Below are 56,401 nucleotides of genomic sequence, written 5' to 3'. Positions count from 1 at the left end.
GCGCCGAGAAGGTCACCCTGCGCAATGTGGACGCCTTCGCGCTCGAACTCGACGCCTCGGTCAAGGTGCCGGGCCTCGGCGAGATCCCCTACGACATGGCGTACGGCGGAAACTTCTACGCCGTCGTCGAACTCGACCGGATCGGCCTGCCGTTCGACCGGGCGCGCAAGGACGAGATCCTCGCCGCCGGCCTGTCGATCATGCGGGCCGTGAACGAGCAGAACCGTCCGGTGCACCCGGTCGACCCGCTCATCGGCGGCTGCAAGCACGTGCAGTTCCTGGCACCCGACTCCACCGCCCGGCACTCGCGCAACGCCATGGCCATCAGCCCCGGCTGGTTCGACCGCTCTCCCTGCGGCACCGGCACCTCGGCCCGTATGGCCCAGCTGCACGCACGCGGCGCGCTGCCGCTGAACACCCCGTTCGTCAACGAGTCGTTCATCGGCACCCGGTTCACCGGCCGGCTCCTTGAGACCACCGAGGTCGGCGGACTCCCCGCCGTCGTCCCCGAGTTCTCCGGGCGTGCCTGGATCACCGCCACGGCGAACTATCTGCTCGACCCGAGCGACCCGTTCCCGCACGGATTCGTGCTCTGAAGGGCCTCCGGCGGATCTCGGCCGGACACCTCCGACACCGCTCGCACGGTCGGGTGCCCCTCTCCCCCGGGGGCGCCCCCGCACGGTCGGGTGCCCCTTCTCACCAAGGCACCCCGCACGGCCGCGTGCCCTTCTCCGGGCACAGCGTCACGGTCGCGTGGCCCCTCCCCGCGGGCACGCGACCGTCGTCCCCCTCTCCCACGTATTCACCGGAGGGACCCTCATGTCCCGTTCAGCTCCAGTAATACCCCGGGAAGGAAAGGCCCCCGGCGGGGGCCTGTTCTCCCGGCAGGGAATCTTCCGTCTCAAGCCCGTCGACTCCTCCGAGGAGGAGAGCGCGGGCGGTCTGCGCCGGACCATGGGCCTGTGGCAGCTGGTCGCCCTCAGCCTCGGCGGTCTGGTCGGCGCGGGCGTGTTCTCGCTCGCCGGGGTCGTGGCCCACGAGGACGCCGGGCCCGGCGTGATGATCTCGTTCCTCGTCGCGATCATCGCCAGCACCGCCGCCGCCCTGTGCTACGCGGAGTTCGCCGGCACCATCCCCAAGGCCGGCTCCGCCTACACGTACTCCTACGCCGCGCTCGGTGAGGTGGTCGGCTGGATGATCGGCTGGGACCTGCTCCTGGAGTACACCGCCATCGTCGCGGTGGTGGCCATCGCCGTGTCCGGCTACTTCTCGTACATCCTGGAGCGGATCGGCGTCGATCTGCCGTCCTGGATGCTCGGCGCGCCCGGCACGGGCCCCGGCCACAAGGTCGACCTGTTCGCCGCCGCGCTGTGCCTGCTGCTGGCCTTCGTCCTCTCCCGGGGCACCAAGGAATCGGCCCGTTTCGAGACCGTGCTGGTGGTCGTCAAGCTCGGCATCGTCGCCCTGGTCGTCGTCGCCGGCGCGTTCCACATCTCCGCGGGCAACTACACGCCGTTCCTGCCGTTCGGCATCGGCGGCGCGTTCACCGGCGCCGCGACCGCGTTCTTCGCGGTCTACGGGTACGACGCGATGAGCGCGGCCGCCGAGGAGAGCGCCGAGGCGAAGAAGGTGCTGCCGAAGGCGATCGTGATCTCGCTGGCCATCGCCGCCGTCGTCTATCTGCTGGTGTGCGTCGTGCTGCTGGGCATGCAGGACTACCGCGACATCGACATGAAGAGCCCGTTCTCCAGCGCGCTCGCGGCAGTGGGTCTCGGCGGCCTCGGCATCGTCGTCGCGGTCGGCGCCATCATCGGCATCACCACGTCCGCGTTCGCCAACATGCTGGCGGTCTCCCGAGTCTGGTTCTCCATGAGCCGCGACGGTCTGCTGCCGCGCTACTTCGCGAAGAACCACCCCAAGCGCCACGTGCCGACCCGGGTGATCTGGCCGGTGGGCATCGGCTCCGCGTTCATCGCCGGGTTCCTGCCCATCAGGGAGGCCGCCGACCTCACCAACATCGGCATCCTGGCGGCTTTCTCCGTCGTCGCGATCGCCGTCGTGGTGCTGCGCCGGACGCGGCCCGATCTGCCGCGTTCCTTCCGCACCCCGCTGGTGCCGCTGGTCCCCGCCATCGGGGTGGTGTTCTCCGTCTGGCTGATCGCGAACCTGGACCCGGTCACCTGGCTGCGGTTCGCGGGCTGGATGGCCGTCGGGCTGGTCGTCTACTTCGTGTTCGGCGTCCGTCACTCGGAGGAGAACAAGCTCCGGGCCGGGGCGCAGACCACTGTGCCCGAGCAGCGCGACGGGAGCTCCGGATGACCGCCGAACCCTCCGCGGTCGGCTCCGCCCGCACCGGCGGAGCCGACCGCGGGCACGACCCGCGCACCGTCAGAAAGGTGATGACGGCCTCGGCGATCGGGCACTTCGTCGAGTGGTACGACTTCGCCGTGTACGCGTACGCGGCACCGGTGATCGCCACGCTGTTCTTCCCGAACGCGAACACGTTCGTCGCCCTGCTCTCCACCTTCGCCGTGTACGCCGTCGGATTCGTGATGCGTCCGATCGGCGCGTTCCTGCTCGGCAGCCTCGGCGACCGGATCGGCCGCAAGCGGGTGCTGGCCGGCGTGATCCTGATGATGGGCTGTGCCACGACGGGCATCGGGCTGCTTCCCACGTACGACATGATCGGCGTCCTCGCGCCGGTGCTGCTGGTCGTGCTGCGGCTCGCCCAGGGATTCTCGGCCGCGGGCGAGACCATCGGTTCGAACTCGTTCGTCGCCGAGCACGCTCCACGCGAGCGGCGGGGCTTCGCGGTCGGCATGGTCTACACGTGGTCCAACCTGCCGCCCGTCCTGGCCGCCCTGTTGGTCTGGTTCCTCACCGGGGCCACGAGCAGTGGTGACTACGAGTCCTGGGGCTGGCGCGTGCCGTTCCTGCTGGGCGCACCACTCGCCGTCGTCGGCCTCTACATCAGGACGCGCGTCGACGAGTCGCCGGCGTTCGCCGCGGTGAAGGAGGCCAAGCGGGTCTCCGCCGCGCCGATCCGCACCGTGTGGCGCGACCACAGGAAGGAGATGGGCGTCTGCTTCGGCATCGCGGCCGTCGCCAGCCTCGGCTACTACTCGCTGACCGGCTACTTCTTCACCTATCTGACGGTCACGATAAAGATGGGCGAGTCCGCGGCGCTGCTGTCCAACAGCATCGCCCTGACGGTCACCTTCCTCACGGTGCCCCTCGCCGCGGCCCTCTCGGACCGCATAGGCCGCAAGCGCGGACTGCAGCTGGCCGCCGCGCTGAACGCGCTGCTCGCCGTGCCCGCCTATCTGCTCGCCGGGCAGGCGAACCTGACGAGCGCGATCATCAGCCAAGGGCTGCTCGCGTTCAGCCTGGGCCTGTTCTTCGGCCCGGCCGGCGCCGCGTTCGTCGAGCTGTTCCCCGCCCACACCCGATATTCGGGCGCGTCCATCAGCTACAACCTGGCGTTCACGCTCTTCGGCGGCACCGCGCCACTGCTGTCGATCTTCCTGATCGAGCAGACCGGCAGCACCATCGCACCGGCGTGGTACGTCGTCGCCGTCTCGGTCGCTGCCCTGCTGGTGATCGCCCGTATGCCGGAGACGAGCAGGCGATCGATGCTGCCCGACGAGTGACGGCCGACGCGGGCCGGCCGTCACCGCTCACCCACGGCTCCATGAAACCCACGGCCTCACGGAAAACAGAGAAGGAAGCACCATGAACACCGTCGCACTCGCACCCGGCCGGGCGGTGGCCGCGGCCACCGCCGCGGCCCGGGAATGGGCCGAGGCCGCGCCGACGGCCCGCGCCCGCGCCCTGGAGACCGTCGCCGACGCCCTGGAGGCGGAGCGCACGGAGCTGGTCGCTCTGGCCGACGCCGAAACACACCTCGGCACGCCCCGCCTGAACGGCGAACTGACCCGGACCACCTTCCAGTTGCGCCTGTTCGCCGAGCAGGTGCGGGCGGGCGAGTTCCTCGATGTCCGCATCGACCGCGCCGACCCGCAGTGGCCGACCGGCCCGCGGCCCGAACTGCGCCGCTACCGCACCGCCCTCGGCCCGGTCCTGGTGTTCGCCGCGAGCAACTTCCCGTTCGCCTTCAGTGTGGCCGGCGGCGACACCGCGTCGGCGTGGGCGGCGGGCTGCCCGGTGGTCGTCAAGGCGCACCCCGGCCATCCCGAACTGTCCCGCCGTACCGCCGAGATCATCCACAAGGCGATGGCTCAGGCCGGCGCCCCCGACGGAGTGTTCGGCTTGATCGAGGGGCAGCAGGCCGGGGTCGACGCACTGCGCCACCCGGCGCTGCGCGCCGCCGCGTTCACCGGCTCCGAGCGGGGTGGCATCGCACTCGCCCGCATCGCCGCCGACCGCCCGGTGCCGATCCCGTTCTACGGGGAGTTGGGCAGTGTCAACCCCGTCGTCGTGACCCGGGCCGCGGCCCGCGCCCGGGGCCCGGAGATCGCGCAGGGCTACGTCGGCTCGCTCACCCTGGGCGCGGGCCAGTTCTGCACCAACCCCGGCCTGCTGTTCGTCCCGGCCGACGGCGACCTGGTGGACGAGGTCGTCCGGCTCCTGCGCGAAGTCCCGGCCGCGCCGATGCTCGGCCCGTGGATCTCCGAGGCGTACGCCGACGGCGCGCGGCGGCTCGCCGAGCAGTCCGGAACACGCGTGCTGGTGTGGCCGGACGACGAGGCAGCGGCCGGCCCGCGGCTCCTCGCCATGGATCTGGCGTCCTTCGCCGCCGGCATCGAGACGGCGGCGAAGGAGTGCTTCGGCCCCCTCGGTCTGGTGGTGACGTACGAGCGCCCGGAGGACCTGGCCGACGTGGTGGCGGCGCTGCCGGGCCAGCTCACCGCGTCACTCCACGGCGAGCCCCGCGAGGCCGCGGAACTCGCCGGCCTGACCGCGGCGCTGGCCGAGCGCAGCGGCCGGGTGCTGTGGAACGAGTGGCCGACCGGTGTCTCGGTCACCCACGCGATGCAGCACGGCGGTCCGTTCCCTGCCACGACCGCGCCCACGACCACGTCGGTCGGCACGGCCGCAGTCGAACGGTTCCTGCGCCCAGTGGCGTACCAGTCGTGGCCGCAGTCACTGCTGCCGCCGCCGCTGCGGGACGACAATCCGTGGGGCGTGCCGCAGCGGGTGCGCGGATAGCGGGGCGACGGGGCGGTGAGGCGTCGGTGCCCGGCAGTGCTCCGAGCACCGACGCTGCCGTCCGCAGGCGGCCCATGCGCCCGGCAGCCTTGACCGTCACGTCGGTCGTCGCCGAGGTCTCCGGCCGGCCCACGACGGAACGCGCGACGCGGAACCCCACGACGAGGCGTACGCCACCGGCTCTTCCGTCCTCGTCGAGCAGATGCCGCCCGCCTCGACCACGACGGCCACGACCTGCCTCACTGCGGTTTGCCGGCGAGAGGCGACATCCGCCGCAGTGACGATGCCGACGGCTTTCAGGTACTGCCGCCGCTGGGTCTGCTGCCCTTCGGCGCCCGTCGGCAGGTACGGAGCCCGCCGGGTGGGACGCCCCACGGGAGCCCCCGCGACGCGTCTTCAGGAGCCGTTCTGCGACGAGCGTCGTGATCGGGGTCAGTGGCTTTCGATGTCACCCGGCACTGCGGGACGACCCGCTTCCGGGTGTCCGCGATGGTGGCCAATCGTTGTCCGTGAGCACACGGCGGATCGGGGTGATGCCGTGGGCGGCAAAGAACGCCACGGCCGGTGCCAGAAGGAGACTGCGGTCACGGTCTTCTCGTCGGCCGGGGCTTCGGTGCAGGCGAGCCGGGAGAGGCACCGGCTGCGACTATCGTGCAGGCGGGAGCCGGTCATCGGGTACGTCGTCCGGAACCGCCTGCACCTCGACCGTGAAGTCGACCGCATCGGAGATGAACCCCAGGTATTCGGTCACGCCGAAGTCACTGCGTCGCAGCCACCCGGACGCGGATGCGCCCACCCGGGTGATCCCGAAGATGTCGGTGACCGGTCCGGCAGTGGCAGTGGTCAGTTCGACCTGGCGGGATACGCCGTGCAGGGTGAGTTCGACGGTGAGCAGGTACCTGCCCGGTACGTCCGGTCGAACCTCCACCATCCGCACCACCGCTTCGGGGTGGGCAGCCACGTCCAGGAAGTCGGGTCCGGTGACATGGAGGTCGCGAGCCGGGACACCGGTGTTGAAGCGGGCGACCTCGAAGCGGGCGTCGAAGCCCAGCAGCTCCGGCGCCCGGCTCTCGACGCCGTCGGTTGTCAGAACCTTGCCCGTCACGCCGGTGAATTTCCCGCTGATGCCGGACACCAGGTAGCGGACCTTGAAGTCGATGTACGAGTGCGCCGGATCGATCTTCCATTCCATGGCACCGCATCTCCTCGCAACAGCCGAACGAGGCAGAATCACTCAGTCATGCGGCAGCCGGCCGCCCTCGCCGTTCAGCGCTGGTCAAGGTCGTTGGCGAACTGTAGCCCCGCTGTGCCGCCGGTCTCGATGAACAACTTCATGAACCGATCGACGGTCTCCTTGCGGGACCAGTCGCGTTGCAGTTCACACAGGAGTTGAGTCCACGTGATCGGTCGTGCGCCTGCCTGTTCGACACGGCGAAGTGCGGCCTCATGCGCCACGAGGGATGTGCCGCCCACGGCGTCCACCACTGGGTACACCTCGTAGCCTTCACGCAGAGCATCGAGGGTGGGGAATGTCAGACAGGCCTCCGTCCACAGTGCTGCCATGATCAGTTTCCGGCGCCCCGTGGCCTTGACCGCCTCGACGAATTCACGGTCCTCCCATGCGTTGATCGAGGTTCGGTCGTAGGTCGGCAGTCCGTCGAGTACCTGCCTGAGCTGCGGTATCGGGGGCTTGTTAAGTCCCGTTCCGACATTCACCGTCGAGTGGACGACCGGCAGTCCGTAGGCCCGACCGATCTTCGCCAGACCGACGACATTGTTGACCAGCAACTGCCGGTCCATAGAGGCGATCGAGCTCACTTGGACCGGCTGATAGTCGATGACGACGAGCGCAGCGTTCCTGGGCGTCAACAGCTCATCAGTCTCCTGGTCGCGGATCTCTTCGCTGGTCACCTTGTACTCCCTGACGTGCTGGCCGACCACAGCCTCCACGGCGGTCGGCAAGACCTGCACTGCTGAGCAGGTGATAGCCGAAAGGCTCATGCCTTGCGGCGGCGTCAGCAGTCCTCCACGCCCGCAGATCCACAGCGTGCCGAGCAGCAGCCGGTGCAGGATGGCCGGCGCCGACACGCAGTGCGGTCCTTGGACTGGCGGCAGCATCGCTTGTGCAAGACAATTCGATTCGACCACCCGGCACCGTGCCCCGCAACGCGAGATATGGGGCGGTCACCCGGTGGCGATCTTGTCGTATCTCGTCGGGATGCAGCGGAAGCCCATGAGCCGGGTGCAGCAGTGCTCGATGGTCTTGCGACGGCGGTAGGTCTGTCGCTCGAACCCTGGTGGTGCGCCGTCCCGTGGGTCTTGGCTCAGCAGGTGGCGCTGTTGATCGGCCTTCTCGGGGATGGCGCTGCCGGAGGGGGAGGCCCGGGTGGGACGGGCGTGGACGTGGCCCTGCGCCTGCGCCCCGGCGCTGCTGTGACGGCCCGGGCTCCGGTGTCCGACCGGGATCCCGGGCCGTCCCCCTACGGCGTGGCCAGGGGCCTCGCCCAGGTGGACAGATCCTCCACGGAGTCGCCGCCCACGCTCGCCGAGTACTCCGCCGAGCCCGCCCGGACTTCGAGGACGAGCTGCCTGGCCAGCAGCACGCGGCGCCGAGTCACCCTGGCGCCTCCGGTGAACGCCTTGCGCACCAGTTCCCCCACGTGCTCCGTGCGCACGTCCTCGAACGTGAAATCGTCCAGCATGAGCCGTGCGCTCTCGGGGTGATTGCGGGCGCCCATGACGAGGACGTACACGTCGTGACCGTGGACGTCACCGTCCCAGTCCGCCACCCATCCGTCACTGTCCCACCGCTCGTGCGGCGCGGGGTCCGCCACGCCCAGTGACCGCAGGGCCGCTTCGAGTTCCGCCGACGCGGGCGGCCGAGGGGCAGCCTCCGTCATGTCACAACCACCTTCCCACTCTCAGATCCCGGCGTCTCCCCCTGCCGAACTTGCGCGCCAGGGCAAGTCCTTCGTCCGCCGCGCCCCGCTGGAGGCGGCTCTGCGGGGCGGCTCACAGCCGGTCGGTGAACGGTTCGACGGCGCCTTCAGCTCGCCCGTCCCACGCATTCCCTGACCTTACGTGCCCTCCCGGCACCCCGGTCACCGGCTCCGGGCCCGACAGCCCCGCTTCACTTCACGTGGCGGCCCAGGAAGTCCCTGACCAGCGCGGCGATCTCCGGGCCGTGCGTCTCCAGGGCGAAGTGCCCGGCGTCCAGGAGGTGGATCTCGGCGTCCGGCAGGTCCCGGGTGAAGGCTTCGGCGCCCGCGGGGCCGAAGATCTCGTCCCCGCGTCCCCAGGCGGCGAGCAGCGGGGGCCGGTGGGTGCGGAAGTACTCCTGGAAGACCGGGTAGCCGTCCAGGTTGAACTGGTAGTCCCAGAAGAGCTGGAGCTGGATCTCCTTGTTGCCGGGCCGGTCGAGGCCGGCCTGGTCGAGGGTCCAGGTCTCGGGGCCGATCCGGTCGAGCCGGTCGGCGGGGACGCCGTGGGTGTATTGCCAGCGGGTGGCCTCGGCGGTGAGGAGTTCGCGGACGGCGGCCTCGTTGGCCGCCCGGTCCTTGGCGTGGGCGAAGAGGACGTCCCAGAAGGGGGTGAAGCCCTCCAGGTAGGCGTTGCCGCTCTGGGTGACGATCGCGGTGATCCGCTCGGGCCGGCGGGAGGCGATGCGGAGGCCGATGGGGGCGCCGTAGTCCTGGATGTAGAGGGCGAAGCGGTCGATGCCCAGCTGGTCGATGAGGCCGAGGGTGATCTCGGTGAGTTTCTCGAAGCTGTAGGGGAAGTCCTCGACGGAGGGTGCGGCCGAGAAGCCGAAGCCGATGTGGTCGGGTGCGATCAGGTGGTACGCGTCAGCGAGGTCGGCCATCAGTCCGCGGTACATGTGCGAGCTGGACGGGAAGCCGTGCAGCAGGACGAGGGTGGGGTTGGCCGGGTCACCGGCCTCCCGGTAGAAGACGTCGAGGCCGTCGACGGTGGTGGTGTGGGCGCGCGTGGCGAAGGCGGACATGGGTGCTCCCCGTTCCGTGAGCGGTCGGGAGAACGATCGTTCTCCCGATGTCCTGTAGAGTAGGAGAACGATGGTTCTCCGTGCAAGGGGTGAGGGATGTCGGACGCGGAAACCGCGGAACTGAAGGTGCTCGACACCGCCCAGCGGCTTTTCGACGCACGCGGGGTGCAGGCGGTCGGCATGGACGCCATCCGCAGCGCCTCGGGGGTCTCGCTCAAACGGCTCTACCAGCTCTTCCCCTCCAAGGACCTGCTGGTCGAGGCCGTCCTGCGGCGCCGCGACGAGGCCGTACGGAGCTCCCTCGCCGCACACGGCGAGCGGACCGCCGACGGGCCGTACGAGCGGGCCCTCGCGGTCTTCGACTGGCTCGCCGCCTGGTTCGCGGAGCCCGAGTTCCGTGGCTGTGCCTTCATCAACGGCTTCGGGGAGCTCGGCGGGGTCTCTCCGGCGGTCGCCGCGATCTCCCGCGACCACAAGGAGGCCCTGCGGGCGTACTTCGCCGAGCAGACCGACGCTCTCGGCGCCCCTCTCGTCCTCGCCGACCAGCTGTCCCTGCTCGCCAACGGCGCCATGGTCGTCGCGGGCATCACCGGCTCCGCCGAACCGGCTGCCCAGGCGAAGGCCGCCGCCCGCGTCCTCCTCGACACCACGCGCTGACCCGGACCCCGGACAAGCGGAAGGGCCCGCCCCGCCCTCGGTGATGGCGCAAGCAGGCCCGGCAGGTGCCACCAGCAACCACCGCCGACCAGCACGTGGCCGAGACAGGGTCGGTCCTGGTGGAACGTCGGCAACCCGGAAGGCGAGGACGTCCGCGCCGCCTCCATGGGGCAGATGTCCGTCGTCTACGTGATCAACCGGCTCACCCGGCGCCTGTCCGTCGTGGACATCGTCCGCTCGGATGGCCGGCGGATAGACAATGCCCCGTGCCCGGCGTTGCAGCTGCCGGGGACGGGGCGTTTCGCATGCTGACCGTGCTGACCGTGGGGGCAGCGTCGGACGTGGATGGTCACCTTGACGATCGTGTCGTCAGCGAAGACGGTCCCGCCGAACAGCTCCACGGCAGTGATCTGTTCCGTGCAGCGTTGCAGGCAAGGACCAACGGGGCACCAGCCTGTAACGCCGCCGCTGCCGTGATCCTCAGGCCGTCACCAGTTCCGCCGCAAGGAACCCTTCCACTGCCTTCCTCGCGCGGCGGTCGAACTCGGTGTACTGTGCCTCGCGCTCGGCCCCCGCGACCGCGTCGCCGACCAGCAGATTGCCCTCGGCGTCGAGGCGCTGCGGGCGCTCCTCGGCGTCGGGGAGGAGGGCGACGGAGGAGTGGGAGAACCCGCAGTAGTAGGCGATGCCTTCGCTCAAGTTGGTCTCCAGTACGGCCTGCATCCCTTCCGTGATGGGATCGTCAGAGGTGGCACCGGCCAGGCCCAGCCACAGCATGCGCTTGCCTGCCAGGCGGGGCTTGCTGCGGCCGTAGGCGAAACCGTAGTTCCACACTCGATCGATCCAGCCCTTGAGGAGGGCGGGCACGCTCTGCCAGTACACGGGGAACACGGCGACGACGACATCGGCGTTGAGGATGCGCTGCATATGGGCCCGGACTTCGTCCGAGTACGGCTTCTCCCGATTGCCCCAGTCAGGCTGGTCCGCCACGTTCATCCGCGGGTCGAACCCTTCCGCGTGCAGGTCGAGCAGGTCGACGTCGTATCCGGCGGTATCGAGTTGTGCAGCGGTACGGCGGGCGGTGTGCGCGGTGAGGGAATCGGTGCGGTGGTGTGCGACGACCACAAGGGCGGTCCTGGCTGCGCTGTTGAGGTGCGACATGGTTTCTCCTGGCTGGTCCCGGTCGGTTCTGCCAGTCCAGTACACGCGTGATCGATTGGATGATCCATGGGAGAAACGCTCCATCGCATAGGAGTCCGTCTACGATGATGCCCGTGGATCCTTTGAGTTCTCTGCTCAGTGGCATCCGGGCCGAGGGCTCGGTCGTCAGCCACGCCGTGCTGGAAGCGCCCTGGACCATCCGCTTCGCCGACGGCGCCCCGCTCACCATGGTCAGCGTGCTGCGCGGCGGCGGCACCCTGCTACTGCCCGATGGCACCGAACAAGCGGTCGGCGTCGGCGACACGGCCATCGTGCGCGGCCCCGACCCGTTTCACCTCGCGGATCGGCCGACCTCCTTCAATCGCCCACACGTCGAGTACGAAATCGCCTGCTTCACAGCAGATGCCGCATGCACCGCCCAGGAGCTCGGCGGCATCCGCTGGGGCAACGATCCGGACGGAGCGACCGCACTGATCGTGGGCGCCTACCGTGCCTCGGGCCGTCGCCATGAACGACTGCTGCGCGGCTTGCCGCCAGTGCTAGTGATCAACGAGGACACCGAGGTCTGCGCCTGGCTGGAGACGGCCGCCGCCGACGCCGCCCTGCGCTCGGCCGGCTCGCAGGCGCTGATGGACCGACTCCTGGACTGGGCCCTGGTGTGCACGCTGCGCACCTGGTTCGAGCAGGCGAGCTCGGACGCCCCGGACTGGTACCGCGGCCTGGCCGACCCGATGCTCGCCCCCGCTCTCCAAGCCTTCCATGCCCGGCCCTCCGAGAGGTGGACGGTAGCAGCGCTCGCCGCCGAATCCGGTGTCTCCCGGGCGCTGTTCGCCAAACGATTCACCGAGGTGATGGGCCGCCCACCGCTGACCTACCTGACCGAATGCCGCATGGACGAGGCCGAGACGCTCCTCTCCGACACCGACCTCGCCATCGCTCAGATCGCCAAATCTGTCGGCTACGCCGATGCCTTCGGCTTCAGCGCCGCTTTCAAACGTCATCGGGGCCTGAGCCCCAGCGCCTTCCGCGCCGCAGCGGCTTAATAGGACTCCGTTGGGTCTGTCTTGATCTTGGTGTCGTGGTCCTGGTGGGAATGGGCTGGTGGCGGGCGGTGCAGATGCCGGTCCAGCACCTCAAGGTGTCCTGGAGGGCATCGAGGGTCTGATAGAGGGTGAGTGCGGTCCAGGTGCTTTTGAGGCCAGGCGCTGTTCGGCGAGGAAGGCATGGGCGGCGGTCACGAGGGCGACGTGGTGGTGCCAACCCGGTCAGGACCGGCCTTCGAAGTGGTCCAGGACCAGGCCGTGCTTGAGCTCGCGATAGTCGTGCTCAATGCGCCAGCGGGCCTTGGCCAGACGGACCAGAACGACGATCGGGGCATCGCCGGCAGGCTGGACAGCCAGTAGTCGGTGGGAGCCTCGGCCTCTGCGGGCCACTCGACCAGCAGCCAGCAGCCAGCAGCCAGCAGTCGGGCAGTATCCCGTTCCACCAGCCCTGCTCGGCCGAGGCAGCCGCCCGGATCGGACGCTCGACAGCCTTGTCGGCGGGGCGCACACATCCAACCTGCCCAGGGACAAGGCGAACCGGAAGACCTAACAGAGTCCTACGAGTGCTTGACCGGGAAGATTCACCGGGGTGGGGGAGTGGTGGTGGATGACTTCGCGGGGTGGATGTTGGGCTGCTTCGAAATCGTTGGACGCCCATTGAGTGAGTCGGCGAGCATCCGAAGATGACAGATGAAGCCGATTACCGGGGGCCGTTCACGCGGAGCCCGAAGTGTGTACGTTTTGTCGAGCTGGCCGGCGGGGCGATGTCCGCTCTGCTCGATGGTGACCTGTCCGAAGCCAGCAGGGTGGCCGGGGTTTCGCTGACCAAGTACTTCGTGACCGATAGAGCACGGTGGCTATGGCAGTTCCGGCTCGACCAGATGGCCGCCGATCCGGGCCAGGCGCGGTGGATGGTGCGACAAGCGGTCGTCGGCGACAAGGGTCTCGTCGTCGGACATGCCGGGTTCCACGGACCGCCTGATGAGGTCGGCATGGTCGAGATCGGCTACTCCATTGCTCCCGACTTCCGTCGCCAGGGATATGCCCGATCCGCACTGATCGAGTTGCTCCGCCGGGCAGCAGCCGAAACCGCAGTCACGACGGTGCGGGCGACGATCAGCCCCGACAACGCGGCATCCCTGGCCACGATCTCAGGCTTCGGCTTCGTTGAGGTCGGAGAGCAGTGGGACGAGGAGGACGGTCGCGAACTCGTCTTCGAAGTTCCTGCCCGTCGGGTTCCACCCGCTTGATGGGAAGGTTCACGACATAACGCTGAGCTATGGCCGGGGCGTCCGGCGCGGTGGTCCACCAGGCGGCAGCGAGTGGGCGCCCACCCCGGCGGAGGCCTTTCTCGCTGCGGACGCGGGCGCGTGGCGGCGTTGAGCGGCCAGGACGTCGGGGTGGCGGGCATTGACGTTGCCCCAGCGCAAATAGGCGTGCAGGGGCTCGGGTCTGGACAGCCCCAACATCGGCACTTCGGCTGCTGCGTCGCGAACTGGCCGCCCAACGGTGCGCGATCGGCACTCGCCGGCGGCGGCTTGGCTGCGGACGACAGGCCTTGCGCGCCCTGGCCCACCTGCGCTGCGCCACACCTTCGCCCAGCTTTCCGTCGGCTTCGGCGTCGGCCTGGCCGCAGTGCACCGCTACGTCACCGAGGCCATTGAGGTCCGCGCCACGCTCGCCCCGACTCTCACCGTGGCGATACAGCTCGCCGCCGCCAAGGCGTACGTCATCCTGCTGCCGATCGGCCGTATCGCTGCCGACCGGCCCTTCTACTCCGGCAAGCACAAGCGGCACGGGAGGAACTTGCAGGTGATCACCGACCCGTTCGGCGAGCTCCTGTGGGCGTCGCCCGCGCTGCCTGGGGCGATCCACGACATCAAGGCCACCCGTACGCACGGCATCCTCGCCGCGCTGGCCGAGGTTGAAAGGACGGCTGTCTTGAGCGGACCGCGCCGCAGGAGATCTACGCGCTGCACTGCGGTCCGCTGCCGGTTGGCACGTTCGCGGTCATGCCGAGCACGGGGCTGCCGGGGCAGGATCAACTCCGGATCGAGCTGTCGGGAGCCTCGGCCAACGACGATGGGCAGCAGCTGGCCGACCTGATCAATGAGTTCTCCACGATCCGCTGTCCACAGTCACTCGGAGAGTTCCGGCAACTATTCAAAGACCTGCAGACGCCAGCCGGTCCGTTGGCGCGCTTCGTCTTCGTGCAATCCCAACTGACCACGACCGATGAGGGCGCAGAGATACGGGCCTGGCTGCGCGCCTGGCCCGACAGCCGGTACGCCGAGATCAGGAACGAGTTGCGGAGCGCGGTGGATTCGCTGCCGGACGCCCGGATCACCTTTGCAGGGGAGCCCTTCCCCGCCATGGTCTGCTCTCCCGAGCTCAGCGCGGCGGCCGCACACCTGCGTGGTGTGCTCGGCGCCCATGCGGTCACGGTGCAGCATGCAGCCTTCCCCTTCAACGGCGAGGACTTCGCGCTGTTCGTGCAGCGCGTGCCGGGAGCGATGTTCATCCTCGGCGTCGCCAACCCGGATGCTGGCCACAACGGGATACCGCATAGCCCGGATTTTGCCGCGGACGAACATGCCATCGGGGTCGGCGTGCGGTCGATGGCCGGGGTTTCTGTCAAGCCGAATCAGCCACCTTTCGTGAACAGCAACATCTGCCCCTGAGGGGGGCCAGTCGCCACCCCAGCGCAAGGTTGGAAAAGGCTCAGTGGAACGGAATGGGGTGCACGCCCCATGACAGCCACGCCCGCTACACGCTGATGGCTCGGACGTCGTCCCGTGCTGCTGCAGGCGGCATCCGTCCTGACCCCGTACGCCAGGGAGGGGATGCCCCGCAGTACATGACCAGTACACGTCTCGTTCTGGACAACCCCGGCCGGATCGATCACCGGCCGAAGGCACCGCCTGCGGGACGCGAAGGATCGATGACGGCGGCATCCAGGCAGCGGGCCGCGGTCTGCCCCGCCTGACGGGTGGCCGGCCGCCGCCAGAGCAGCTGGTCCGCTACCCGCGGCGCCCTCCTGGTCAAGGACCCCGCACCACGAGGAGTCGCCAGCAGCCGGGAGGCGACAGGTGACTTGCAACTGTTCGCCCAGGCCGTGACCGTCGCTACCGGCGGCATCGGCGCCAAGCGCGACCTCGTCCGCCTGTACCGGGCTCTACGCCTGTTCGGGTTCGATCTGGACGCAGCATTCGCCTGGGCGGGGGGCGAGGACGGCCTGGACGCCGGTGATCTCCATGGTCTCCAGGTAGCCGGTGAGGAAGGCGTGGTTCATGCCGCACACCAGATCCGGGGCCTTGGCCGCGAGGGGGTGGAACGGGCAGTTGCGCAGGCGCAGCCCGGTGGGTTCCTCGCGGAAGGGTTCGAAGCCGTGCTGGTCGAGCATGCGCTCGCAGGCGGTGAGGCCGCGTTCGGCGCCCAGCCGGCCGGGGCGGGTCTGCTCCCGCTGGGTCTGGCCGAGTTCCCGGCCACGCTGCCGGGCCGTGCGTACGGCGGCTTCCGCGGCGGTCTCGTCCTCGCCTTCGGTCACGATCGCCTGGAGGAACAGGTCGGCGAGCAGTTCATGGCGGCGGTCGGGGATGCTGACGCGGATGTCGGCGTCGGTGGGTTCGTAGACCTTGGGCTGACGACCGACCTTGCGGACGCCACCGGGGGCGCCGTACCGGGCGCGCAGCAGTCCGGCGTCGACGAGCTTGTCCAGGTGGAAGGCGGCGAGCTTGCGCGAGATCCCCACGCTGGCGGCGGCCTCGTCCCGGGTGACCGGGCGGCGGGCGCGCCGGATGAAGGCGAACATCTGCCGCCGGGACTCCTCGTTGAGGACGCTCACGGACTCGATCGCTGCGTCACCGGCGGAGGACGGCTGGGTCTGATCGGTAGCCACCCTGTCACATTAACTCCAAAACTCGCGGGCGGTGGCGAGCAGGCAGACGCCTGACGCAGACCGCTTGACCAGCGGACGGAATAAGACCAAGATTTGTTGGTGAAAAAGGAGGTGGTCTGCCATGGCCGAACCGTTGCATCACCAGGCCAAGCAACCGGTCAGCGCCGCACTGGCCGGCCCGTACGGCCATCCGTTTCACCCGCTGCTGGTGACCGTGCCGATCGGGGCGTGGGTGGGCAGCCTGGTCTTCGATGTCGCCTCACACCTGGTGCATGACGCGGACTTCCTGGCACGAGGAGCCATGTGGCTGATCGCGCTCGGGGTGATCGGCGCCCTGGCGGCCGCGCTGGTGGGGTTTCTGGACCTGTTCGCGATCCCGCCGGGCACCCGGGCGTTTCGCGTCGCACTGCTGCACATGGCACTGAACCTGCTGATCACCGTTGCCTACGCCGCCAATTTCTGGTGGCGGCAGGCCGGCGACGGCCCCTCCGGCAGCGTCGGCGCCGGGATGCTCGCGCTGAACGCCGTGAGCCTGGCCGGCCTCGGCCTCTCGGGCTACCTGGGCGGAAAGCTCGCCTACCACTACGGGGTGCGCGTCGCGCACGAGACGACCCAGGCCGAAGGCTACGTCCCCGCCCACCGACCCACCGGCGGCCGGCACACCGACTGACCCGTCCCTCCCGTGCGGCCGTGCCCCCTCGCGACGCCGCAGCACTCATCCGAAAGACAAGGATTTCCTCATGGCCATCGCCCCACTGATCACCTGGGTGATCACCGCTCTGGGCGGCTTCTACATGCTCGGCACCTGGCTCTCACGCGGCGGCGTCCGCAGCGGTAGCAGCCGGCTGCCCGCCCCGGTCGTCTTCGGACACTTCGCCCTGGCCGCGATCGGCCTGGTTGTCTGGATCCTCTACTTGATCGCCGACGCCACCGCGCTCGCCTGGACCGCGTTCGGCCTGCTCGTCCCCGTTGCGCTGCTCGGCTTCGTGATGCTGGCCCGGTGGCTGCCCACCTACCGGGCCACTCGCGCCGCCGTCGCGGAGGGTGGGGCCGAGCCCGCTGAGCGGTACTTCCCGGTCCCGGTGGTGCTCGCACACGGCCTGTTCGCCGTGATCACCGTCGTCCTGGTCCTGCTCACCGCCCTCGGCATCGGCGGGAGCTGACATGACCCAACTGCCCGCACAGACCGCGGCGCACCTCGCGCCCGATACGCCGACAGCGCAGAGGCCTGGAGCCGCCGCGCTGCGCGTCGTCCACGACACCGACGGCATCGACCTGGCAGCGGCCGAGCGCGCGGCAGGACAGTTCCTCAACGCGCTCGGCATCAGTACCGCCTCCGAAAGCCTGCGGGGGACCCCGGGTCGCATGGCCCGGGCTTACGCCGAACTCTTCAGCCCCCGCCCGTTCGAGCTGACCACTTTCCCCAACGACGAGGACTACGACGAACTCGTCCTGGCGCGCAGCATCCCCTTGCGATCGGTATGCGAACACCACCTGCTGCCCTTCGTCGGCACCGCCCATGTCGGCTACCTCCCCGGACAGCGCATCCTGGGACTGTCGAAGCTGGCACGCGTCGTGGAGCACTTCGCCTGCCGCCCTCAGGTCCAAGAGCGCCTGACCAAACAGGTTGCCGACTGGCTGCAGACCCATCTGGAGCCCAAAGGCGTCGGCGTCGTCATCGAAGCCGAACACACCTGCATGACCCTGCGCGGCGTGAAGGCCACCGGCTCCAGCACCCTCACCTCCACCCTCCTCGGGACACTGCGCGACGACGGGCGCTCCCGCAGCGAATTCCTCTCCCTGACCGGCCTGCCCAGCTGAATCCAGTCCCAGGGCACGACAGGGCGGTCGTCATAGGAACGCCGATGTCATGCGATGCGGCGTTGGTGGCCTCGCCCGGCTTGCGATCAGGAGGTCTACTTCCAGGACCGCGGCCGCCGCGCCGGCTCCCTAGAAATTGTCGTGTCCGCAGGCCTGGGCCCTGGCTATCGTTTTCTGCTGACCACGGACTGAGCGGCTCGCCCGAAGCGCTGGGCGACACCGAACTGCGGCAACTGGGGGAATTGGCATGGGGGACAGCGGGATGACGGAAGTGCGCCGGGAGCGTGCGCGTGCCGAGCGGATGACGGAAGGACTGACCGTCGCCGTGGCGTCGGTCCTCTCGTTCTGCCTGCTGGCCGGCCCGGCAGTGGTCTTCGGTACGAACGCCTGGCATCTGGTCGCCGGCACCGGGACCACCGCGTTCAGCCAGTTCTTGGCGCTGGTCACCTTCCTCGCACTCGTGGCGCTGCCGCTCACCCTGGCCCGCGTCGTGTTCCGCTCGGGCCGGCGCAAGGGCAGGGAGCGACTGACGGCGGCCGTCCCGGCGGTGCTGACGCTGCTCGGCGGGTCCGTCGTGCCCTTCGCGGCACTGTGCCTGATCGTCGTGTACGCGGACTGACCCCGACTGGTCGGCCTTGTCGGGGACGGTGCACCGAATACCCCGGCGGCGCAGGTGGGCACGGTTCCCGCACCTGCCGGACGCCGGCCCGGCGGCGTGACGGCCCGAAGGCAGGCGGACGGCATCTCCGACCGACTGCTCGCACTGGGGCCGCTGGCCCGTTGGACCCTGCACCGCTCGGTGCGGGCGGGAGCGGAAATGACATCCGCGTCACCTCGAGGTGCGGATCGAGTATCCGGGCAGAGGCGCGGGCAGCCTCGGCCGCGCACACCCGGTCCAAGCCACCGGCAGTGCGGCGGTGATCCCGTCGGTCGGCTGAGCATCGGTCCGCACACTGCCGAGTGGCATCTGCGGAAGATCTTCGGGGTGCGCGACGTCACCTCGCGCAAGCTGACGCTGGGGCCCCTGAGAGGAACTCCCTCGCCCTGCGGCCGCTGAAAACTGCGCAGCGTCGGCTTGTCGCGACCGAGCCGATGAGACCTGCTGCGCGAGCCGGCACACTCGCAGCCGCGCTGCGCGCCAGAGGCGTCGGCTGCCGCTACGGCACAGCGGGTGCACGCCCACCTTCGCCACGACCTGACCGCCAAGACGGCCCAGCCCGCTCGTCACCGTCCGCAGCGGCATGCGGTCCCACGCTCCAGGCCGGGCGGGTCTGACCGTCCCGCGTCGCCGGCCATGCCGCTCCGCCCGCGAACCCCAGGGACTCGACCCGTACGGCTCCCCGGGTGCGACGAGCGTCACACCCGGGAATAGTAGTTCCTGCTTTGACGACAGGGCACTGCCCAGGCTCCAACGAAGGTCGTCCTCGATGTTCACAGCCGACGGAAGCAGCACGCTCGCCTTCCTGAGGACGAGCCACTTATCAAGACCCCCGCGGCACTGAACGACGGCGGAGGCATCGTCCCGGTGTCGTCCAAGATCCGCGGGCAGGCTCCGGTACCGCCTTGAGCCGAGGTGGGGCCGACTGCCGCGCTCGCCGGGCACGGGCCGAGGAGCGGACGGTGGACCGGAGCACGGCCGGCCAGTGCCGACAGTTTCCTACTTCGCAGCACACGTCGTCCGACGGACTCAGAATCGAGGCGCCATGAAGCACACAGAGACTGAGACACGCCTGTCCGGCCAGTCACCACCCGAGGTGCCGCAAGTCGACATCACCCTTACCGTCAACGGCATCTCACACTCCCTCCAGGTCGACACGCGCGTCACCCTCCTCGACGCGCTGAGGGACCACCTGGGCCTCACCGGAGCGAAGAAGGGGTGCGACCAGGGTGCGTGCGGTGCCTGCACGGTCATGGTCGACGGTAGGCGAGTGGTGTCCTGCCTCGCCCTGGCCGCGCAGTGCCAGGGGCGGGAGATCACCACCATCGAGGGGCTGTCCACCGACGGTGAGCTGCACCCCATGCAGGCGGCCTTCGCTCGGCACGACGCGTTCCAGTGCGGCTACTGCACGCCGGGGCAGATCATCTCCGCCGTCTGCCTCATCGAGGAAGGGCGCGCCGAGACCGAGGAGGACATCCGCGAGTTCATGAGCGGAAACCTCTGCCGCTGCGGCGCGTATCCGAACATCCGCGCGGCCATCCGTGACGTGAAAGCGGCCGTCCATGACGTGAAAGGGGAGAGCTGATCGTGCACCCCTTCGAATACGCCCTGGCCCGTGACGCCGACCAAGCGGTGGCCGTGGCCACCGCCGATCCGCACACGTCCTTCCTCGCCGGCGGAACGACCCAGCTGGACCTCATGAAGGACGGCGTCCTCCAACCCGGGCGGCTCCTCGACATCACCCGGCTGCCCCTCAAGGGCATCACCCACACCGACACCGCCATCCGGGTCGGCGCGCTGACGACGATGGAGGAACTGGCGGCCGACCCGGTGGTTCGCGACCGCCTGCCGTTCGTACGGGAGGCACTGCTGCTCGGGGCGTCGACGCAGCTCCGCAACATGGCCACCATCGGCGGCAACCTGCTCCAGCGAGCTCGGTGCCGCTACTTCCGCGATCCCACCGTTCCAGCCTGCAACAAGAGAAACCCCGGTTCCGGGTGCGCTGCCATCGACGGCATCCAGCGCATGCACGCCATTCTCGGCACCAGCGACCACTGCATCGCCCTGCACGCCTCGGACGTCGCCGTCCCGCTGACGGCACTGGACGCCGTTGTCCACACTCAGGGCGCGGACGGCACGCGGTCGGTCCCGTTGACCCAGTTCTACCTCCCGCCGGACGACACCCCCCACGTCGAGAACGTGCTGCAGCACGGCGAGCTGATCACCGCGGTCGAGATCCCGCTCCTTCCGGCAGCGGCACGGTCGCACTACATCAAGGTCCGTGACCGCGTCTCCTACGAGTTCGCCCTGACCTCGGCCGGCGTGGCCGTCCTGATCGAGAACGGACTCGTTCAGGAGGCGCGCGTCGCGCTCGGCGGCGTGGGCACCATTCCCTGGCGTGCCTGGGACGCGGAGGACGTGCTCCGTGGCGCGCAGGCGACCACGGAGGTGTTCCGCTCGGCGGCCGAGGCCGCTCTGGCGGGCGCCCGCACGCTGCCGGGAACCGCGTTCAAGGTGGACCTGGCCAAGCGCACCCTCGTACGCACGCTCGAGACCGTTGCAGGAGCGCAGTCATGACGACTCTCGAAACCGGCAGGACCGTCGGTGCGGGCATCGACCGCGTGGACGCCCCGCTGAAAGTCACCGGGTCGGCGCACTACCCCAACGACTTCTCCCTGCCCGGCATGGTCCACGCTGCACTGGTGGGCAGCACCGTCGCGGCCGGGCGAATCCGTGGCATCGACGTGTCGCGAGCCGAGGCGGCACCCGGCGTGCTGGCCGTCATCACGCATCTGACCGCCCCCGCGCTGGAGCGGGGCCCGATGACGCTGCTGGGCGGATCGCCCCCTGCCCCGATGCAGGACGACCGCATCCTCCACTACGGCCAGCACATCGCGATCGTCGTCGCGGAGAGCGCCGAGCAGGCCCGACACGCCGCGCGGCTGGTCCATGTCGAGTACGAGGCGGCCAAGGCCGTACTCGACGTCGACGACCCTCGGGCGGAGATCGTCGAGAACCCCTGGGGGCTGGACACCCAGCGTGGCGACATCGCCGCCGGCTTCGCCCAGGCCGACGTAGTCGTCGAGGACACCTACACCACCCCCGACAACACCAACAACCCACTGGGTCTGATGGCCACCCTGGCCTCGTGGCACGGTGACGCTCTCACGGTGCACGACTCCACTCAGTGGCCGCACAACGTGCGCACCTCACTGGCCACGATCTTCAAGGTGCCGGAGAGCGGCATCCGGGTCCTCGCACCGTTCGTCGGCGGAGGCTTCGGAGCCGGCCTGAGGGTGTGGTCGCACGTGATCCTCACGGTGATGGCCGCCCGGCAGGTCAAGCGTCCGGTCAAGCTCGTCCTCAGCCGCCCCGAGATGTTCACCTCGGTGGGACACAGGCCGAACAGCGTCCAGCAGATCAAGGTCGGCGCCACCCGTGACGGCGACCTCGTCGCCATCGAGCACCACGGCATGTCCTCGGTGGCCATGGAGGACGACGACTACGAACCGGTGTCGTTCGGTTCCGTCGTGGCCTATGCCTGCCCGAACGTGCTGACGCGGGACAGGCAGGCGCGGCTGAACATCCCCTGTCCCGGCTCGATGAGAGCGCCTGCCGAGGGCCAGGGCAACTTCGCCCTGGAGTCGGCCATCGACGACGTGGCCCGCGCCGTGGGCATGGACCCCCTTGAGTTCCGCCTGCGCAACTACGCGGATGAGCACCCGCTGCTGGGCCTGCCCTGGTCGAGCAAGGCGCTGAGGGAGTGCTACCTCGAGGGCGCCGAACGGTTCGGCTGGTCCCGGCGTACCCCGGAACCCGGTTCCATGCGGGACGGACGCTGGCTCATCGGATACGGCCTGGCCGGGGTCTCCTACCCCTTCTACCAGGTCCCCTGCCAGGCACGCGCCTCCGTGCGCCGCGACGGTTCGGCCTACGTGCGCAGCGCCGCCACCGACATCGGAACCGGCACCTACACGGTGATGACCCAACTGGCGGCCGAACTCCTCGGCCTGGAGGTCGAACAGGTGCGCTTCGACCTCGGCGACTCCGACATGCCGTACGCACCCCAGGCAGGGGGCTCCGGTCTCACCGGCGCCCTCAGCAACGCCGTCCACACCGCCTGCCGACGGCTGGTGCAGGAATTCCTGGACGTGGTGGCCGACGACGCGGCGTCCCCGCTGCGCGGAGCGATGCTCGACGACGTCACGGTCACCGACGGGCGTGTCCACCGGATCGAGGACGCGGCACAGGGTGAGTCCTACGCGGACATCCTGGCTCGCCACGGACTGGAGGAACTCAGCGCCGACGGCAGGAGCACGCCTCCTCAGTCCGAAGATCTGGGGATGGCCCTCGCGGGCGCCTTCGGAGCGAAGTTCGTCGAGGTGCGCATCGACCCGGCTCTGGGGCTGCTGCGCGTCGCCCGCGTGGTGTCCGCGATCGACGGCGGGCGGATCCTCAACGAGAAGACCGCCGCCAGCCAGATCATCGGCGGTACGGTCGGCGGGATCAGCCAGGCCATGTTCGAGGAGACCGCCACCGACCGGGGCACCGGTCGCATCGCCAATGCCACCTTCGGTGACTACCTCATGCCGGTCAACGCGGACGTGCCCGACATGGAGGTGCTCTTCGTGGGCGGTCCCGACCGGGCGACCGCCGTCGGCACCAAGGGCGTCGGTGAGATCGGCCTGGTCGGGCTTGCCGCAGCCATCGGCAACGCCGTCCACCACGCCACGGGCCGGCGCATCCGTTCCCTGCCCATCACGATCGACCAGCTCATGCTCTGACGCATCAGGACACTTCGCGGGGACCGGCAGGAAGCGACCAAGCCGGCCCCCGCGGGTAGGCCGCTTCCGCCGTCGGGGCTCCCCGACAAGCCGGTGGCGGTACCGGCCTGTCGGGGGCGCTTCCGGTCAGGCGAGGTTCTTGGTGAAGAACTCGTCGAGCCTGTCGAAGGGGATGAGGTCCTTGCGGTCGTAGAGGTCGACGTGGTCCGCGCCCGGGACGATCACGAGGTCGACGGTGTCGGGGGCCTTCGCCTGGACGTCCTCGGAGTAGTAGCGGGAGGCGCGTCGGCGCCGGCCACCAAGAGGGCCTTGCGGGGCGCCAACATGTCGAGGTTCGTCATCAGCTGGAAGGCGAAGAACGACATCGGCGTGGTCGCGGTCCACGCGGTGGTGGAGTTGATCGAGCGCGGGTGGTAGCCGCGCTCGGTGCGGTAGTAGTCGAAGAAGATCGCCGTGATCGGGTCGGCGTCCGCCGGGAGGGTCTCGCGCTCAACCGGGACGACCCAGGGCCCGCGCCATCAGTGAAGCAGTGGACGCCGGTGCCTGTGGCGAGCCGGACACGATGGCATCGGGCCTGCCGCCGCCTTCCGCCGCTTCCTGACCATCGCCCCGATCAGGTGGGCGAGGGGGGACTCCGTGCCGTCAAGCCTTGTCAGAGATGGCGCTTGAGGCACTGGGGCAGGAGTTCACGCGTGGGAGTGGACCGGTGGTGTGACGGGAGCCTGAAGAGGGTCTACCGGGTTCACGCGGACGGATCACAGCAGCTGCCGGACGTGCGGGTCGACGTCGGTGTCTGTGACGGCAGATCCGTTCGCCCTGACCGCTGGATCGGCTCTGAGCAGCGCCCTTCGGCGACGGAACGAGCCGCATGCGCCGATCAGCACATGGGGCAGGATGCTTGGATCGGAACCCGGGCCGTCGCCGTCAACTACGGCAGACGCGGCCACGCAGCCGCCGCGGCTCCGGGCACCGCGTGTCGTGGCAGGTTGCCCTGAGCTGCCGCCGCGCGCACGGTGGAGGTATGGGCGCTCAAGAAGGCCCCACGCTCATCACCTCCGTGCAGAGGGCTTTCCGGTTGCTAGAGACGGTCGGGGCTCATGAATGCGGCGCGCCGGCGAAGCAATTGGCGCGTGAGACGGGGCTGGCCCTGGCCACCACGTACCACCTGCTACGGACCCTGGCGCACGACGGGTACGTGCGCAAGCTTGAGGACGGCTCCTTCGTCCTCGGCGAGAGGCTTGGGGCGCTGCACGACGTCAGCGGAACACAGTCACTGCTCAGCCGCGTCCGCCCGATGCTGGGTTCCCTGCGGGACAACCTGTCCGCCGCCGCCTACCTCACCTTCTACGAGGACGGCGAGATTCGCGTGGCAGAGATCGTCGACGGGCCCCAGGCGCCGCGCGCCGAGCTGTGGGTGGGTTTCGCGGACGCGGGCCACGCCACTGCGCTGGGCAAGTGTGTGCTTCGCGCGCTGGACGACGAGGCGCGCCAGGAGTACCTCTCCCGGCACTCTCTGGCGGACCTCACACCCAGAACCATCACCCACCGCGGGGAACTGCTGCGGCGGCTCGACGCCTTCCCCGACGACCAGACCGTCACGGACCTGGAGGAGTACTCCCTCGGGACCGTCTGCGTCGCGGTGCCCGTGTACAGGGGCGACACCCTCGGATCCCTGGGTGTCTCGCTACGCGCGGATTGTTCGTCCAAGATCGAGGTTGCCTCCGCACGGCTACGCGCGGCCGCGAACCGGGTGACCAGGGGACTCTCGCTCACTATCTGAAACTCGCGGCCTTGTGGCAGGAAACACGAGAACCCTTTACTGGATGAACGGGACATTCGGGACGGCGAGAGAGGCAGAGAGCAGAGAGTGCGGACGCCCAAACGGCACACCCTGAGGAACGACAAGCTCGATCACTGCACGACGAACGGATGGACCGTTGTCAGTGTCACCGGTGAGGTGGACGTCTGCTCTTCCCCGGCGATCCGCGAAGCCGTAGACCGCCTCATCGACGGAGGGCACAAGCACTTCGTTCTTGACCTTTGCCACGTGACGTTCTTGGACTCAATGGGGTTGGGCATGATCGTGGCGATCACTAAGCGCCTCCAGGCGTGCGCGGGATCCCTGCTCCTCACCTGCGCCGATGCCCGAATACTCAAAGTGTTCAAAGCCGGCGGCCTGTACCCGGTATATGCCTTCCACGACTCGGTCGCGGATGCGACGCGCGACGCGCCCGAAGTCAGTGGGCTGGCAGGCTGGCCGTACAGCCACACGTGATCACCCCACGAGTGAACGACCCGGCACGCTTTCAGGGTGCACCGTGCAGCAGCCGTGACAGTTCTGCGTCGCAGTTCAGCTGCTCGCCCTCGTGGTCGGCGGGCACCAGGAGGTACGTGCGCCTCAGCCACTCGGCCAGTGCCGGCAGCGGGGCTCTCAGACGGGCGTATCCGTGCGGCGATGACAGCGCCAGGTGCAACTTGGCGCCGGGGCCGCTCCCGCTCGGCCAGAGACGGATGTCCCCATCGCCGCTCGGTTCATGCATACCCTGCGACAACAGCTCACGTGAGAACACCCACGGGACGGGACCGCCGGGCTCGGTGTGAAAGGTGACGTGCACGGCGAACGGGTCCCGCCGCCGGTAGGACAGCAGGGTAGGCAGTATGACCGGTTCCTCCGGCGCCGAAAGGAGCTCCATGTGCAGCATCTGATCTATGCACTCGGTCATGGCTCGTCTCTCTGATTGGGCTCAGTGGGCCGGAACAACTGGGTGGAACCCGTCGTGGACCGCGGGACCGGCATGTCGAGTGCCGGGGGTCGCCGTGTCCGACAGGGTCGGTGCGCGGCGCAAGGCGAGCAGGTGCGGCCACTTCATGCTGGGCGGCCGTCAGCTGAGCTGCTGACGCGTTGAGGTTTCGTCGGCGGGAGTGCTGAGGACGGAAGGCCTGAAGCGCGGTGTGCGCTCCAGAGGTTCGCCCGGGAGGCCGGGCGCGGCTCTGCGAGCGGGGCGTTGTCGAGCGTCATGCGTCCTGCGCGTGGCGCCTGCCGACGACGGGGCGGCACTCCGCTTCGTGATCGCGCTGTCCTCTGGAACGATCGTGAGTGCCGCCCCGGTTCTTGGCTGCGGAGGGTGTTCCGCAGGGCTCCATGCCGGCTGGTCGCGGCGAATGGGTCGTGCTCGTGCTTCCGGGCTCAGGAAGGAAGCTCCTGATCAGTGGGAAAGGCCCCGATCGTGGATCCACTGGATCTGGTCGACGACCCACATGCGGCGGGCGTCGTCGATGTCCACCCAGTGACGGGCGTGGTGGGAGTCGTAGAACCCGTGAGGACGTCCGGCGTCGTCACCGTGGCCTCGGTGATGAGCATGGTGGTCGCCGACGTGATCGTGGAGGCGTTCGTTGCCGGTGCGAAGGTGGTCCCCGCTGAGGCTGTCCGCGACTCGGCTCGGGGCGGATTGTTCGCTGCCCGGAAGCTCGGTCGCCGAAGCGGTGCCCCCTACGGCGAGGAGTGCTGCTGCGGCGACGGTCACGGAAGCGGCTGCTGCGGCAGTACGCCGCGCAATCCTGGATGTCATGGTTCTTCCTCCTTGTTCACGCCGCGACCTGTGGGCCGATCATGGCGCTTTGTCCGTGCTTGTTCGGACGCTGGTGACACTACTCCCGTGTTGGTTGAACCGTAAACTAACCCGGGTGTGAGCTCCGCCATGGGCCATGGGCTCGACAGAAGCCGTTGCGTCGAGTGTTTCTGCGGTGATCCCTGAATTCGCGGCTGCGAGCAGAGCGTGGCCCGATTCGTCCTCACCACGCCCTCGCCGGTGTGCAGTCGTCCTCACCGACGTACACGCGGAGGAAGACGTCGATGCCGCCGGTGCCGAGCACGTGCAGGACCTGGCAGGTCCGCCCGCTGCTCCACATGCACGGCTGATGAGTCGGGCATAACCTGCTCAGTACGGCGTGCCGAACCGGGACCGTCCTCCTCGACACCCTGATGGCCTGCCTGCGGGCGAGGTCGCCGACAGGCGGGTCCATGATCCGCTTCGGTCTTCGGCCCGGCGCGCGACCCCTCCGCCCAGGCAGGAGAGTGCCCATGCGTTCGACCGTGAAGGCTCGCGTCCGTGTGCAGAGCCCCGTGCGCTGCCAGAGCCCGGCTCGTCCCGTGGCAAAGACGTGGGTCCGCCCTGAGTACCAGGTGTTCGACACACCCATGGAGGTGACCGCCTACGCAGGTCGTGCCGGACGGTGACGGATCCCGCACCGACGGTCGGATCCGGCAGGGCCCGGCCGCCTGATCCGACCGCCAACCGGGCGGGAACGATGCGCTGGAGGGACGGCATCGCATCGATGGATGTGACCTTGACCTGTGGTGAAACCGCAAGACCTTGGAGCGAAGTCGAGTTCGCCGGCGCACTGCGTGCGCTGGAGTCCCGCTACTGGGACCGGCACCCGTTCCATCAGCGGCTGCACGACGGATTGTTGAGCGACGAAGAGCTCCGCCTGTGGGCAGCCAATCGCTGGTACTACCAACGGTGCCTGCCGCAGAAGGACGCGGCGATCATCGCCAACTGTCCCCTGCCCGAGGTCCGTCGGCAGTGGCTGTCGAGAATCGTCTACCACGATGGCATCGCCGTCCACTCCGGTGGCACCGAGAAATGGCTGCGGCTGGCCGAGGCGGTCGGTCTGCAACGGGACGAGGTGCTCTCGGAGCGACTGGTACTGCCGGGGGTGAGGTTCGCCGTCGACGCCTATGTCGGCTTCGCCCTGCGTCGCCCCTGGCTGGAGGCGGTGGCCTCGGGTCTGACGGAGCTGTTCTCGCCCGGGCTGCTCACCCACCGGCTGCACCGGATGCGGGAGCACTATCCGTGGATCGCCGAGGACGGACTCGCATACTTCACAGCGCGCATCGAGGTCGTGGCAGCGGAGGGACAGGCGCTGCTGGACCTGGTCGTGAGAAGCGCCCGGACGCGTGCCGAGCAGGAGGCGTGCGTGAGTGCCCTCGCGTTCAAGTGCGATGTGCTGTGGGCGGTGCTCGACACCGTGGACTACTACTGTGGCGGCACGAGGGAAGTGGCACGGCAATGACCGGACCGCTGGACACCCGATCGCCCCGGCTGCGGCCGGGCGTACGGCTCACCCATGATCATGTCCGGGACACGGACATGGTGCTGCTGCCCGAAGGTGTCCTGGTACTCAACGAGACGGCGGCCGCCGTGCTCGAGCTGTGCGACGGCAGGCGGACCGTCGCACAGGTCATCGATCTTCTCCGTGGGCGGTACGACGGAGTGCGTGCCGAGGACGTCACCGAGCTGATGGCCGATCTCGCCGAGCGGCGAGTGGTGAGCCTCGGTGATCGACAGGGCATCGACCTTGACGACCCCGCGGGGGTGCGCCCCGATGACTGAAGCGCCGTTGGGCCTGCTGGCCGAGGTGACCCACCGTTGTCCTCTTCACTGCCCCTACTGTTCCAATCCCCTGGAACTGGCCGGCCGCTCAGCAGAGATGACCACGGATCAGTGGCGGGACGTGCTGAGCCAGGCCCGTGAGCTGGGGGTCGTGCAGATGCACTTCTCCGGGGGCGAGCCGCTGGCACGCCGCGATCTGCCCGACCTGGTCGTCCACGCCCACGGCCTCGGCGCGTACGTCAACCTGGTGACCAGCGGCGTCGGGCTCACCGGCGACCGCGCCCGGCAACTCGCGGACTGCGGAGTCGACCACGTGCAGCTGTCCTTGCAGGACGTCGATCCCGCACGCGCCGACCGGATCGCCGGTGCCCGGGTGCACGCCGCGAAGCGCAGAGCTGCGCAGGAGGTGCGAGCCGCGGGACTGCCGCTCACCGTGAACGTGGTCCTTCACCGGGCGAACATCGAACACACCGGCGAGATCATCGAGCTGGCCACGGCCCTGGGCGCCGACCGGATCGAGCTGGCCAACACTCAGTACTACGGGTGGGCGCTGCGCAACCGCGGTGCCCTGCTGCCGACACCGCGCCAGCTGGCAGTGGCCCGGCAGGCCGTCGAACAGGCCCGCATCCGATACGCGGGCCGCGGGCCGGAACTGGTGTACGTCGTGGCCGACTACTACTCCGACCGGCCCAAGCCCTGCATGCACGGCTGGGGTAGTCGGCAACTGACCGTCACGCCCACCGGTGACGTCCTGCCCTGTCCTGCCGCTGGTGTGATCACGACGCTGCCCGTGGAGAACGTGCTGCGCCGGCGGTTGGCCTGGATCTGGTACGACTCCCGCGCGTTCAACGCATTCCGCGGCACCAGCTGGATGGCGGACCCGTGCCGCACCTGCCCGCAGCGGCACACCGACTTCGGCGGCTGCCGCTGCCAGGCGTTCCAGCTCACGGGGGACGCGACGGCGACCGATCCGGTTTGCACCCTCTCACCGCATCGGAGAATGGTGGACGCCCTCCTCGCGGAAGACGCCGCTCAGGAGGCCACATCACAGCCGGTCTTCGTCATGCGCACTCAGACGGCTCCATGAGAGTCATCCTTCTCGGCACGGCCGCGGGCGGTGGCCTTCCGCAGTGGAACTGCGCCTGCGCCCAGTGCGAGGCCGCCCGCGCCGGCCGACTGCCCTGCCGTACCCAGGACTGCATCGCCGTCACCGGGGACGACAGGAACTGGTGGCTTGTCAACGCCTCTCCCGATCTGCGTACGCAGCTGCTGGCCTGTCCACGCCTCGCTGCCGGCCCTGGTCCACGCGACACCCCGGTGCGCGGTGTCCTGCTCACCGACGCCGAAGCCGATCACGTCCTCGGCCTTGCCCTGCTGCGCGGCCACGCCGGGCTGACCGTCCACGCCAGTCCGCCCGTCACGAGGGCTCTGACCGACGCCCTGCCCCTCCGGAGCATGAGCGACCGGTACGCCCGATGGCAATGGCGGGAGGGGCCGGGCGCCGACGGCACCGCATTGACCGGCGGGCTGAGGGTGACCGGTCACCCGTTGGGCCCGAAGGCGCCCCGATACGTCGGTTCGGCGTCCTCCGACGACCGCTGGGTGACGGCGTACCGGATCGAGGACACCGCTTCAGGGAGCACGCTCGTCTACGCTCCCTGCCTCGCCGTCTGGACACCCACGCTGGACCGCCTGCTGTCAGGAGCCGACTGCGCCCTGGTGGACGGCACCTTCTACACCGCCGACGAGATGGGTTCGGGACTCGGCGAGCAGCCGGGTCGCGAGCAGCCGGCCATGGGGCACCTGCCGGTCAACGGGGCAGACGGCTCTCTGAGCCGCCTCGCGGACCATCCGGCCGTGCGTCGCATCTACACCCACCTCAACAACACCAACCCCCTGGCCGACCCCTCTTCCCAGGCCCGCGCCCATGTTTCCGCCCACGGCGTCGAGGTGCTCCCGGACGGTGCGGAGTTCACGCTCTGAGCGCCGGACCAGCCTTCCCAGGTGCGTCGATCACAAGCGTCTGACACCTGCTGGAAGTCCCAGCTCGTCCACGAGGCCCTGACCGCCCGCCTCTGGCGCCGTCACTCGGCACGCCCGTCACCCGACTGGCGGATACATACCGCGACCCGTTAGCCACATTGGGTCAATGTGGAGACCGAAGGGAGCAATCATGCGGCGAATACGCATCACGCTGGCCGCTGTACCGGCAGCTCTGGTTCTCGGCATCACACAGGGTGCGGTCTTCCAGGCGGGCGCCGGCGGCCCCGGCGGCGGCGACACCGACACGGGCACCGCTTCGCTCAACGGATTCACCAAGCAGGTGGTCGCCACCGGCCTGGGCAATCCGTACGAGATCGTCTGGGGGCCCGACGGCTTCCTGTGGGTCACGGAGAAGAGCGGCAGGAAGGTCACCCGCGTCAATCCGCGGACAGGTGCGAAGAGCACCGTTCTCGACCTGACGCAGAAAGCCGTGCACACCATGGGCGGTCAGGACGGTGTGCTGGGCCTGGCCCTCCATCCGGACCTGCTCAAGAACAAAGGACGCGACTACGTGTACGTCTCGTACACCTACGACTCGAACACTTCGGACGCCGAGGTCGACCAGCGGCTGAGGATCGACCGGTACACCTACGACAGCAAGACCGGACAGCTGGGCCGGCCGAAGAACCTGATCAGCGGACTGGCATCGGGAACCGATCACCAGAGCGCACGGCTGCGCTACGGCCCCGACGGCAAGCTGTACTACACGATCGGCGACCAGGGCGCCAACCAGCTCCAGCACTTCTGCGAGCCGAACCGAGCGCAGTGGCTGCCCACCGAGGAGCAGATCGAGGCCAAGGACTGGATCGCCTACCGAGGCAAGACGCTGCGGCTGAACCCGGAGGACGGCTCGATCCCCGCGGACAACCCCGTGCTCAACGGCGTACGCAGTCATGTGTGGGCCTACGGGTTCCGTAACGCCCAGGGCCTGGACTTCGGGTCCGACGGCACCCTGTACAACGGTGACCAGGGGCCCAAGACCGACGACGAGGTCAACGTCCTGACGAAGGGAGCCAACTACGGCTGGCCCCACGTGGCCGGGTACCGGGACGACAAGGCCTACGCCTTCCACGAATGGTCCGCGTCCGCACCGACTCCGTGCGCCGACCTCACGTTCAGCGACCTGGAGGTGCCCGAGTCGGTGCCCCAGCAGAAGGAGACCGACTGGCAGGGCCGGTTCACCGAGCCGATCCGCACCTTCGGGACGGTCGACACCGGCTACGACTTCGCCGACCCCAAGTGCGGCGAACTGGTCTACATCTGCTGGCCGTCACTGGCCAACTCCAGCATCACGTACTACCCCGAGACCGGTGGCATCACAGGGCTGCGCAACTCGCTGCTCATGACCACCCTCAAGGACGGCTCGGTCTACCGGCTGAAGCTCACCGACGACGGCCAGAAGGTCACCGAGGCCACCCCGCTGTGGAAGGCACAGAACCGCTACCGCGACATCGCGCTGAGCCCGGACGGCAAGTCCGTCTACGTCGCCACCGACTCCGAAGGCAACGTGCGCGACCGGAACGGCGCTCCCACGACGGAACTGGAGAATCCCGGAAGCATCCTCGTCTTCCGCCAGCAGTGACCGTTCGCCATGGACGTCCTACCGGCGTGATTCGCCGTCCGAGCCGCCGAGGAGCTGCTCCATGGAGGCCAGCTCCTCGGTGAAGGCATCACGCCGCTGGTGGGACCCGCATCCTTGGACCAGACGTGCGTAGTCGGCTGCCGCCGTGGTGATGCGCCGGCCCAGGGCCGAGCCCTCCTGGGCGGGGGCGCCGAAGTCGTCGGTGGCGGCGTAGACGCCTCTGGGCGAAACGATCGCGTGCAGGTAGGAGAACATCGGCCTCAGCGCGTGTTCGAGTACGAGCGAGTGCCGCTCGGTTCCTCCGGTGGCGCCGATGAGCACGGGCATGTCGGACAGTGTTTCCTCCGGTAGTACGTCGAAGAACGACTTGAACAGTCCGCTGAAGGAGGCGTTGAAGGCCGGCGTCACGGCGATGACGCCGTCTGCCTCGGCCACCGTCTCGAACGCCTCCTCCAGCGCCGCGGTGGCGAAACCGGTGATCATCGCGTCGATGATCGGGTGGCCCAGTGGGCGCAGCTCCACGAACGACGACCCGGCCGTGATGTCCAAGGCGCCGAGTTCCTTGCGCACCGAGGCCTCGAGGCGTTCGGCGAGAAGACGTGTCGAGGACGGCTCGCGCAGTCCGCCGCTGATCACTGCCAGTTTGGTCATTGCTTCGTCAGTCCTTCGGTGGGCGTGGCATCCGGAGTCGCCGCCTCGTTCGCGGCACGTGCCCGCAGCAGCGACTGGTGGGTCGGAGCCGCCGGTACTTCGGCAGGCCTGCCGATGGCGAACTCCTTGCGCAGGACCGGGACCACCTCTTCGCCGAGGAGGTCCAGTTGCTCCAGCACCGTCTTGAGGGGTAGCCCGGCATGGTCGATGAGGAAGAGCTGACGCTGGTAGTCGCCGACGTAGTCGCGGAAGCCCAGCGTCTTGTCGATGACCTGTGCGGGCGACCCCACCGTCAGGGGTGTCAGGGAGGTGAACTCCTCCAGCGACGGGCCGTGACCGTAGACCGGGGCGCTGTCGAAGTAGGGACGGAATTCGTCGACCGCGTCCTGGCTGTTGCGGCGCATGAAGACCTGTCCGCCCAGGCCGACGATGGCCTCGGTGGGGGTGCCGTGGCCGTAGTGCGCGAATCGCCGGCGGTACAGTTCGACCATCTTCTGCGTGTGAGACGAGGGCCAGAAGATGTGGTTGGCGAAGAACCCGTCCCCGTAGTAGGCCGCCAGCTCCGCGACCTCTGGGGTGCGGATGGAGGCGTGCCACACGAAGGGGGGTACGCCGTCCAGCGGCCGGGGAGCGAGGGTGAAACCCTGCAGCGGACTGCGCAGTTTGCCCTCCCAGTCCACCACCTCCTCGCGCCACAGCCGGCGCAGCAGACCGTAGTGTTCGACGCTGAGGGGGAGGGCCTGGCGGATGTCCTGCCCGAACCACGGATACACCGGCCCTGTGTTCCCCCGCCCGAGCATCACGTCGGTCCGTCCGGCAGACAGGTGCTGCAGAACGCTGAAGTCTTCGGCGATCTTGACCGGATCGTTCGTCGTGATCAGCGTGGTCGAGGTCGACAGAATGATGCGCTCGGTCAACGCGGCGATGTGACCGAGAAGCGTCGTGGGCGAGGAGGGCACGAACGGCGGGTTGTGGTGCTCGCCGGTCGCGAAGACGTCCAGGCCGACCTCCTCCACCTTCTTGGCGATGGTGACCGTGTCCTGGATGCGTTCCGCCTCGGAGGGCGTACGCCCCGTGGTGGGGTCGCGGGTGACGTCACCGACGGTGAATATCCCCCACTGCATATCGGTCATGTCGCTGCCCTTCCGTACTCGCGCCGTGGCACCCCGCGACCGGTACGCCTGACTGTTCCGGCGAGGCATCCGTGACGGTCCCCGCGGGCGCGGTAGATCGGCACCGAGCGAGCGGGCCGACCGGCCGGGGCCTCGACCTCTTCGGATCCAGCCCCCGCGCGGGACTCCGGGTGCCCTCCTGGAGTGCCGGTCGGGACAGCCGCTCACCTCCCGGACGCCGGTCCACCTCGTCTCCGGCTCGGGCCCACGACTCACCGCAGGCTGCCTCCGACTACCCGGCGTTCCGGATCCGAACCGCGTGGCCGGCATCGAGGCGGAAGAAGGCCTTGAAGCAGGTGGGCCAGCGCGCCCCTGCGGCGTGGGGCGCCGATGCCGGGCCTCGCCGAGCCGGCTCACCCCGGTGCTCGACGCGACATGGCGGACACCGGGGGAGAGCTCGACCGGTCCGACATATCGGCAACTCCGCCCCCGCATGCTCATGCGAGCCGACTCAGAGCACTTCCGACACACGCCCTGGGTGGATGACGGTCAGCTCGACAGGTACGGCAGCGGCCTCGGTGCTGTTGGCGTCGGTGGCTCGGTTGCGGGTGAAGATGCTCATGACAGATGCGATTCGTTGCAGTCGGTTGCAAAGCTGCATGGCGAAGGTGGTCGACGGGGGCTGGTCCTGTTCCGGCTGTCGATGACCGTTCGCCCGATCGACGTGGCTGAACAAGCCAGGAACATGGAACGGCTTGCAGCGCAGTCGTAGTCGGAGGAGGCGCCGCGGTCGCCCGCCTGCTCGGCCATTGCCGCACCGACCTGGGGCCCGCACCGCCACTTACCGTGGCCGTGCGGGCCCCAGGTCTTCCGGTGCGGCCCATCCCCGTCCGAGGCCGCGATGCCTGTCTTTACGCTGCGACGATCAGCGGAAGATGGCGGTGGAGAAGCCGTGCGACTCTGCACGGACCACGATCCACGCGCCGTTCTTCAGCTGGTAGAAGCGGTGGCCGTCCCACTGGTAGCGGTAGCCGTCGTCGTCGCAGTACCACTTGCCGCCGTCACGCACCCAGGTGCGCTCACCATCCCAGCGGCTCTCCCGGTGGTGACGGTAGTCGTGCCGGTGGTCGCGGCGGTCGTCCCGGTAGTCGCGGCGGTCGTCCCGGTAGTCGCGGCGGTCGTGCCGGTGGTCGCGGCGGTCGTCACGGTCGTCCCGGTAGTCGTGCTGGTAGTCGCGGCGGTCGTCGCCCTTGGAGTAGGAGACGGGCGACGCGCTGTGGGAAGCGGACTCCGATGCGGAGGCGGCGCCACCGGCCGCGAGCAGAGCGCCGGTCGCGATGGTCAGTGTGGCAGCCAGGCTGATGGCCCGACGTCCGAGGGTGAGATTCATGGTCTTTCCTCCTTGCTGGTCCTGTAGCCCCATGGTTGGGGGCTCCAGGACCTCACCCCTGAGGGGCGAGGCATGCAAGACGCTACTCCCCATTTCGTTAAATGTTGGACATCTGTAGGGGTGATGTATTTCATGACGGTTGGCTGGTGGCCACGGGGAATAGCACGGGCCTGCGCTGCATGCCCGCCGTGCTGGACGTGTGGGACGACAGGACGCGGAACCTCGGCGGGCGGCGAGGATTCCGGATGAACGGGATCGCCCCCGTCGTGAGCGGACCGAGTGCCGTCCGCCGCTGACTCGCGCCGGCCTTCTCGTCATCTCGGTCGCCGACGGCGAGGCTCCAGTACCGCGTACCGCATCGCGTTCGGTCTGGGAGGAGATGCCGGCCCGCCGATGGCCCGGATCAGCTCACGCAGCGCATTCCGGTCACCAGCCAGCCCACTCCCTGCACGTACCTCGTCGCGGAGTCACCCCTCGCGACCAGTCACACCCCGTCAGCACCACATGAAAACCGAGCTCCCCGCTGGTGGCGACGCAGGCTCCGTGCCGACCTGGGTCGGTGCGGAGCGGTAGAACGACTCTGCGTCTGCCGCCAACTACGATTTGAGTAGTGGACAGATCGGTCGGCAAGGAGTACTGACGTGCGTGGGGACGCCGAGACGTGGCACCTATTCCTTCGCGCCCATGATGCGCTGATCAAGCGGTTCGAGAACGAACTGAAGACCGCCTGCGGACTGAGCATCTCTCAATTCGACGCTCTCGCGCACCTGAGTCGCGCACCGCAGGGGCAACTCCGCATGGCAGAACTCGCCGGCGCGATGCTCTACAGCAGCGGCGCTGCGACCAAGGTCCTCGACAAGCTCACGGCGGCCGGGCTGGTCGAACGGACACGCGATCACCATGACAGGCGCGTCGTGGTCGTCAAGCTGACCCCCCAGGGCAGGGAGCTCTTCACTCGAGCCAGCCGGCTGCACGGAAGAAGCATCGAGCGTCATTTCACCGCCTTCCTCGGCGAGGAAGAACGCCCCCACGTCGTCGATTTCCTCGAACGCCTCACCAACCACTTGAACGCGGCACAAGACGGCTGAGGCTGAGGGCCGTACCCTCACCGGCCCCCGACGTTTTCGATGATGCGTCTGTTTCCTCGTCAACCGTGCCGAACACCTCGTCAGGGTGTACGACGAACACGGCTGCACGGGGATTTACGTAGGAAAGCCCAGACCGCTCTGCCGCGCAGCCCCCATCAGATGGACTTCCGAACCGGCCGCTGAGCTACAGAGCTTGAACGTGCAACAGCGCCGGACACCGCCGGGAGGAGACCCGCGGCCACAGAGTCCGCCTGGCGCCGCCCGTGTGCGTCCACGGTGGCCATCCGGCCCGACTGCTGCGACCGCGGGTGTGCGTAATCGGCCTCGCTGGATGCGCTCGTGCACCCAGCCGGACACGCGCACCCGCCCGTCACATCGACTCCCGGCTCCACGACGGTCGGACCAGGCCTCTCGCCGTCACTCCGTGTTGGCGTGAGCCTTCCGTGCCGTGTCGTTGTCCACCGACAGCAGTCCGGCCAGCCGCAGCGCCACGACGTCGAGGGCGATGTGGGTGGCCTGGTCGAAGAGGCTGGACAGGGGCTGGACGCTTTCGGCCTCGCCGGGGCGCCGGTACTTGGTCGCAGCCGGGACCACCAGGGTGGTGGCGGCCAGCTCGCCGAGGGGGGAATCGGGTGCGGTGGTGACTGCGTGCACGCGGGCGCCCGCCGCAAGCGCCTGCTCGGCGACGCGGACCGTCCCCGCCGTGGTGCCGGAGCCGGAGACCGCCACCACGGTGGCGCCGGCGCCGACCGCGGGGGTCGTGGTCTCACCGACTACGTGCACGGGCAGGCCGAGGTGCATCAGCCGCATGGCGAAGGCCTTGGCCATGAACCCCGAACGTCCCTCCCCGGTCACGAAGATGCGCCCGGCGTCGAGGAGTACCTTGGCCAGTGACTCCAGGGCGCTGTCGTCGAGGGCCGCGAGGACCTTTTCGATCTCGGTGAGGATCTGCGTCTTCAGGGCGTGGGTGGTGGCGTGGTCGGTCATGGTGGTGTGTCTTCCGTTCTTGTGTCGTGCTGGGTGGTGCGTGTGCTGGTGTCGTACGCGTGCTCGGTCGTACCCGTGCGGGTGTCGTACGCGGCGGGTGCGTCAGTCGCGGCCCGCCGCCCGCGCCAGGTGCAGGGCTGCGGCGGCGGGGTCGGCGGCGCCGGTCACGGCCGACCCGACGATCACCCGTAGGTCGCCCGCACCGGCGAGGCCGGGCAGGTCCTCGGCGGTCAGCCCCCCGGCTACCGCGAGCCGTCGGCCCGCGCTCCACGTGCCGAGCAGGGCGGCGGGGTCGGTGCCACCGTGCTGGGCGTCCTTGCCGATGTGCGCGGCGAGGACCACGGACGCCGGCAGCCGCGCCGCGAGTTCCGCACGCCGTGGCCCGGTGGTCTCCATCAGGTCGACCACGACCTCCTTGCCGTGTTCGGCGGCGAACTGCACCGCCTTGTCGAGGGTCGCGTCGGCGGCGATGCCCAGGACGGTCGCCGAGGAGGCGCCCGCCTCGTAGGCGAGGCCGAACTCGAAGACCGCGTCGTCGGCGGTCTTGAGGTCGGCGAGGACGGGCACGCCGGGGGCCGAGGCCACGACCTGCCGTACGGACTCCATGCCGAACTGCTTGATCAGGGAGGTGCCGACCTCGATCCAGTCGGTGTGCGGGGCGACGGCCGTGGCGATCCGTACCGCGCGCTCCAGCGGTATGCGGTCAAGGGCGATCTGCAGTTGCAGGGTCATGCGAGGGTGCTCCTTACAAGAGGCCACTGGGGCGTCAGGGCAAGAGGTGCGTCGGTGGATTCAGGCGGCGGCGTGGGCCGCGAGGAACTCCTCCAGTTCCGCGCGGGTGGGCAGCCCGTCGCTGTCGCCACGCCGCGTGGTGGCGAGGGCGCCGACAGCCGCGGCCCGGCGCACCGCCTTCGGTGCGTCGAGCCCGTCGAGATGGGCGCTGATGAGCCCGGCGGCGAAGCCGTCGCCGGCGCCGACGGAGTCGACGGACCGTACGGTGAAGAGGGGCTGGACCCAGCAGCCGTCGTCCTGGAACAGCCGGGCCGCGCCGTTCCCGCCGTCCTTGACGACGACGCGGCGGGCTCCGGCCGCCAGATAGTGGCGTGCGATGCCCTCGGTGTCGTCCCGGCCAGTGAGCAGCCTGCCCTCGCCGAGCCCGGGCAGCACCCAGTCCGCCCGGGCCGCGAGGTCGCCGACGACCCGCACCATCTCGTCGTGGTCCGGCCACAGCGCGGGGCGCAGGTTGGGATCGAAGGAGATCGTGAGGCCCGCGGCACGGGCGGTCTCCATCGCCTCGTACGTGAACTCCCGCGCCGTCGGCGACAGGGCCGGCGGTATGCCGGTGACGTGCAGATGCCGGGCGCCGGTCAGCCGGGCGGTGACGGCGGGGGAGGACGTCGGGCGGCTGCCGGCGGAGTGGCGGCGGAAGTAGACCACCTCGGGGTCGCCCACGTCGGCGCGGCCTTTGAGCTGGAAACCGGTCGGGGCGTGAGCGTCGACGTCGATCGCGCCGGTGTCGATTCCCTCGGCGCGCAGTGCGGAGACGACGTGGGCGCCCAGCGGATCGTCGCCCACCCGGCCCGCCCAGGCCGTGGCGTGGCCGAGGCGGCTCAGCCCGATCGCGACGTTGACCTCCGCTCCGGCGAGCGCACGGGTGTAGCGGTCGACTTGGGAGAGGGGGCCGTTGTCCTCCGCGCGGAACATCACCATCGCCTCTCCGAAGGTGACCGCGTCCAGGCGGGGCGGCAGGTGGGCGGGGGGCATCAGGGACACGGGGTCTCTCCTGGGTGGGGCGGGTGGTTGCTGTGGATCACCGGGTTGGCGAGGGAACCGATCTCCGTGACCGTCGCCTCGACCCGTCCGCCCGGACGCAGCGGTCCATACTCACCCGGGGCGCCGGTCAGGACGACGTCTCCCGCGCCGAGCGGCAGATGGGCGGCGAGGTGGCAGAGGATCTCGGTGACACCGCGGGCCAGGTGCGCTGTGGAGGCGGGGCGCAGAGGTCGGCCGTCGATGCTCAGGCCCACCTGGACGTCGTCCGGGTCGAGATCGGTCTCCACCCAGGGTCCGAGGGGCGTGAAGCCGTACTGACCCTTTGCGGTGGTCCACAGCGGATCGGTGCGTTGCAGATCGCGGGCGGTGACGTCGTTGGCGACGGTGTAGCCGAGGACGGCTTCGTGCACGGTCTCTGCGGTGTGCCCGGCGAGTGGCGCGCGCAGGACGACGGCCAACTCGGCCTCGGCGTCGACGTGTTCGGACGTGATCGGCAGAGGGATCGGCTCGCCCGGCCCGACGACCGAACGGGCCGGCTTCAGGAAGGCCTGAGGCGGCAGCCGCCGGTCGTCGGGGCCGGTGTTGTGTGCCATGCCGACGACAGTCCTGGGGACGACCGGGGCGAGCAGCCCTATGTCGGCCAGGGCGATGCGGCGTCCCAGGGGGACGGGGTGCGTGGTGGCGAAGGGGTCGGCGATCAGTTCGGCGTACGTGCTGTCGAGCACGGCGTAGTCCACCCCGTCGGTATGGGCGACACGAGCGATGCGCATGGAGTTGCTCAGGCCCTTCCCGGTTCCGGCAGGGCGTCCGTCTCGGCTTTCGCCCGAGCGGGACGAACGGCGAGGGTCAGTGCGGCGGCGCCCGCCAGGCATGCGGCCATGATCAGGAACGAGGCTGCCGTCGAGCCGGTGACGTCGTTGAGCATGCCGATCAGGTAGCTGCCCGCGAAGCCGCCCAGCGCGCCGAAGGAGTTGATGAGCGCGATCGCCGCGCCGCTGACGTTGCTGGGCAGGAACTCCGGGATCGACGCGAAGAACGGGCCGTACGGTGCGTACATGGCGGCGCCCGCGACGCAGAGCAGCGGGAACGAGAGCCAGAAGTCGTCGCCCAGCAGGTAGGAGCCGTAGAAGGCGAGAGCGCCGATCAGCAGCCACGGCCACACGAACAGGGCGCGGCGCCCGGCGCGGTCGGAGGCACGGCTGTTGAGAAGCATCGCGACGCAGGCGAAGAGGTAGGGCGCGGCGGAGATGAGACCGGTGGTTCCGATGCCCTCGTCGCTGCCCTTGGCGACGATCGACGGCAGCCAGAAGACGAAGCCGTACACGCCGAGGCTCCACAGCAGGTACTGCGCCGACAGCAGGATGACGTTGGCCGAGCGCAGCGCCTTGCCGTAGCCGGTGACGGGGCGCAGGCCGCGCTGCTCCGCCTCGAGCGCGTCCTCCAGGTCTGCTCGCTCGGTCTCGGTGAGCCAGGCGGCGTCGGCCGGCCGGTCGTCGACGAAGCGGTGGAAGACCCAGGCCCACACGATGGCGGGGAGACCCTGGGCGATGAACATGCCGCGCCAGCCGACCCACTCGACGAGGTAGCCGGACACGACGGTGAGCCACAGGACGGTGGCCGGATTGCCGAGGATCAGCCAGGTGTTGGCCCGGCCGCGTTCCCGTGCGGTGAACCAGTGCGTGATGTATATGACCATCGCCGGCAGGACCGCGGCCTCTGAGACGCCGAGGACGAACCGCACCGCCATCAGCACGTGCACGTTCGGGATCAGGCCCTGGGCGGTGGCCAGCACACCCCATACGACCAGACAGCGCACGATGAGCCGCTTGACGCTGCGCCGCTGGGCGTAGAGGGCTCCGGGGATCTGGAAGAGGAAGTAGCCCAGGAAGAACAGCGAACCGAGCAGGGCCGAGACCGAGCCGGTGATGTGCAGGTCGTCGGCCATGCCGCCGGCGGTGGCGACGGAGAAGTTGGAGCGTTCCAGGTACGCGAAGCTGTAGGTGACGAAGACGATCGGCATCAGCCGCGTCCAGCGTCGGGGACTGAGCGCGTCGGCGGGCGGTGTTGAAGCGGTCGGGGTCGGGACCGCGGTGGATCGGGGCGACATCGGGGCCTCTTTCTTCCGGGGCGTCATTGCCGTCGGTGGGTGCCACATGGGGAGCGCAGGGTTTGCCGCGATGTGGCAAGTGATGCCGTAATTCGGGAAGAGTCTGAAGTCGCGCTGACGGCTGTGTCAATGATCGATTTCAAAATGCGGCAACTCTTGCCGCGATGCGGAAAAAGTTGTGAGAAGGTGGTCCCATGTCAGCCTCAACTCCGGCCTCCGACATGGTCGGCAAGGCCCTCGCCGTCCTGACACTGCTCGGCGAGCACCCCTCGGGTGTCACCCTGTCCGAGCTGGCCCGCGTCTCGGGCTACCCCACCAGCACCTGCTACCGGCTGCTGAAGTCGCTGGGCCGCGACCACTTCGTCGAGTTCGACGTACGTACGAAGCACTACACGCTCGGACTGCGGGTGTACCAGCTCGGGCAGCGGGTCTCCCAGGCCCACGGATTCACCGGCGTGGCCCTGCCCGTGATGCGCCGGCTCGCCGAACTGTCCCGCGAGGCCGTGCTGATGTCGGTGCTCGACGGGGACAAGCAGCTCTACATCCACTACGTGCAGGGGCCGCAGCAGGTCAGCGTCCGCGGCGAGCCCGGCAAGCACGGGCCGGTCCACTGCACGGCGATGGGGAAGGCGCTGATCGCCTTCGCCCCGCGCGAGGTGCGCGAGGAACTCCTGGAGACCCTGGTACTGGAGCCGCTCGGTCCCCACACCATCACCGACCGAGCGCGTTTCCGGGCCGAGATCGAGAAGGTCCGAGCCGACCGCTACGCCGTGGCCGACGAGGAGCACGAACCCGGCATCCGCGCGCTCGGTGTGCCCGTCCTGGGCCCCGACGGCACGGCCCGCGCCGCCCTCTCCATCGCGGCCCCCGCCTACCGCACCCCGCTGCCCGACCTCGTCCGTCTCCACCCCGCCCTCACGAGCGCGGCGCAGGAACTGTCGTACGCGCTGCCCACCGGTACATACTGACGCGCCGTCACGAGCCCACGGTGTGACGGGAGCCGCCTGGTCGTGGGACCCCGCGGTGGCACCGGTGGTGCGGCTCGCCGGATTCGGGCCGCCGGTGTGTCAGAGGCTGCTCCGGCGGGGGAGCGGAATGGGTCACCGATGGTCCCGGCCGGATGGATCCCGCCCGCGTCGGCTGCCTCGCCGGGTCGCAGTCCGTACCACCAGCCACGGGGCGCTCGGGCCGACGGCCCCCGGGGGCTGCCGGGACGGTCCGCGAGACCGGCCACGCCCGGCGCCGCGGTGGCCTCCTGCAGGAGGCCACCGCTTGTCCGGCGACCAGTCGCCTCGTCGGTCTCGGCGGCCTGCGCCGAATACGATGAACCGGGTCGCGGGCTGCGACTCACCATCTGATCTCCTGCCATGGTCAAGAGCCAGGTCGGAGAGTCAGTCCTCGGCTCCGGCGGGCCGCCGACGGGGCTGCATGGGGCACGCAACCGTTGAACCTCGCTCAGGTACTGTCGGCATACCGTCGTGTGCGAGTACCGCACGACGGTGAACAGCAGGTCAGCAGGCGAAGTGGCCAGGAGGGCGGCAGTGATGAACGAGGAGGACCCCCAGGGGCAGCCCCCGCTCCTCGTGCTCGGCAAGATCCGCGCCATTCTGGAGTGCTTCGCCCCGGAAGGGCCGGAATTGACGCTGCCTGAGATCAGGCAGGCGACCGGGCTGCCGTCCAGTACCTGCCAGCGCCTGGTGCAGAACCTCGTGCGCGAGGGTTTCCTCGACCGGACCGGGGACGCCTATCGCGTCGGGCTCGCTCTGGTACGCATGGCCGCACCCGGGTTGTACGGCTTCGATCCGGTCCGGCGGATCCAGCCCTTCCTGGACGAACTACGAGACAGCACGGGAGAGACGGCCTGCCTGTACGTGCGGGACGGCCTGTACCGCAGTGTCGTGGGGCTCGCCGAGACCCGGCATGCCGTCAAGCGCGTCGTCGCCCTCGGCATGGTGGCTCCCCTGCACGAGGGCTCGGCGGGCAGGGTGTTCCTCGCCCACGACGAGGACGCCTGGCGCGACGTCCTGAAGCAGGGCCCTGGTCCGGTCACCGGGCACACCATTCCCGACGCAGAGCAGTTCGCCGAGCAGCGGGCCGCCGTCCGCCGTCGCGGTCACGCCGTCTCCTTCGAAGGAGGCGACATCGGGTCGGTCTCCGTGAGCGCGCCCGTTTTCGGTGTGCATGGACGACTCGTGGCCGTACTGGGCATCGTGGCACCCGTGCAGCGGCTGACATCCACGGACGTGCCGAGGACGGCCGCCCTCGTCGTGGCCGCCGCCGGCGTCGCGTCGCGCGCGATCGGCTGCCCTCCCGCTCTGCTCCCCGGACTACCCGCCGGGGCAGAGAGGGAAGAGGCGGAGGCCGCCCAGAGCCGGGTCGAGAAGGACGTCAGCACGGCCCGTGACAGCAGGCAGCCCAGCGAACAGATCTGCGCCATGGGGGACGCGCCGTCCGGCGCGACCTGGGGGAGGGTCAGCCATGCTCTTTTCCGTGCCGGCCGGTTGCACCGCGTGCACGCAGGCACCCTGCTGCGCCGGGTGGGGCTCTACCCGGGCCAGGAGATCCTGCTCATGCTGCTGTGGGACGAGGACCATCGCGCACAGGCGGACCTCATCCGCGCTCTCGCCCTGGACGCTTCCACGGTGACCAAGATGCTCCAGCGCCTGGAGCAGGCCGGTTTCATCACCCGTTCCCCCTCGCCGACCGACCGGCGCGCGTCGATCGTCTCCCTCACGGACGCCGGGCAGGCCCTGCGGGACCAGGTTGCGGACCTCTGGCATGAGCTCGAACAGGATGCCACCACGCTGCTGAGTGAGGAGGAGACGACGGCGGTGACCGGCATGCTCAACCAGATCGAGGAGGGACTGCAGCAGCGGCTGTCCGGCGACCGCGACACGGATGGGCCGCCCGCGAGGACGGCGGACTCCAGCGGCCGTCGCCACGCGTCCTCGTGATGACGGGGCAGTGAGCCGTGGAGACGGGCGCCCGACCGAGCCGCCCCGGCCGGTGACCTCGGGGGTTCGCCAGGCAGAGGGCCCGCCCAGGGTGGGGCAGTCGATGGAGCCGCCGTCACCGCCCCCGTACAGGTCCTCGGGGTTCGGGGCGTTGAGCCGTGCGTTGGCGCGGAAGAGGGCGACCAGGTCGGGGTTGGCGAGGAATCCCCGGCCGAAGGCGATCAGGTCCGCACCGTGGCGCAGCCACCGTTCCGCGTTCTTCCGGCCGCCGTCCTCGGGTGTCTGCGGAAAGGAGTTGAGCGGTTCGACCACGGGGATGCCCGGCCAGGTGGCACGGATCTTGTCGTTGAGGTCCTCGTCCTCCGCGGCCACCAGGTGCAGGTGCGCGAGGCCCAGCGGCGCCAGTGCGCCCAGCAGTGTGTGTACAGCGCGATGCTGTCGCCCCCGGCGATGTCGTTGAGCGCCTCGGCGGGCGAGATCCGCAGGCCGACCCGGTCGGCTCCGATCGCGGCGGCCAGGGCCTCGATCACCTCGACGGCGAAGCGGACGCGGTTCTGAAGGGAGCCGCTGCAGACGTCGGTGCGCAGGTCGGTGTTGGCCGCGAGGAAGGTGGAGCAGGTATCCCATGGCGCTGTGCAGCTCGACGCCGTCGAAATCCGCCTCGATCGCACGCTCAGCGGCGCGCGTGAACTCAACCACGATGCCCTCGACCTCGGCGGTGGTCAGGGCGCGCGGCGCGACGTAGTCCTTGGGACCCTCCAGCGTGAAGATCTGCCCGTCGGCGCGGACGGCGGACGGAGCGACCGGAGTGAGACCGTGGACGCTGGGGTGGCCCACTCGCCCCGAGTGCTGGAGCTGGAGGAACATGCGCCCGCCGACGGCGTGCACGGCGTCCGCCACCGCGCGCCGCCCGGCCGCCTGCTCGCCGGTGTGGATACCGGGGGTCATGGGGTAGCCCTGTCCGTGGAACGACGGCTGGGTGCCCTCAGTCAGGATCAGGCCCGCCAAGGCCTGGGCGTGGCCATGCTCGACGTCGGTACGCCGTTCCGGTCGGCACGACTGCGGGTCGTGGGCGCATCGCTATGCGGTTGGACAGTTGGAGACTGCCGAAACGAATGGGTGAAAAGGGGCATAAGGAACTTCTCCTTCGTGCCGGGCGGGCGGAAGTGCACCGCCGCCCGAGTGTGCGGCGGTGTGGCTGCCGAGAAAGCCGACAGGCATATAGTTGGTCGCCCAAGTGTGAGCGCGATTGGAACACGTGACGGGGTCCCGCCGTGCCGCGCGCCTTCAGAGGGTTCACGGCGGCGCCGACTGCAGCAACCCCAGGATATAGTCTGCGACGCAGAATATTTGCCGAGCAGATAGTTGGCCGGCCATCCACAGGTCGCCGCAGGTCTCCCGGCCCGTCCCTAACACGGAGAATCCATGTCTATTGCCTATGTCGCCCTCGCCGTTCTGCTGTCGCTGATTTTGGTCGTCTCAGGCCGGGGCAAACTCGTCAAGGACCCGAAGGTCATGGCGATCCTGGAAGCTGTGGGAGTGGCGTCCGGACTTGTGCCGGTGCTGGCCGTACTGGAGTTCGCCGGCGCGGTCGGTCTGCTCGTCGGGATCGGCTACCGGCCGCTCGGTGTCGCGGCCGCCGTGGGCGTGGTGCTCTACTTCCTGGGCGCTGTGATCGCCCACCTTCGGGTCAAGGACGTCAAGGGGGTGCCCGGCTCCGGCGTCCTGCTCGTGGTCTCGGCGGTCGAGCTGGCGCTGGCCGTCGCCACCATCTGACGAGCGGAGCGCCCGGCGTCAGATGCTGCCGTGGAAGCTGGAACGGGCCACCAATATGGTGGCCCGTTCCGCTGCCGCCTGCCGCGAGGGCTGTGTCAGATGTGGTCCATCGCTTCGCAGGGGTTGACCCCCGGATGCGCGCGGTGGATCTGTGTGGACAGGCGCCCGGCCAGGGCCGACAGGGCCGCGCCATCCTGGGGAGACAGCCCCGACAGCAGATCGGCCTCCGCCGCGGCCACCCGCTCCTCGTATCTGGCCAGCGCCTCGGTGCCCGGACCCGTGGCCACGATCTTGCGCGCCCGGCGGTCCACCGGGTCGGGGACGCGCTCGACCAGTCCGGCGTCGACGAGCGTGTCGATCAAATAGGTCAGAACCGTACGGTCGATCGCCAGGTGAGTGCCGATCGCCTGCTGGTTGGGCGGATCCCGGTGAATGACGGTCGACAGGATCTGGTAACCGCGTACCCCGGCCGGCATCCCGTCCATCGCGCTCTCGAACCTGGCCTGGAACCCGCGGAGAATGATCGCCAGATGCCGGATGAGATCCCCGGGAGCGGCAGCGGCGCCCTTCTCGGGGGGTGTAAGCGCGTTCGTGACCATGAGCTCACTTTACTGTGCACGTGACGACTTCCTCGTGGTCTCACCATGGAGATGCACTCCGACAACGCCGGTCGAGCGGCGACGGGAGTTCGGTCCCCTGGCCGTTCGGGCGGCCGGAGCGTCGGCCGGTGTTTCCGGACCGTTCCCAGGGGCGTGTATCGCATGAGCTGCACAGTCACTCGTTGATGGCCGCGACAAGAACGGTCGCCTCGTAGCGGACCGCGAGCTGGTCGTACCTCGTGGCCACAGCGCAGTGCCTTCGGGGCGATCGATACCGCGTCCTCCGGACCGAACGCTGGCGGGCACCCCCTTTCTCATGGTCGCGAGTTCTCATGGTCGCGAGCCTGGCCCGCCATGTCGGGGGTGGCGCAGCCAAGCCCACCTCCGCGTGGGCAGGCCGTGTTCCAACCGCCACGCTGCCCGGCGGCTGCTTCTGTCATCCCCCTGTTTCTCGCTTCTGCGGCGTGCTGGTGGGCCCGGCAGACGGTGGAGTCGACCTTGATCTCCCAGGTGATCAGGTTCATGGCGTCCGCCCGGAACTGGAGAGCTGTGAAGATCCGGTGCCAGGTGCCCCGCGCTGCCATCGGCGGAACAGGTCGTAGACCGGCCTCATGCTCCTCTACTCGCCTGGCGTGCCCGCCAGGCGGTGCCTGTGCGCAGCCGAGCAACGGGCGGTACTGCACCCCCGGTTGCCGCAAGGCAAGAAAGCTCGTTCCGATCTCCACGCGACATGAAACCAAGAGCATCGCGTGGTCGGGTTCCGCTCTCGGTTCCCAACCTCAGCCGAGGAGGTCCCAGCACCCGCTCTGCTGCGGCCGGTCATGGTCGGGCAGGTCATGATCGGTGTAGGAGTGGTTGGCGCCTGGATACCGGAAGACCTCCAGGTCGGCGCTGCTCTGCTGCGCCGCTCGGCAGAGTGCGGCAACGCGCTCGGGCGGCGCGAAGTCGTCCGGATCAGCGGCGTGCAACTGCACCCTGAGACCCGGACGAACGTATGGGGGCAGGTCGGCAAGAGCATGCAGAAGAGTTGACCACCGTTGCCCAGCCGACTCCGTCGACCAGCTGGAATCTTTCATCGAGGGTGGTTGCGGCCTCGCCGCCGAAGAGGTCGGGCGTCATGACCTCGGGCCCGGCACGACGCAGGCGCTCAGCCGCGCGGAATTCGGCTGGGCGCAGGCCGAGAACCGAGTGGAACAACGCGATGTGAGCCATGACTGCATCCCGCCGCAGCGACTCCATCCTTCCGTGACTGCCCACCCCACGGTGGTGACGACCAGCACATTCGACATACGTCCTCACAGGTGTGCTGTCCGGTCCGCGGGCGCCGTCCTTGGTACGGTCGACGCTCGGACCACGAAGGTCGGCATCGGCGGTGACCACGCGGGTGGGCGTACTCGGTGACGCCGGCGCACTTGGCCTCCGGCAGTTGTGCGACCGGTGTGGAGAACACGGTGGCCGACCCCCCCGGCGCCGGTACGCCGACCGCAGCTCATCGGGGCCGGCGTCTTCACGGCAGAGTGGTGAGCCGTGTACGGCACAGGGGCCTCCGCTACCGCGCGGAGGCCCCTGGCATGTGTCACAGCGTGGGGTAGTCGGTGTATCCCTCGGCGCCGCCGCCGTAGAACGTCGACTGATCGGGCGCGTTGAAGGGGCCGCCCGCCCGCAGCCGGGCCGGGAGGTCGGGGTTGGCGAGGAACAGCTGCCCGTAGGCGATCACGTCGGTCGTACCGTCCTCGACGAGCGCCAGCGACTCCGGGCCGGTCGGGCCCTCGGTCGCCGGGCTCAGTATGAACACCCCGCTGAACCGCTTGCGCAGCACTGTGGTCACCTCCCGGGCCTCCGGGGTGACCTCCACCACGTGCAGATAGGCCAGACCAAGCGGGTCCAGCGCGTCGACGAGCGCGGTGTACGTGGGCTCCGGCTCCGGCTCCTCGATGCTGTTGAACGGGTTGCCCGGCGACAGCCGCAGGGCGGTGCGCTCGGGACCGACGGCCTCAGCGACGGCCTTGACGGCCTCCATGGCGAACCGGATCCGGCCCGCCACCGAACCGCCCCACCCGTCGCTGCGCTGGTTGCTGTTGGGAGCAAGGAACTGGTGGATCAGGTAGCCGTTGGCGCCGTGGAGTTCGACACCGTCGAAGCCGGCCTCGACGGCGTTGCGAGCGGCGGCGGCGAAGTCCGCAATGGTGGCCTGGATCTCCTCGTCGGTGAGCTCGCGGGGAGTGACGAAGTCCTTGGGGCCTTCGTGGGTGTAGACCTGGCCGATGGCGGCCACCGCGGAGGGTGCCACGTTGACCAGTCCGTCGGGCAGAAGGTCGGGGTGACCGATGCGGCCGGTGTGCATCAGCTGGGCGAAGATCCGTCCCCCGGCCGCATGCACGGCGTCAGTGACGGCGCGCCAGGCTGCGATGTGCTCGGCCGTGTGCAGCCCCGGAGTATTGGGGTAGCCCTGACCGACCACTGAGGGCTGGATGCCCTCGGTGACGATCAGACCGGCGGAGGCACGCTGCGTGTAGTACTCGGCGGTGAGGGCGGTGGGCAGCGCGTCGGCGGTGGCGCGGCTGCGGGTCATGGGGGCCATCGCGATGCGGTTGGCAAGGCGGAGGCCGGAGAGGTCTATCGGGTCGAAAGCGGTGGTCACGGGGTCTCCATCAGTCCTATTCGTTGGTCGACCAATTATTTCGAGGGCCCGGTTCGGAGCCTACATCAATCGTTGGTCGGCCAAGTATCTTGCCGGTTCGATCCGTCCGCTCGGCCCGAGTAGTCGGGTGGTTGAGAACATTCAGGACCATCCGCTGCACGAGACACGCCTGGCAGGTGCGGCTCGTCCTGATCGTGGGTGGCAGTCCGCGTAGAAGACCGTTCGTCGGAAGCCGCTCTCCTTAGAGCTCATGACGCGTTCACGATCCGGTCTTCTGAGGCGTGTCCAGCAGATGAGGCTGCAAGCCAAAGAGGCGAAGGCGTCGTGAGGTTCGATACGTCGTTCCCAGCGGACGGCGAGGCGTTTGAACTGGTGGAGCAGGGTGAAGTTTCGCTCGACGACGCGGCGGGGGCTACCGGGCCTCGGGGTGCCGTGGCCTGGACGGATCGCCCCGGAAATGCCGCGCAGGGCAGCCGGCGGCCCAAGCCCGGGAGTTCGTGCCGGCAGGCGTTCCCTGGGCGCACTTGGACATCGCCGGACTGGCCTTCGACGAGAGCCGGTCACACGGCTACACGCCCAGCGGGCGGTAGCTGGCTGCGCAGCGCGCACCCTGATCCGACTGGCCGAAGACGCGGCAACCGGCGGCGACCAGGGATGCAGCATCCCGGCCACCGCCAGGCCCTGCCGAGCGGAGGCCCTGTGAGAGCTCTCTACCAGGTACGTGTTCACAAACACCCCCTTCACCGGCAACCCGGCCGGTGTGGTGCTGGTGGCCGACGGCCTGACGAACGTGCGCATGCTGGTCATCGCCAGGGAACTGAACAACTCCGAGACGGCCTTCGTGCTGCCCGCCGACGGCACCGACCACGACGTGCGGGTACGGTTCTTCACGCCGACGACAGAGGTTCGCACCTGCGGACACGCCACTGTGGCCACCCACTTCGCCAGAGCCGTCGAGTACGGGCTGCCCTCCGGTCGCTGGTGCAGAAGACCGGCACCGGACTGCTGCAGCGCGTGCGGATCCACCGCGACGGCGACCGAGTGCGGTGGCATGCACCAGGGGGCAGCCGTCTTCGGACCTGAACTGGACGACCCGCAGGCCGACCGGCTGCTGCGCGCCCTGGGCGCCGCGCCCAGGGACCTCGCGGGCAGCAGTCCCGTCCAGATCGTGTCCACAGGGCACGCCAAAGTACTGGTTGAACTGCGCGACCATGCCGCCGTGGACGCACTGCGGCCGGACCCGGCCGCGTTGACGGCACTCAGCCGCGGCCTCGCCACCAGCGGATTCTTCGTCTTCACCAGGGCCACCGGCGAGGAACACCTGCTGACCTGGTCCCGGATGTTCGCCCCAGCGATCGGAGTCTTCGAGGACCCCGCCACGGGCAACGGCCGCAGCCCCCTCGGAGCGTATCTGCTACGACACGGCATCGTTCCCGCTCCCAGCGGCCGCCCGTCCTTCACCCGTCGGCAGGGACCGGTCCTGGGACGCCCGGAGACGTCCAAGTCCACGTGGAGACAGGAACCGACGGCGAAATCCTCGTCTCTACCGCCGGTACAGCCGTGACGGCATACCGGACGGAACTGCTCGTCTGAGGCAACATCAGACACCAACCAACTGCTCCGGATGAAGAGGTCATCGCGCAGGGGTCGGTCACTACGCTTCCGCCGTCGGGACTTGCGCATGTGGGACGGCTTCCCATCGCAAAGGAATTGTCCTCCCTATCCAAGGCCGGTAAGGCGGACCACCTGCTCTGAGGCATACGCAGAAGGGTCGGGTGCACCTCGGTGGGAGGTGTGACCCGGCCGTTGGGCTGTCAGCCGATCCTGGGGGGCAGGCGGGGTGTGGAGGGACGACGCCCCTCGACGTAATTCTTCGTGCCCCGCAGCGAGCACAGCGCGATCGCGGTCACCGAGAGGATCAACGCGGTGATGAACCCGATGAGTTGGGTCTTCGCCGATTCGTTGTCGAAGTCGGCCTGGGCGACCATGGCGCCTATCGCCACACCGGACAGACCGGCGATGATGCCGAGCTGCATGGTCAGTCGCTCAGCCCCGGCCCAGTCGGCTTTCAGGAGCAGAAACGCGTTCCGGGCTATGGACAGGCCGAAGAGCAAGAGCACCAGGCCGATGATCGGGCCGAAGCCGGACTCGAAGGTCTTGATCCCTGTGTACGCCGCGTAGCAGGCCATGGTCAGACCGAGCAGCATCGCGAAGACCCCCGCGGCCGTAGCGACGCCAGGCCGCCGCGCGGAGGCCGGTGCCGGGGTGGGGCGGCGGTCGTAGGGGTTGCGGGGTGGGTTGGTCACGGTGCGCTCTCGCTCTCGTCGACTCTGGTTGCCGCGCGGGAAGAATAATTCTTCTTGCGGACTTTCTTCGCCCTCTTTGGCGCAACGGGCTGGGCCCGCACCGCCGCCCACTCCGCGTCCGTCATGTCCGAGGGGGCACCGGCGTACCCGATCCGGACGATCAGCGTTCCCGTACGCATGCGCGAGACAATCGCACGACACGAGAGCTGAGTTGCACCCGGTGGGCGTGTGCGTGCACAACAAGGACAGCAGGGCCTCCCGGTGTTGTCCGGCTTGATGCGCATCTCCGAGCTATCGAGAGGCCATGCGTTCATGCCCGCACCGCCGAAAAGACCTCAGGGGGGTGGCCGGCGTCGGTACGGTGACCGGGAGGTGCTGGCCGCGATTGTGTTCGTAGCCACGTCGGGTCGTACCCGGCAGCAGGTGCCGTCGGCGTCGTTCGGGCCGTCGGGGGCGACGGCCCACCGCCGTTCGGCCCGGCCGTCGGGATTGCCCGCCAGGCCCTTGACCGGGTGCCGCTTCGACGGAGGATGGCGGGAGAGAGCGGGTCTACGTGGTGAAGTGTGGGCCTCTGATAACTCCGACAGCAGGGAGCGTTTCTCCCGATGACCACACAGCCCGCACGCCCTGAGCGCAGCGGTCCCGAGACCGCCTCGGTCATGGACGTCTCGCCGTTCAAGCCTTCTCTCGTCAAAGCCGTGCTGACGGAGATCATCGACGGCGCGAGGAGAGCGGCGGCGGAGGAGACCCGGAAGAAGCTGATTCCCGGGGACCTTCTCTCGGCGATCGACCGGAACGTCGAACTCGAGGTGGGGAACAAGTGGTACGACCACAGCCCGACGTTTCAAGGCCTGGCCGGTGTCATGTACGACGCCGAGGGTGTCATCGTGCCTTCTCGTAAGCGCAGCAGGTCGCGCAAACCGAGTGCTGTGGTCGGCGCCCACAGGTTCGAGGCTGGGGTCAAGAAGCTGCTGCGGAGCCAGGGGGCGACGGCCGTCCCAGCGATGGTCCGCGACCTGGACGGAATCGCAAGCGTCTTCCTGACGGACCTCGCCCGGGACGCGGCCAGGGTCGTCCGCGAGGGCGGAGTCAAACGTTTCGGTACGGTCACCCCAGTGATGTCGGGCGAACCGGCCCCACCCCCATTCCTGAAGGATTCCCTCCGGGCCCTGTCCACCCGCAGGGGGGACGGGCGGACCATCGACAGGGATGACATCCTTGCCGCCACCACGATTCAGTTGTTCGGCGGCAACCTCAGGCAGCGAGCCCTCACCGAAGCACGCGAGGCGACGCAGAACACTTCGGCCGGCTGAGCGGGTGCGACCGACATCGCCGCCTGCACCCTCATCTACTACCGGAGACTCGCCAAATCAGGGAACCTAACGGTCTCCTTGCCCTCCCGCTGTCGCCTCAGATGGAACATGAGACAGCCAGAGATCCTTGTCCCAACGCAGCTGCTCCCAGTCGACCCCGGGGTGCGCGGCGGTCACCGCGTCGACGGACGTCGTGGTGTAGAGCGGTACGTCGACGGCCCGGCCCGCCAGGTGCCGAAGCGGACCTCGATCGCCTGCGGGGTGCGGACCCGTCCGAGCCGCGCCATGTGAAGTCGGCATGGCACGCTCGGAGCCGTGCGACACCCTGCTCGGGCCCGAGCAGGGTGTCGGCAGCGCGTCGAGGCCCGGGGCCATCCCCGCGTGCGCGGGGAGCAGCATGAGGTGCAACGTGGGCCATTCCTGCGTACGCGGGGAGCAGACCGTTCCGGCGCTGGACCTCTACCGGGAGTCGCTGCTCCCCGCGCCCGCGGGGGCCCACCGCCCCGCACAGTCCATGGAACTCGAAGGGCTGCTCCCCGTGCCCGCGGGGATGGTGGCATTGAGGTACGGCGATCCGTAGATGTCCCGCTCCATCGCCCGCGTTGCCCCGGCCGACGGCCGCATACAGCCTTCTCGCCGCCGAGCGGCTCACCGGACGGAGAAGGCGCTCGTCGACGGCTGCGTGTTGAGCGACTACTTCCCGACCTGATCGAGGGAGTCCTGACCGACGGTGTCCTGACCAGCGCTGTGCGGTTCGGCGAAGCGGGTGAAGCGGGCCGGCGGATGGTCGATGGGCAGGTCGGGGCGCCAGGCGGTGAGGATCTGGGCGCTGCACTCGAACAGCCCCGACGGCAGCGCGTCCAGCGGCCACCATCCCCAGTCGCCGACCCGCTCGCCCGGCTGGTCGGCGGGCTCGCCGCGCCACCGCGTGACGAGCGCGCCGAACGTGATCCGGACGACGTCGCCGACCTGGTCCATGAGCATGCCCAGCAGGCGCACGTCGGCCGGGGCCGCATGCAGGCCGGTCTCCTCCGCCAGTTCGCGCACGACCGTCTCCTCCAGCGACTCGCCCGGCTCCACCGTGCCGCCGGGCAACTCGACGGTCCCCCGCCGGTGGCGGCCGAGCAGCAGACCGCGCGGTCCCACCAGCACCGCACCGACCCCGGCCGCCGCATGTGCGACGGGCGGCTGGGCCGTACGGGGACGCGAGGTGATCCGGGTCGGCCTGCGGACCTGGAAGAGCCGGTAGGAGGCCTGATTGCCCTCCTCGGGTGCGTCCAGCACGGTGATCTCCTCGACGCGCAGCCCGTGCTGCGCGAGCAGGTCCGTCCACAGCTTTGTGGTGAGCACCCACATGCGCCCGGTCAGTTCGCCGCCGCCGGCCAGGTGCAGGATCTCCGGGCGCGACTCCACCTCCGAAGAAGGGCCGTTACCGGACGAATTGGTGTGCAGCACGGTGAAGCACAGCCGTCCGCCGGGTCTGAGGGCCGCCGCCAGGGCGGGCAGCAGCCGGTACGGGTCGACGAAGTGGACGGCGGACAAGGAGTAGATCACGTCGTACGGCGCCGAAGTACGCAGGTGCCCGACGGCGTCGGCGTGGATCAACCGCAGGCCCGACAGGTCGCCGTAGCGGGCCCGTGCGCGCTCGATCTGAGTCGGTGAAAGGTCGACGGCGTCCACGGCAGCGTGATGGGTACGGGCGAGGTGGGCGGCGTGTCGGCCCGGGCCGCAGCCCAGGTCGAGCACGCGCAGACCCGTCAGATCGCCGAGGACAGCGTCACCCGGCCCCGTTCCCGCCGGGCCCCAGGCGATCTCGTCCACCTCGGGCAGGGGAGTGGCCCGGTCGAGGTGGTGCGCCCCGTAGGCGTGCCACATCGCGGCGTTGACCTGCTCGGCATCGGCCGTACCGGGTGCGTCGGGTGCCGTCATCGCATTCCCTCCTCGGGCTCGTCGCCGAGCCGCCTCGTCACATTGTCCCGCTCATCGCCGGGCGCTGTCCCGTTCTCTGGCTTGCTGCCGGGCACCGATCCGTCCCTCCTCCGGCTGTTCTTCCTCGCCCACGCCGGAGGGCGAGGCCGGGTAGTGCTTGAGCTGGAGCGGCTGATGCGGCCGGTATGTTGACAGGTCCGCTCCGTACCCGCCTCGCCGAGTTGCGCCCCAACTCCTTGCAAGCACAGAGGGCGTCGACGCGTCGGAACGCGGGACGAGCGCGAATGACCCCGTCAACATGAGGCATTGAAAAGGGAGGCCTGACAGGCCCGAATACTGTCGAGCGGGGCAAGTACGGCTCAAAGGTCCAACTCATCACCGAGCGAACCGGTCTGCCCATCTCCGTCGGTATCTCGGCGGCGAACCTGCACGACAGCCAAGCCCTGGTCCCGTTGGTAAAGGGCATACCGCCGATCCGGCCCCGCTGCGGTCCGCGGCGGCGCAAGCCGGGCAAGCTGCACGGCGACAAGGGTTACGGCTACCCCCACCTGCGGCGATGGTTACGCAAGCGTGGCATCACCCACCGCATCGCCCGCAAGGGCGTCGAGTCCTCACAGCGGATGGGCCGCCACCGCTGGCCCATCGAACGCACCATGGCCTGGCTCGCCGGCTGCCGCCGACTCCACTGACGCTACGAACGCATTGCCGACCACTTCCTCGCTTCACCAGCATCGCCCGCGCCCTCATCTGCTACCGCAGACTCGGCGGCCGCCCGCCGCGGTAATTCGATGGCGCACGTGAAGCGGTGTGACCACCCTGATCCAATGACAGAACCCAAACATCAGATCCGAGCCCTCTACACTGACTCCACGATCACCGTCTACCAGGCATACTCGCCGGCGATCGGTCTGGCGGCGGCTCGGGACGGTCGATTCCCAGCAGTGTGGCAGCGGAACCGGATGACATGGATCAAGCCGTCATTCCTGTGGATGATGTACCGCTGCGGGTGGGGCACGAAGGAAGGCCAGGAACATGTCCTCGCCGTCGAGATCACCCGGGAAGGTTTCGAGTGGGCACTGCGGCACGCCTGCCTGTCCCACTATGAGCACGGACTCCACACCGACCGCAACACGTGGAGGCGCCAGCTGAAGCGGGCTCCTGCCCGCGTGCAATGGGATCCCGAACGCGACCTGCACCTTCAGCCGCTTCCGCACCGATCACTACAGCTCGGCCTTGCCAGCGAAGCCGCACGTCTCTACGCCGACGAGTGGATCATCTCCATCGCCGATGTCACACCGTTGGCCCGCATGATCCACGCCCATGTGCGAGTCGGAGGGCTGGAGGCCGCCCAGCAACTCCTGCCACATGAACGCCTCTATCCCGTGGGCGATGAGCTTCTGACACACCTCCACCGATAGGCCACGGCCACCAATTGAGATGACTTCGTAGAGCTGTTGACGTGCTCCCTGGCCTAAAGTCCAGGGAATCCGGCCTGGGTCGTCTGACCCTTCCGGGGGCTTCCTGCTTCACCGCGCTGTGCGGGCACGGGTGCCCGTCTTACCG

The 56,401-nt window shown here is 69.2% G+C and carries 52 protein-coding genes and 7 pseudogenes (1 of these 59 cut by a window edge); 34 read left to right on the top strand and 25 right to left on the bottom strand.

Annotation, left to right across the window (positions count from 1 at the left end):
* From IE260_RS35020 to IE260_RS35005, 4 genes are all read left to right on the top strand, one after another.
* Positions 1-596 carry the 3' portion of a proline racemase family protein gene (locus IE260_RS35020; RefSeq protein ID WP_189879363.1) on the top strand. It extends 406 nt beyond the left edge of the window, so 596 of the gene's 1,002 nt are visible here — the last part of the coding sequence; its start codon lies off the left edge, out of view; its stop codon occupies positions 594-596.
* Positions 597-819: 223 nt separating this feature from the next.
* Positions 820-2,319: an amino acid permease gene (locus tag IE260_RS35015; protein ID WP_189879360.1), complete on the top strand. Its 1,500-nt coding sequence runs from the start codon at positions 820-822 to the stop codon at positions 2,317-2,319.
* Positions 2,316-3,650: an MFS transporter gene (locus IE260_RS35010; protein WP_189879358.1), complete on the top strand. Its 1,335-nt coding sequence runs from the start codon at positions 2,316-2,318 to the stop codon at positions 3,648-3,650. Before IE260_RS35015 ends, IE260_RS35010 begins: the two co-directional genes overlap by 4 nt.
* Before the next feature lie 82 nt (positions 3,651-3,732).
* Positions 3,733-5,169, top strand: coding sequence for an aldehyde dehydrogenase (NADP(+)) (locus IE260_RS35005; RefSeq protein WP_189879356.1), 1,437 nt, complete (start codon positions 3,733-3,735; stop codon positions 5,167-5,169).
* Positions 5,170-5,815: 646 nt separating this feature from the next.
* On the opposite strand, the gene IE260_RS35000 is transcribed toward IE260_RS35005, so the two are convergent.
* The 4 genes from IE260_RS35000 to IE260_RS34985 form a co-directional block, all read right to left on the bottom strand.
* The gene (locus IE260_RS35000; protein WP_189879355.1) at positions 5,816-6,361 is read right to left on the bottom strand and encodes a YceI family protein; all 546 of its coding nucleotides are present in this window, start codon (positions 6,359-6,361) and stop codon (positions 5,816-5,818) included.
* A gap of 74 nt (positions 6,362-6,435) precedes the next feature.
* Positions 6,436-7,257: a hydrolase gene (locus IE260_RS34995; protein WP_229881614.1), complete on the bottom strand. Its 822-nt coding sequence runs from the start codon at positions 7,255-7,257 to the stop codon at positions 6,436-6,438.
* Between the two features lie 392 nt (positions 7,258-7,649).
* Complete coding sequence (locus IE260_RS34990) at positions 7,650-8,069, bottom strand: hypothetical protein (RefSeq protein ID WP_189879353.1); 420 nt, start codon at positions 8,067-8,069, stop codon at positions 7,650-7,652.
* A 230-nt stretch (positions 8,070-8,299) separates the two neighbouring features.
* On the bottom strand, positions 8,300-9,172 hold the full coding sequence (locus IE260_RS34985) for an alpha/beta fold hydrolase (RefSeq protein ID WP_189879351.1): 873 nt from the start codon (positions 9,170-9,172) through the stop codon (positions 8,300-8,302).
* Between the two features lie 96 nt (positions 9,173-9,268).
* On the opposite strand from IE260_RS34985, the gene IE260_RS34980 reads away from it, so the two are divergent.
* Entirely contained in the window at positions 9,269-9,829 is a 561-nt protein-coding gene (locus IE260_RS34980) for a TetR/AcrR family transcriptional regulator (protein WP_189879349.1), read from the top strand.
* A gap of 480 nt (positions 9,830-10,309) precedes the next feature.
* On the opposite strand, the gene IE260_RS34975 is transcribed toward IE260_RS34980, so the two are convergent.
* A complete protein-coding gene (locus IE260_RS34975; protein WP_189879347.1) occupies positions 10,310-10,990 on the bottom strand; it encodes an NAD(P)H oxidoreductase in 681 nt (226 codons plus the stop codon).
* Between the two features lie 113 nt (positions 10,991-11,103).
* Here IE260_RS34975 and IE260_RS34970 point away from each other — a divergent pair, with 113 nt between their 5' ends.
* A complete protein-coding gene (locus IE260_RS34970; RefSeq protein WP_417847137.1) occupies positions 11,104-12,033 on the top strand; it encodes an AraC family transcriptional regulator in 930 nt (309 codons plus the stop codon).
* A 90-nt stretch (positions 12,034-12,123) separates the two neighbouring features.
* On the opposite strand, the pseudogene IE260_RS34965 reads toward IE260_RS34970, so the two are convergent.
* Positions 12,124-12,541, bottom strand: a pseudogene (locus tag IE260_RS34965) (IS701 family transposase); the annotation flags it as partial.
* Between the two features lie 175 nt (positions 12,542-12,716).
* Here IE260_RS34965 and IE260_RS34960 point away from each other — a divergent pair.
* The gene (locus IE260_RS34960) at positions 12,717-13,283 is read left to right on the top strand and encodes a GNAT family N-acetyltransferase (RefSeq protein WP_189879343.1); all 567 of its coding nucleotides are present in this window, start codon (positions 12,717-12,719) and stop codon (positions 13,281-13,283) included.
* Positions 13,284-13,359: 76 nt separating this feature from the next.
* Here the strand turns inward: IE260_RS34960 and IE260_RS42155 are convergent.
* Positions 13,360-13,491: pseudogene (locus tag IE260_RS42155) on the bottom strand (IS630 family transposase); the annotation flags it as partial.
* Between the two features lie 22 nt (positions 13,492-13,513).
* Here IE260_RS42155 and IE260_RS34955 point away from each other — a divergent pair.
* Together IE260_RS34955 and IE260_RS34950 are read left to right on the top strand one after the other, a co-directional pair.
* Positions 13,514-13,956 (top strand): annotated as a pseudogene (locus IE260_RS34955) (transposase family protein); the annotation flags it as partial.
* 41 nt (positions 13,957-13,997) lie between these two features.
* Positions 13,998-14,714 carry a hypothetical protein gene (locus tag IE260_RS34950; protein ID WP_373303450.1) on the top strand — a complete coding sequence of 239 codons (717 nt, stop codon included), beginning with the start codon at positions 13,998-14,000 and terminating at the stop codon, positions 14,712-14,714.
* Positions 14,715-15,208: 494 nt separating this feature from the next.
* On the opposite strand, the gene IE260_RS34945 is transcribed toward IE260_RS34950, so the two are convergent.
* Complete coding sequence (locus IE260_RS34945; RefSeq protein WP_189879339.1) at positions 15,209-15,931, bottom strand: helix-turn-helix transcriptional regulator; 723 nt, start codon at positions 15,929-15,931, stop codon at positions 15,209-15,211.
* Positions 15,932-16,052: 121 nt separating this feature from the next.
* Here IE260_RS34945 and IE260_RS34940 point away from each other — a divergent pair, with 121 nt between their 5' ends.
* From IE260_RS34940 to IE260_RS34900, 9 genes are all read left to right on the top strand, one after another.
* Positions 16,053-16,601 (top strand): DUF2231 domain-containing protein, encoded by a 549-nt coding sequence (locus IE260_RS34940; protein WP_189879337.1) that lies wholly within the window; start codon positions 16,053-16,055, stop codon positions 16,599-16,601.
* Positions 16,602-16,671: 70 nt separating this feature from the next.
* Entirely contained in the window at positions 16,672-17,094 is a 423-nt protein-coding gene (locus tag IE260_RS34935; protein WP_189879335.1) for a hypothetical protein, read from the top strand.
* Position 17,095: 1 nt separating this feature from the next.
* Entirely contained in the window at positions 17,096-17,752 is a 657-nt protein-coding gene (gene folE / locus IE260_RS34930) for a GTP cyclohydrolase I FolE (protein ID WP_189879333.1), read from the top strand.
* Between the two features lie 247 nt (positions 17,753-17,999).
* Positions 18,000-18,371, top strand: coding sequence for a hypothetical protein (locus tag IE260_RS34925; RefSeq protein ID WP_189879330.1), 372 nt, complete (start codon positions 18,000-18,002; stop codon positions 18,369-18,371).
* Between the two features lie 1,084 nt (positions 18,372-19,455).
* Complete coding sequence (locus IE260_RS34920; protein WP_189879328.1) at positions 19,456-19,995, top strand: (2Fe-2S)-binding protein; 540 nt, start codon at positions 19,456-19,458, stop codon at positions 19,993-19,995.
* Positions 19,996-19,997: 2 nt separating this feature from the next.
* Positions 19,998-20,987: an FAD binding domain-containing protein gene (locus IE260_RS34915; RefSeq protein ID WP_189879326.1), complete on the top strand. Its 990-nt coding sequence runs from the start codon at positions 19,998-20,000 to the stop codon at positions 20,985-20,987.
* The gene (locus IE260_RS34910) at positions 20,984-23,194 is read left to right on the top strand and encodes a xanthine dehydrogenase family protein molybdopterin-binding subunit (protein ID WP_189879324.1); all 2,211 of its coding nucleotides are present in this window, start codon (positions 20,984-20,986) and stop codon (positions 23,192-23,194) included. Before IE260_RS34915 ends, IE260_RS34910 begins: the two co-directional genes overlap by 4 nt.
* 1,021 nt (positions 23,195-24,215) lie before the next feature.
* Positions 24,216-24,974: an IclR family transcriptional regulator gene (locus IE260_RS34905; protein WP_189879322.1), complete on the top strand. Its 759-nt coding sequence runs from the start codon at positions 24,216-24,218 to the stop codon at positions 24,972-24,974.
* An 87-nt stretch (positions 24,975-25,061) separates the two neighbouring features.
* Positions 25,062-25,469, top strand: a complete 408-nt coding sequence (locus tag IE260_RS34900) for an STAS domain-containing protein (protein WP_189879320.1) — start codon at positions 25,062-25,064, stop codon at positions 25,467-25,469.
* A 31-nt stretch (positions 25,470-25,500) separates the two neighbouring features.
* Here the strand turns inward: IE260_RS34900 and IE260_RS34895 are convergent, their stop codons facing one another.
* Both IE260_RS34895 and IE260_RS34890 read right to left on the bottom strand, forming a co-directional pair.
* Positions 25,501-25,917, bottom strand: coding sequence for an SsgA family sporulation/cell division regulator (locus IE260_RS34895; RefSeq protein ID WP_189879318.1), 417 nt, complete (start codon positions 25,915-25,917; stop codon positions 25,501-25,503).
* Between the two features lie 483 nt (positions 25,918-26,400).
* A complete protein-coding gene (locus IE260_RS34890) occupies positions 26,401-26,763 on the bottom strand; it encodes a hypothetical protein (RefSeq protein ID WP_189879316.1) in 363 nt (120 codons plus the stop codon).
* 772 nt (positions 26,764-27,535) lie between these two features.
* On the opposite strand from IE260_RS34890, the gene pqqC reads away from it, so the two are divergent.
* The 5 genes from pqqC to IE260_RS34865 all read left to right on the top strand — a co-directional run bounded on the left by pqqC (position 27,536) and on the right by IE260_RS34865 (position 32,212).
* Positions 27,536-28,267: a pyrroloquinoline-quinone synthase PqqC gene (gene pqqC / locus IE260_RS34885; RefSeq protein ID WP_373303449.1), complete on the top strand. Its 732-nt coding sequence runs from the start codon at positions 27,536-27,538 to the stop codon at positions 28,265-28,267.
* A complete protein-coding gene (pqqD, locus tag IE260_RS34880) occupies positions 28,264-28,587 on the top strand; it encodes a pyrroloquinoline quinone biosynthesis peptide chaperone PqqD (protein WP_189879313.1) in 324 nt (107 codons plus the stop codon). Before pqqC ends, pqqD begins: the two co-directional genes overlap by 4 nt.
* The gene (pqqE, locus tag IE260_RS34875) at positions 28,580-29,674 is read left to right on the top strand and encodes a pyrroloquinoline quinone biosynthesis protein PqqE (RefSeq protein WP_189879311.1); all 1,095 of its coding nucleotides are present in this window, start codon (positions 28,580-28,582) and stop codon (positions 29,672-29,674) included. The genes pqqD and pqqE overlap by 8 nt, the downstream gene beginning before the upstream one ends.
* Positions 29,671-30,570: a pyrroloquinoline quinone biosynthesis protein PqqB gene (pqqB, locus tag IE260_RS34870; RefSeq protein WP_189879310.1), complete on the top strand. Its 900-nt coding sequence runs from the start codon at positions 29,671-29,673 to the stop codon at positions 30,568-30,570. The genes pqqE and pqqB overlap by 4 nt, the downstream gene beginning before the upstream one ends.
* A 190-nt stretch (positions 30,571-30,760) precedes the next feature.
* A complete protein-coding gene (locus IE260_RS34865) occupies positions 30,761-32,212 on the top strand; it encodes a glucose/sorbosone family PQQ-dependent dehydrogenase (RefSeq protein ID WP_189879307.1) in 1,452 nt (483 codons plus the stop codon).
* Positions 32,213-32,230: 18 nt separating this feature from the next.
* On the opposite strand, the gene IE260_RS34860 is transcribed toward IE260_RS34865, so the two are convergent.
* The 3 genes from IE260_RS34860 to IE260_RS34850 form a co-directional block, all read right to left on the bottom strand.
* Complete coding sequence (locus IE260_RS34860; RefSeq protein WP_189879305.1) at positions 32,231-32,863, bottom strand: CE1759 family FMN reductase; 633 nt, start codon at positions 32,861-32,863, stop codon at positions 32,231-32,233.
* Complete coding sequence (locus IE260_RS34855) at positions 32,860-33,987, bottom strand: LLM class flavin-dependent oxidoreductase (RefSeq protein ID WP_189879430.1); 1,128 nt, start codon at positions 33,985-33,987, stop codon at positions 32,860-32,862. Before IE260_RS34855 ends, IE260_RS34860 begins: the two co-directional genes overlap by 4 nt.
* Positions 33,988-34,900: 913 nt before the next feature.
* Positions 34,901-35,365, bottom strand: a complete 465-nt coding sequence (locus tag IE260_RS34850; protein WP_189879302.1) for a hypothetical protein — start codon at positions 35,363-35,365, stop codon at positions 34,901-34,903.
* A 641-nt stretch (positions 35,366-36,006) separates the two neighbouring features.
* Here IE260_RS34850 and IE260_RS34845 point away from each other — a divergent pair.
* The gene (locus tag IE260_RS34845; RefSeq protein ID WP_189879300.1) at positions 36,007-36,453 is read left to right on the top strand and encodes a MarR family winged helix-turn-helix transcriptional regulator; all 447 of its coding nucleotides are present in this window, start codon (positions 36,007-36,009) and stop codon (positions 36,451-36,453) included.
* 417 nt (positions 36,454-36,870) lie between these two features.
* On the opposite strand, the gene hxlB is transcribed toward IE260_RS34845, so the two are convergent.
* From hxlB to IE260_RS34820, 5 genes are all read right to left on the bottom strand, one after another.
* Complete coding sequence (hxlB, locus tag IE260_RS34840) at positions 36,871-37,440, bottom strand: 6-phospho-3-hexuloisomerase (protein WP_189879298.1); 570 nt, start codon at positions 37,438-37,440, stop codon at positions 36,871-36,873.
* A gap of 102 nt (positions 37,441-37,542) precedes the next feature.
* Positions 37,543-38,172 (bottom strand): orotidine 5'-phosphate decarboxylase / HUMPS family protein, encoded by a 630-nt coding sequence (locus IE260_RS34835; protein WP_189879296.1) that lies wholly within the window; start codon positions 38,170-38,172, stop codon positions 37,543-37,545.
* 60 nt (positions 38,173-38,232) lie between these two features.
* Complete coding sequence (locus IE260_RS34830) at positions 38,233-39,204, bottom strand: sugar kinase (protein WP_189879427.1); 972 nt, start codon at positions 39,202-39,204, stop codon at positions 38,233-38,235.
* The gene (locus IE260_RS34825; protein WP_189879294.1) at positions 39,204-39,983 is read right to left on the bottom strand and encodes a fumarylacetoacetate hydrolase family protein; all 780 of its coding nucleotides are present in this window, start codon (positions 39,981-39,983) and stop codon (positions 39,204-39,206) included. Before IE260_RS34825 ends, IE260_RS34830 begins: the two co-directional genes overlap by 1 nt.
* An 8-nt stretch (positions 39,984-39,991) precedes the next feature.
* Positions 39,992-41,320: an MFS transporter gene (locus tag IE260_RS34820; protein WP_229881610.1), complete on the bottom strand. Its 1,329-nt coding sequence runs from the start codon at positions 41,318-41,320 to the stop codon at positions 39,992-39,994.
* A gap of 194 nt (positions 41,321-41,514) precedes the next feature.
* On the opposite strand from IE260_RS34820, the gene IE260_RS34815 reads away from it, so the two are divergent.
* Positions 41,515-42,288, top strand: coding sequence for an IclR family transcriptional regulator (locus IE260_RS34815; protein ID WP_189879290.1), 774 nt, complete (start codon positions 41,515-41,517; stop codon positions 42,286-42,288).
* A gap of 576 nt (positions 42,289-42,864) precedes the next feature.
* Positions 42,865-44,274 carry an IclR family transcriptional regulator domain-containing protein gene (locus IE260_RS42150; protein ID WP_229881608.1) on the top strand — a complete coding sequence of 470 codons (1,410 nt, stop codon included), beginning with the start codon at positions 42,865-42,867 and terminating at the stop codon, positions 44,272-44,274.
* A gap of 221 nt (positions 44,275-44,495) precedes the next feature.
* Here the strand turns inward: IE260_RS42150 and IE260_RS34800 are convergent.
* A pseudogene (locus IE260_RS34800) lies at positions 44,496-45,282 on the bottom strand (oxidoreductase).
* A gap of 417 nt (positions 45,283-45,699) precedes the next feature.
* Here IE260_RS34800 and IE260_RS34795 point away from each other — a divergent pair.
* Entirely contained in the window at positions 45,700-46,050 is a 351-nt protein-coding gene (locus IE260_RS34795) for a DoxX family protein (RefSeq protein ID WP_189879288.1), read from the top strand.
* A gap of 95 nt (positions 46,051-46,145) precedes the next feature.
* Here the strand turns inward: IE260_RS34795 and IE260_RS34790 are convergent, their stop codons facing one another.
* The 3 genes from IE260_RS34790 to IE260_RS34780 form a co-directional block, all read right to left on the bottom strand.
* Positions 46,146-46,649: a MarR family winged helix-turn-helix transcriptional regulator gene (locus IE260_RS34790; protein WP_189879286.1), complete on the bottom strand. Its 504-nt coding sequence runs from the start codon at positions 46,647-46,649 to the stop codon at positions 46,146-46,148.
* 779 nt (positions 46,650-47,428) lie between these two features.
* Entirely contained in the window at positions 47,429-47,623 is a 195-nt protein-coding gene (locus tag IE260_RS42140; protein WP_229881606.1) for a dienelactone hydrolase family protein, read from the bottom strand.
* 602 nt (positions 47,624-48,225) lie between these two features.
* Complete coding sequence (locus IE260_RS34780) at positions 48,226-49,290, bottom strand: alkene reductase (protein WP_189879284.1); 1,065 nt, start codon at positions 49,288-49,290, stop codon at positions 48,226-48,228.
* 488 nt (positions 49,291-49,778) lie between these two features.
* On the opposite strand from IE260_RS34780, the pseudogene IE260_RS42130 reads away from it, so the two are divergent.
* Both IE260_RS42130 and IE260_RS34775 read left to right on the top strand, forming a co-directional pair.
* A pseudogene (locus tag IE260_RS42130) lies at positions 49,779-49,993 on the top strand (hypothetical protein); the annotation flags it as partial.
* 18 nt (positions 49,994-50,011) lie between these two features.
* The gene (locus IE260_RS34775; protein WP_189879282.1) at positions 50,012-50,854 is read left to right on the top strand and encodes a PhzF family phenazine biosynthesis isomerase; all 843 of its coding nucleotides are present in this window, start codon (positions 50,012-50,014) and stop codon (positions 50,852-50,854) included.
* A gap of 250 nt (positions 50,855-51,104) precedes the next feature.
* Here the strand turns inward: IE260_RS34775 and IE260_RS34770 are convergent, their stop codons facing one another.
* The gene (locus IE260_RS34770) at positions 51,105-51,596 is read right to left on the bottom strand and encodes a hypothetical protein (RefSeq protein ID WP_189879280.1); all 492 of its coding nucleotides are present in this window, start codon (positions 51,594-51,596) and stop codon (positions 51,105-51,107) included.
* On the bottom strand, positions 51,593-51,775 hold the full coding sequence (locus IE260_RS34765) for a hypothetical protein (RefSeq protein ID WP_189879278.1): 183 nt from the start codon (positions 51,773-51,775) through the stop codon (positions 51,593-51,595). The genes IE260_RS34770 and IE260_RS34765 overlap by 4 nt, the downstream gene beginning before the upstream one ends.
* A gap of 133 nt (positions 51,776-51,908) precedes the next feature.
* Here IE260_RS34765 and IE260_RS34760 point away from each other — a divergent pair.
* The 3 genes and pseudogenes from IE260_RS34760 to IE260_RS34750 form a co-directional block, all read left to right on the top strand.
* Positions 51,909-52,067, top strand: a pseudogene (locus IE260_RS34760) (IS5/IS1182 family transposase); the annotation flags it as partial.
* 134 nt (positions 52,068-52,201) lie between these two features.
* The gene (locus IE260_RS34755; RefSeq protein WP_189879276.1) at positions 52,202-52,909 is read left to right on the top strand and encodes a hypothetical protein; all 708 of its coding nucleotides are present in this window, start codon (positions 52,202-52,204) and stop codon (positions 52,907-52,909) included.
* Positions 52,910-53,306: 397 nt separating this feature from the next.
* Positions 53,307-53,489, top strand: a complete 183-nt coding sequence (locus IE260_RS34750; protein ID WP_189879274.1) for a hypothetical protein — start codon at positions 53,307-53,309, stop codon at positions 53,487-53,489.
* 113 nt (positions 53,490-53,602) lie between these two features.
* Here the strand turns inward: IE260_RS34750 and IE260_RS34745 are convergent, their stop codons facing one another.
* Entirely contained in the window at positions 53,603-54,838 is a 1,236-nt protein-coding gene (locus IE260_RS34745) for a bifunctional class I SAM-dependent methyltransferase/NUDIX hydrolase (protein WP_189879272.1), read from the bottom strand.
* Between the two features lie 311 nt (positions 54,839-55,149).
* Here IE260_RS34745 and IE260_RS34740 point away from each other — a divergent pair.
* Together IE260_RS34740 and IE260_RS34735 are read left to right on the top strand one after the other, a co-directional pair.
* A pseudogene (locus tag IE260_RS34740) lies at positions 55,150-55,622 on the top strand (IS5 family transposase); the annotation flags it as partial.
* Between the two features lie 40 nt (positions 55,623-55,662).
* The gene (locus tag IE260_RS34735) at positions 55,663-56,256 is read left to right on the top strand and encodes a DUF4291 domain-containing protein (RefSeq protein ID WP_189879270.1); all 594 of its coding nucleotides are present in this window, start codon (positions 55,663-55,665) and stop codon (positions 56,254-56,256) included.
* Positions 56,257-56,401: the final 145 nt, after the last annotated feature.

This window comes from Streptomyces viridiviolaceus (assembly GCF_014650995.1).
GTDB lineage: Bacteria > Actinomycetota > Actinomycetes > Streptomycetales > Streptomycetaceae > Streptomyces > Streptomyces viridiviolaceus.
This window is presented reverse-complemented; position numbering and strand designations above follow the sequence as displayed.

Coding starts and splice junctions, on each gene's coding strand:
- IE260_RS34795 (WP_189879288.1), top strand. CDS start 45,700: ATGTCTATTGCCTATGTCGCCCTCGCCGTTCTGCTGTCGCTGATTTTG.
- IE260_RS34745 (WP_189879272.1), bottom strand. CDS start 54,838: ATGACGGCACCCGACGCACCCGGTACGGCCGATGCCGAGCAGGTCAAC.
- IE260_RS34910 (WP_189879324.1), top strand. CDS start 20,984: ATGACGACTCTCGAAACCGGCAGGACCGTCGGTGCGGGCATCGACCGC.
- IE260_RS34960 (WP_189879343.1), top strand. CDS start 12,717: ATGACAGATGAAGCCGATTACCGGGGGCCGTTCACGCGGAGCCCGAAG.
- IE260_RS34895 (WP_189879318.1), bottom strand. CDS start 25,917: ATGACCGAGTGCATAGATCAGATGCTGCACATGGAGCTCCTTTCGGCG.
- IE260_RS34755 (WP_189879276.1), top strand. CDS start 52,202: ATGACCACACAGCCCGCACGCCCTGAGCGCAGCGGTCCCGAGACCGCC.
- IE260_RS34985 (WP_189879351.1), bottom strand. CDS start 9,172: ATGTCCGCCTTCGCCACGCGCGCCCACACCACCACCGTCGACGGCCTC.
- IE260_RS34825 (WP_189879294.1), bottom strand. CDS start 39,983: ATGCGCATCGCTCGTGTCGCCCATACCGACGGGGTGGACTACGCCGTG.
- IE260_RS34890 (WP_189879316.1), bottom strand. CDS start 26,763: ATGACATCCAGGATTGCGCGGCGTACTGCCGCAGCAGCCGCTTCCGTG.
- IE260_RS34905 (WP_189879322.1), top strand. CDS start 24,216: ATGGGCGCTCAAGAAGGCCCCACGCTCATCACCTCCGTGCAGAGGGCT.
- pqqB (WP_189879310.1), top strand. CDS start 29,671: ATGAGAGTCATCCTTCTCGGCACGGCCGCGGGCGGTGGCCTTCCGCAG.
- IE260_RS35010 (WP_189879358.1), top strand. CDS start 2,316: ATGACCGCCGAACCCTCCGCGGTCGGCTCCGCCCGCACCGGCGGAGCC.
- IE260_RS34830 (WP_189879427.1), bottom strand. CDS start 39,204: ATGCCCCCCGCCCACCTGCCGCCCCGCCTGGACGCGGTCACCTTCGGA.
- pqqE (WP_189879311.1), top strand. CDS start 28,580: ATGACTGAAGCGCCGTTGGGCCTGCTGGCCGAGGTGACCCACCGTTGT.
- IE260_RS34865 (WP_189879307.1), top strand. CDS start 30,761: ATGCGGCGAATACGCATCACGCTGGCCGCTGTACCGGCAGCTCTGGTT.
- IE260_RS34765 (WP_189879278.1), bottom strand. CDS start 51,775: ATGCGTACGGGAACGCTGATCGTCCGGATCGGGTACGCCGGTGCCCCC.
- IE260_RS34920 (WP_189879328.1), top strand. CDS start 19,456: ATGAAGCACACAGAGACTGAGACACGCCTGTCCGGCCAGTCACCACCC.
- IE260_RS34835 (WP_189879296.1), bottom strand. CDS start 38,172: ATGACCCTGCAACTGCAGATCGCCCTTGACCGCATACCGCTGGAGCGC.
- IE260_RS34980 (WP_189879349.1), top strand. CDS start 9,269: ATGTCGGACGCGGAAACCGCGGAACTGAAGGTGCTCGACACCGCCCAG.
- IE260_RS42150 (WP_229881608.1), top strand. CDS start 42,865: ATGAACGAGGAGGACCCCCAGGGGCAGCCCCCGCTCCTCGTGCTCGGC.
- IE260_RS34940 (WP_189879337.1), top strand. CDS start 16,053: ATGGCCGAACCGTTGCATCACCAGGCCAAGCAACCGGTCAGCGCCGCA.
- IE260_RS34820 (WP_229881610.1), bottom strand. CDS start 41,320: ATGTCGCCCCGATCCACCGCGGTCCCGACCCCGACCGCTTCAACACCG.
- hxlB (WP_189879298.1), bottom strand. CDS start 37,440: ATGACCGACCACGCCACCACCCACGCCCTGAAGACGCAGATCCTCACC.
- IE260_RS34925 (WP_189879330.1), top strand. CDS start 18,000: ATGGGGGACAGCGGGATGACGGAAGTGCGCCGGGAGCGTGCGCGTGCC.
- IE260_RS35015 (WP_189879360.1), top strand. CDS start 820: ATGTCCCGTTCAGCTCCAGTAATACCCCGGGAAGGAAAGGCCCCCGGC.
- IE260_RS34975 (WP_189879347.1), bottom strand. CDS start 10,990: ATGTCGCACCTCAACAGCGCAGCCAGGACCGCCCTTGTGGTCGTCGCA.
- IE260_RS34750 (WP_189879274.1), top strand. CDS start 53,307: ATGAGGTGCAACGTGGGCCATTCCTGCGTACGCGGGGAGCAGACCGTT.
- IE260_RS34855 (WP_189879430.1), bottom strand. CDS start 33,987: ATGCAGTGGGGGATATTCACCGTCGGTGACGTCACCCGCGACCCCACC.
- IE260_RS34850 (WP_189879302.1), bottom strand. CDS start 35,365: ATGAATCTCACCCTCGGACGTCGGGCCATCAGCCTGGCTGCCACACTG.
- IE260_RS35000 (WP_189879355.1), bottom strand. CDS start 6,361: ATGGAATGGAAGATCGATCCGGCGCACTCGTACATCGACTTCAAGGTC.
- IE260_RS34735 (WP_189879270.1), top strand. CDS start 55,663: ATGACAGAACCCAAACATCAGATCCGAGCCCTCTACACTGACTCCACG.
- IE260_RS34790 (WP_189879286.1), bottom strand. CDS start 46,649: ATGGTCACGAACGCGCTTACACCCCCCGAGAAGGGCGCCGCTGCCGCT.
- IE260_RS34990 (WP_189879353.1), bottom strand. CDS start 8,069: ATGACGGAGGCTGCCCCTCGGCCGCCCGCGTCGGCGGAACTCGAAGCG.
- IE260_RS34815 (WP_189879290.1), top strand. CDS start 41,515: ATGTCAGCCTCAACTCCGGCCTCCGACATGGTCGGCAAGGCCCTCGCC.
- IE260_RS34935 (WP_189879335.1), top strand. CDS start 16,672: ATGGCCATCGCCCCACTGATCACCTGGGTGATCACCGCTCTGGGCGGC.
- IE260_RS35005 (WP_189879356.1), top strand. CDS start 3,733: ATGAACACCGTCGCACTCGCACCCGGCCGGGCGGTGGCCGCGGCCACC.
- pqqD (WP_189879313.1), top strand. CDS start 28,264: ATGACCGGACCGCTGGACACCCGATCGCCCCGGCTGCGGCCGGGCGTA.
- folE (WP_189879333.1), top strand. CDS start 17,096: ATGACCCAACTGCCCGCACAGACCGCGGCGCACCTCGCGCCCGATACG.
- IE260_RS34860 (WP_189879305.1), bottom strand. CDS start 32,863: ATGACCAAACTGGCAGTGATCAGCGGCGGACTGCGCGAGCCGTCCTCG.